Raw genomic sequence first — 57,671 nt, 5'->3', positions numbered from 1 at the left:
ACAGCGGCATGCCGTTGGGACCTTCGACCTCGATGGCGGCGAACTTGCCGAGCTTGCGTGCCTTCTCCTGCACCTCGGACGGCAGCAGGCCGATGAGCTTCTCGCGCGCGTTCGGACCCTGCACGGCGATCATGCCGAACTCCGGACGCTCGCGTACGGTGACGCCGAAGGCCGCGGCCTGCTTTTCGATCCAGGCCAGGTCCTTTGCGCGCGTGGCGGCGTTAACCACCAGGCGGAAGAAATCCTCGCGCAGGAAATAGACGATGAGGTCGTCGATGACGCCGCCGTTCTCGTCGAGCATGCAGGTGTACAGGGCCTTGCCCGGCTTGGCGAGCTTGTCGACGTTGTTGGCGACGAGCTTCTTCAGGAAGCCGCGGGTGTGCTCACCGGTGAGGTCGACCACCGTCATGTGGGAGACGTCGAACATGCCGGCGTCCTTGCGCACCGCATGGTGCTCCTCGATCTGGGAGCCGTAGGCGATCGGCATGTCCCAGCCGCCGAAGTCGACCATGCGGGCGCCAAGCTCGCGGTGGGTGGCATTGAGTTCGGTCTTGTCGGTCATGGTCTTACCTTCATGGGAATGCGGGACGGAAGCGGGCCCGCCATTATCCGGGCGTTGGCGCGCAAGGCCAAGCGCGAGCGCAACATGTCGCGGGAGAGTGCTAGTGTTCGCTCCATGGCAAATTCCACCCACCCCGGCTCGGTGACCCTGGCCCGCGACGCGGACGGCGCCCGGCTGTCGCTGTCCGGCGACTGGACCTTGCCGCACTACGTCGACCTGCATCGCAAGGCCGTCGACCTCGCCCCCTCGCTCGGCAAGGACGTGCGCGTGGACATCCACGGCCTCGGCGCCATGGATACCTCCGGCGCCTTCGTGATCGCCGAGCTGCTGGGCAGCAAGCGCACCCAGGCCCTGGCGCAGGACGCCTCGCTGCCACCGGCGCGGCGAGCCTTGCTGAAGACCGTCGGCGACGCCATCGACACCTACTGCAAGGGCATCAAGCGTCCGCGCGATGCCGGCTTCGTGGTGATGCTCGAGCGCATCGGCCGGGCCATGGGATCGTTCTGGCGACAGACGGCCAAGCTGCTCGGCTTCATCGGCATCACCCTGCAGGGTTTCGCCACCACCGCGTGGCGGCCCAGTCGCTGGCGCGTCACCCCGCTGGTGTCCCACATCGAGCAGACCGGCCTCGACGCGGTGCCCATCCTCACCCTGCTCTCCTTCATGGTCGGTGCCGTCGTGGCCTTCCTCGGCTCGACCGTGCTGGCCAGCTACGGTGCCACGGTGTTCACCGTCGACCTCATCGGTTTCGCCTTCCTGCGCGAATTCGGGGTGCTGCTCACGGCCATCCTTTTGGCCGGCCGCACGGCCAGCGCGTTCACCGCGCAGATCGGCTCGATGAAGGCGCGCGAGGAAATCGACGCCATCCGCACGCTGGGCCTGTCGCCGATCGAACTGCTGGTGCTACCGCGCGTGCTCGCCCTGTTGATCGCCCTGCCCCTGCTCACCTTCCTGGCGACGGTGGCCGGTATCGTCGGCGGCGGCGTGGTGTGCATCGTGTCGCTGAAGATGTCGCCGTCGATGTTCCTGTCGATGTTCCAGGCCGACATGTCGATCGGGCAGTTCCTCGTGGGCGTGGCGAAGGCGCCGGTGTTCGCCTTCATGATCGCGGTGATCGGCTGCATGGAGGGCTTCAAAGTGTCCGGCAGCGCGCAGTCCGTGGGCGAGCACACCACCTCCAGCGTGGTGCAGTCGATCTTCGTGGTGATCCTGCTCGATGCCGTCGCCGCCCTCTTCTATATGGAGATGGGCTGGTGAACGCCTCCCCCGCCACCGTCACGCCGATCGCCGGCGACGTCATCCAGGTACGCGGCCTGGTCAACCGCTTCGGCACGCAGACCGTGCACGAGAACCTCGACCTCGACGTGCGCCGCGGCGAGATCATCGGCATCGTGGGTGGCTCGGGCACGGGCAAGTCGGTGTTGCTGCGAACCATCGTCGGCCTGGTGCGCCCCGCCGCCGGCGAAGTGCGTGTGTTCGGCGAAGACCTGCTGTCCCTGCCCAACGACCGCCGCTCGCTGGTGGAGCGCCGCTTCGGGGTGCTGTTCCAGAGCGGTGCCCTGTTCTCCTCGCTGACCGTCGCCGAGAACGTGGCCTTGCCCCTGGTGGAACACGAGCACCTGCCGCGCGCGGACGCGCAAAGGCTGGCCGGGGTGAAGCTGGCGCTCTCGGGATTGCCGGTGGATGCCGGCCGCAAGTATCCCTCGCAGCTGTCCGGCGGCATGATCAAGCGCGCCGCGCTGGCCCGCGCCCTCGCGCTCGATCCGGAAATCCTCTTCCTCGACGAACCCACCGCGGGCCTGGACCCGATCAGCGCCGCCGCGTTCGACAGCCTCATCGTCACCCTGCGCAACGCGCTCGGACTCACCGTGTTCCTGGTCACCCACGACCTGGATACGCTCTATTCCACCTGCGACCGCGTGGCCGTACTGTCCCAGCGCCGCGTGCTCGCCGTCGGCCCCATCGACGAGGTGGCCCGCACCGACGACGCCTGGGTGCAGGCGTATTTCAACGGCCCGCGTGGCCGCGCCGCCACCTTCGCCGCCCAAAAAGGCAAGGACTGATCCCATGGAAACCCGTGCCCACCACATCCTGATCGGCGCCTTCACCCTGTTCGTCGTGCTCGGCGGCCTGCTCTTCGGCGTGTGGCTCGCCAAGGCGCATGCCGACCAGGAATGGAACTACTACGACATCGTCTTCAACGAGGCCGTGACCGGGCTCTCCCGCGGCGGCGCCGTGCAGTACAACGGCATCCGCCTGGGCGACGTGATGCAGCTGAAGCTCGATCCGGAAGATCCCCGCCGCGTGCTGGCTCGCGTGCGCATTAGCGGCGACACGCCGCTGCGCAAGGATACTCACGCGAAGCTCGCGCTCACCGGCGTCACGGGCGTGGCCATCATCCAGCTTTCCGGCGGCTCGCCGGGCAGCCCGCTGCTGATCGGGCACGACGGGGAGGTGCCGGTGATCGTCGCCGACCCGTCGCCGTTCGCGCGGCTGCTCTCCAACGGCGAAGACCTGCTCACCAACATCAACCAGGCGGCGGAGCATGCGAACAAGCTGCTCTCGAAGGAAAACGTGCACCGCATCGAGAACGTGCTCGACCACCTGGATCGCACCACCGGCGTGATCGCCGACGAGCGCGAGGACATCCGCACGCTCATCAAGCAGCTCGCCGTGGCCACGAAGCAGGCCAACGACACGCTCACCGAAAGCCAGCGGCTGGTGCACAACGCCAACGGCCTGATCGAAGGCCAGGGCAAGGCCACGCTGGAAAGCGCGCAGCACGCCATGGCGTCGCTGGAGCACTCCATGGGCACCATCGACCGCGTGCTCAACGACAATGCCGACGCCATCAACGGCGGCGCCTCCAGCCTCGGCGACCTGGGCCCGGCGCTGCGCGAACTGCGCGACACGCTCGGTTCGCTGCGCTCGATCACCCGCCGTCTCGACGAAAATCCCAGCGGTTACCTGTTCGGCCGCGAAAAGAACCAGGAGTTCACCCCATGAAGCGCGCCCTCGTCGCCCTGCCGCTGCTCGGCCTGCTGACGGCCTGTTCGATCCTTCCCAAGCAGGAGGCCTCGCGCACCTACACGCTGCCCGCGGCGCCGGGAGCACGGCCGCGCATGGTGGCATCCGTCGACTGGGGCTTGCGCGTGATGTCGCCGGGCGCGCCGCGCACGATCGACAACCCACGCATCGCCGTGTCGCCCGAGGCGAACACGATGACCGTCTACGCGGGAGCGCGCTGGAGCGACACGGTACCGCACCTGTTCCGCGACCGCCTGGCCGACGCGTTCCGCGACAGCGGGCGCATCGCCGCCCTGAGCACCGACGAGGCCAACCTCGCGGCCGATTACGAACTGGGCGGCAACCTCGCCGCGTTCCAGACCGACTACGTGTCGGGCAAACCGGAGGTGACCATCCGCTACGACGCCGTGGTCTCCGACAGCCGTCACCACATCGCCGGCAGCCGACGCTTCGAAGTGCGCGAGCCGGTGCAAGGCAAGGAGGTGCCGCAGGTGGTGGAGGCCTTCGGGCGGGCGATGGATCGGTTGTCGGGGCAGGTGGTGGGGTGGACGTTCGAGGCCATCCCGGCGACGAGGTAATCCCGTTCGCCGATACGATCGGCTCCCACCCCTTCGGTAGGCAGATTTTCGAACCTTGCTACCGAAGGGGTGGGAGCCGATCGTATCGGCGAAGGGACTCGCCGCCAGGTTGATGTATGTAGCGAAAGGTAAGGTTGATCCGCGCTCCCGCCACCCGCTTCCGCACAGGCAACTCATGCCTGTACAACCGCTGCGTCCCCTCCCCCATCCGCAGCAAGCTCCCGTGCATCAATTCGATACCGACCGGCTCCCCACCCGCCTTCGCCCGAAAGCGAAACGTGCGCACCGCGCCCGGGCTCACCGACGCAATCACCGGCTCCGGCCCCAGCTCGCGTTCGTCGTCGCTGTGCCAACCCATGCGGTCGCTCCCGTCGCGGTAGAGGTTCGCCAGCACGCTGTTGAAACGCGTGCCGCACGCCTCCTCCACGCGGTCGCGTAGCGCCAGCAGCGTGGGTGTCCACGCATGCGGCTCGAACGTGTTGCCCGAATAGCGATAGCTCGCACCCGGATCGCCGAGCCAGGCATTCAACCGGGGCGCGTCCACCCAACGGCCGAACATGCGCAGGCGGTGCACCTCCCAGGGAATCTCCGCGTGCAGCACCTCGAACAGCGCATCCGCTTCTTCTCGCCCCAGCCACTCGGGCGCGAACGTCACGTCCGCCCCCGGCAGATCGATGCGATGCCAGCGGATCAGGCGGGTTCCACCGGGTACTTCGGTTCGGCGTCGAGCGACGAGGCGCAGACGGCGGCCAGTTCCAACAGGCGCAGGTCGGAGCCGCGGGCGCCGACGAGCTGCATGCCGATGGGCAGGCCGTTGGGCAACGTGCCCATGGGGATGCTCACGGCCGGACAACCCGCGAGGCTCGCGAAGCTGCACAGGTCGCCCTGCGACGACGGCGCCGGTTCATCGAGCGGGAACGCACCCTGCGAGGTGGTGGGCAGCACCAGCACGTCCACCTGGGCGAACAGGCGGCGCATCTTGAGGGTGGCCGCGTCGAGCACGAGGTCGGCCGCGGCGTAGTCCGCGGCGGACTTGCGCGTGGCGAAGTCGAGCATGCCGCGCAGGCTCGGCGACACCGGATAGGCTTCGTCGGCCAATTCGGCGGCGAAGGTGTTGAGCATCTCCGATTCCATCAGGAGCAGGCCCGCGCGGCGCGTGCGGGCAAAATCCCAATCGGAGAAATCCACCGTGCGCCGTTCGCCCAGTTCGCCCTTGAGTTGGGCGAGGGCGCCGTCGAAGACATCGATCACGTCGCGCTCGACGCCGATGGCGGCCAGGTCGGGCAGCACGCCCGTGCGCAGGTTGCCCGGCTCCCAGTCCGGCGGCGAGAAGGCCACGCGGCGGCGACGCGAACGCGCGTCGTCGGCGTCGTAGCCGGCAAGGGTCTGCAACAGCACGGTGAGGTCGTCGACGCCGCGCGCGAGCAAGCCCACGGCATCCAGGCGGCGTGCGGCGGGGACGAGGCCTCGCGCGGAAATCTCGCCATGGGTGGGCTTCAACGCGTAGACGCCGCAATAGCTCGCGGGCACGCGGATCGAACCGAGGCTGTCGGAGCCGATGGCGGCCACGGCCATCCCCGAGGCCACGGCCGCGGCGGCACCGCCGGACGAGCCACCGGCGGTGTAACCCAGGCGATGCGGATTGTGCGTCGCGCCATGCCACGGATTGTTCGTGGCGAGCCCGAGCGCGCCTTCGTCCATGTTGGTCTTGCCCAGCAGCACCGCGCCGGACGCGCGCAGCCGTGCCACCACGTGGGCGTCTTCCTCCGGCACCACGCTGCGACGCCGCATGCCGGCGCGCGTGGGCACGCCCGCGACATCGACGTTGTCTTTCAGGGCGATGGGTATGCCGTCGAGGCGACCGATCACACCATCGCGCCGGCGGTGATCCGCAGCAGCAGACTGTTCCTGGATCAGCGAGACGCTGAAATCCACGAAGGCGTTGAGCCGCGGGTTGAGCCGCTCGATGGCATCCTGGTAGACGTCGGCAAGGGCCCGGGGCTGGACCCGGCCGATGGCCAGCCAATGCAGGATCTGCAGCAGGGTGGCCCGGCGGAGGTCCGTGTCGGCAACCGGCGGCATCGTATTCATGGAGTCTCCTTTCACTTGGGACGATTATGAACGTCGTAGGTGAAAGCCTTGCAAGCCCCCCTCCGCATTTCCGGAAAAAAGGTCGTTTCAAACGGGCATTTGCCCGTCTGCCAGCGAAATCGGACAATGCCCGGTCATGCGTGCGCCGGAAGGTGTCCGCCGTCCTGCCAGCCCTGTGAGTGAGCCAGCCATGAGCGAACGCGAAACCATGGAATACGACATCGTCGTCGTCGGCGCCGGTCCGTCCGGCCTGTCGTTCGCGATCCGTACGAAACAGCTCAATCCCGAACTGACGGTCTGCGTCATCGAGAAGGCGTCCACCATCGGCGCCCAGATCCTCTCCGGCGCCGTGATCGAGACCGGTCCGCTCGACCGCCTGCTGCCCGAATGGCGCAACGCCCCGCCACCGATCTGCGTGCCCGTCACCAACGACGAGTTCTGGATCCTGCGCGATCACGCCTCGGGCACGAAGTTGCCCGTGACGCCGCCGCAGATGAACAACCACGGCAACGTCATCGTGAGCCTGGGCGCGCTGTGCGCCTGGCTGGCCCCGCAGGCCGAGGCCCTGGGCGTGGACGTCTTCCCCGGCTACGCCGCCGCGGAGGCGCTGTTCGACGACGCGGGCGCGGTCGCCGGCGTGCGCATCGGCGACATGGGCATCGCCCGCGACGGTTCGCACAAGCCGGGCTATACCGAAGGCATCGACATCCGCGCGAAGGTGACCGTGCTCGCCGAGGGCTGCCGCGGCCACATCAGCAAGACGCTCATCAAGCGGTTCGACCTCGACAAGGACAGCGATCCGCAGACGTATGGCATCGGCATCAAGGAGCTCTGGCAGCTTCCGCCGGGCCGCGCCGAGCCGGGCAAGGTGGTGCACACCGCCGGCTGGCCGCTCGCCAACGATACCTACGGCGGCAGCTTCCTCTACCACATGGACAACGACCGCGTGGCGGTGGGTTTCGTGGTGGGCCTGGACTACCCCGACCCCGACTTCTCGCCGTTCGAGGCGTTCCAGCAGTTCAAGCACCATCCGAACGTGAAGGGCCTGCTCGAGGGCGGCACCATCGTCTCCGCCGGCGCGCGTGCCATCATCGAGGGCGGCTTCCAGTCGCTGCCGAACGTGGAGATGCCCGGCGCGATCCTCGTCGGCGATTCGGCGGGGCTGGTCAACGTGCCGAAGATCAAGGGCACGCATCAGGCCATCGCCTCGGGCATGCTCGCCGCCGAGCATCTGGTGGCCTCGTCGCTCAAGAGCGCGGGATGGGACGCGAAGCTGCGCGGCTCGGCCGTGATGGCCGAACTGAAGAAGGTGCGCAACATCCGCCCGGGCTTCAACAAGGGTTTGTGGTGGGGCCTGATCAATGCCGCCTGGGAAACGGTCACCGGCGGCAAGTCGCCGTGGACGCTGAAGAACCACGCGGACTGGTCGTCGCTGCACAAGCTGGGCCAGTTCGAGGCACCGAAGAAGGATTACGTGGAGCGCACGCTCGCGCCGCGCGATCGCCTGGCGTCGGTCTACTTCGCCGCCACCGAGCACGACGAAGACCAGCCGGTGCACCTGAAGGTGGCCGACACCAGCATCTGCATCGACCGCTGCACCACCGAATACGGCAACCCCTGCCAGCGTTTCTGCCCGGCGGGCGTCTACGAGATCGTGCAGGACGACGTCGGCAAGCGGCTGCAGATCAACGCGGCCAACTGCGTGCATTGCAAGACGTGCGACATCAAGGATCCCTACCAGATCATCACCTGGGTGACGCCGGAAGGCGGCTCGGGACCGAATTACCAGAACCTGTGATCCCGTGACCGGCAAGCTCACCTGGCGCTATCGCCGCTTCGTGTCCATCGCCCAACGCGTGCGCTCCAGCGTGGCGTTGCGCGGTTGGCGCGGCACACTCTCGCGGATCTCGCAGGAGTTCGCCAGCCGGCCGGCGCTCGACGACACGCTGGCGTTGCTGCCGCTCGACGTACCGTTCGAACCCTTCGAGCTGCCGTCGTCGGCGCAGCCGCGCGTGTCGATCGTGATCCCCGTGCACGGCAAGCTCGCCTATACGCTCGCCTGCCTGCGCTCCATCGCGGCGGCGCCGCCGAGCGATCCGTTCGAGGTGATCGTGATCGACGACGCGTCACCGGACGAGACGGCGGATACGCTCGCGCGGGTGCATGGCCTTCGCCTGTTGCGCAACGCGGAAAACCTCGGCTTCGTCGGCAGCTGCAATCGCGGCGCCGCAGAAGCCCGGGGTGAATTCGTCGTCTTTCTCAACAACGACACCCAGGTCACGCCGGGCTGGACCGAAGAACTGCTGCGCTGCTTCGACCTGCGGCCGAATTGCGGCATCGCCGGAAGCCAGCTGGTCTACCCGGATGGACGCCTGCAGGAGGCCGGTGCGTGGGTGTTCGCCGACGGATCGGCGTGGACCATCGGGCGCTTCGAGCCGCGCACCGATCCGGCCGTGCGCTATGCGCGCGAGGTCGACTACGTATCGGGCGCGTCGCTGGCGATCCGCCGCGAGACGTTCGCCGCGCTGGGCGGATTCGATGCGCGCTTCGCACCCGGATACTACGAGGACACCGATCTCGCCTTTGCCGCGCGCGCGGCAGGGCTCAAGGTCTGGTACGTGCCGACCAGCGTGGTGATACATGCCGAAGGCATCAGTTCGGCGGGCGCTCCGCAGAACGGCATGAAGCGCTTCCAGGACATCAACCTGGCCAAGTTCGCGGGTAAGTGGCGCGAGGCGCTCACCCGCCAGCCCGCTCCCGGCACGCCCCTCGCCCGCGTGGCCGAGCAGCGCCGGCGCGGCACGGTGCTCGTCGTGGACGTCGCCACGCCCGACGCGTCGCGCGACTCCGGGTCGCTTCGACTGATCTCCATGATGCGCCTGCTGGTGGACGACGGTTGGCACGTGGTGTTCGCCCCCGACGACGGGCGGGCCGACGACGCGGCGATCCGCGAGCTGGGTCGTTTCGGCATCGAGGTGATCGCGCGGCCGTGGAACGATGGCGTGCCATCGTGGCTGTCGCGGAATGCCTCCGCCCTACGCGCGGTGATCCTTTCGCGGCATACCGTCGCCGCGCAATACGCACCGTTCGTCCGCCGCCATGCCCCTGGGGCGAAGCTCATCTTCGATACCGTCGACCTGCATTTCCTGCGGGAAGAACGCGGTGCCGAACAGGCCGGCAGCGCGGCCCTGTCCCGGCAGGCGTCGGTCACGCGCGAGCAGGAGTTGAAGCTCATCGCCGCCGCCGACACGACCTTCGTGGTGAGCGAATACGAGCGGAGCCTGCTGGCCCGGATGCTGCCGGACGCCCGCGTGGAACTGCTCTCCAACATCCACGAGGTCCACGGCCGATCCCGTGGCCATGAAGGCCGCCGCGACCTCCTGTTCGTCGGCGGCTTCGGCCACCCGCCCAACGCCGACGCCATGCGCTGGATGGCCGACGCCATCTTGCCCGCCCTTCGTCGCGTGCTGCCGGACGTACACATCCTCGTCGCGGGCGACGTGCCCGAGGGCGAGCGCAAGACGCTCGCCGCCGCCGGGCTGACCATGCTCGGCCGCGTGCCGGATCTCACGCCGCTCATGGAATCGGCGCTGGCGTCGATCGCACCGCTGCGCTTCGGCGCGGGCGTCAAGGGCAAGATCAACATGGCGATGAGCCATGGGCTGCCGGTGATCGGCACCCCGGTGGCGGTGGAGGGGATGCGATTGACCGATGGTGTGGATGTGCTGACGGCCGAGACGCCGGACGATGTCGCCGAGGCTTACAAGCGACTGGCTGGCGACCCCGCCGCATGGCTTGGCCTGTCCGATCGCTCGCTGACTCATGTGGCCGAGCACTTCTCCGCCGATGCGGCCCGCCGGGCCCTTCAACGAGCCATACTCTGATCATGTCCCTCAACGAACGCCTACGCTCGCTGGTCTTCCATGGCCTGCGCCTCGGCTTCCGGTTGACGCCGATGCCGACGGCGACCCGCGACCGCTTGCGACAGCGCTTTCTCGCGAGGCATCACGCACTGGTTCCCTCAGGCCCGAAGGGCAAGGCCGGAGGTACCACGTCACACCGCCCGCTCGACCGTTCGGGCCATCGCCTGTTGGCCCACGTCAGTCACAGGGATGCCCCGCTGCCCTCGCCGCTGCCTGCCACGATCGTCGCGTTCTACCTGCCGCAATTCCACCCGATTCCCGAGAACGACGCCTGGTGGGGCGATGGCTTCACCGAATGGCACAACGTAGCGCGCGCCCTTCCGCAGTTCGAAGGGCATGCGCAGCCGCGGTTGCCCGCCGATCTCGGCTACTACGACCTGCGCCTGACCGAGGTCATGCGGGCACAGGCACGCATGGCCCGCGAATACGGCGTCGGCGCATTCTGCACGTATTTCTACTGGTTCGCCGGCAAGACACTGCTCGAGACGCCGCTGCGGAACTGGCTCGACGACCCCTCCATCGATTTTCCGATCGCCCTGTGCTGGGCCAACGAAAACTGGTCGCGTCGCTGGGACGGACGCGAGGGGCACGTGCTGATCGGACAGCGCCACAGCGATGAAGACGATCTCGCGTTCATCGAATACGTGTCGCGCTATCTGCGCGATCCACGCTACCTCCGTGTCGACGGCAAGCCCATGCTCCTGGTCTACCGACCGGGACTGCTACCCGACGCGGCCGCGACGGCGCGCCGCTGGCGAGCCTGGTGTCGCGACCAGGACATCGGTGAAATCCACCTGGCTTACGTACAGAGCTTCGACAATGTCGATCCGGCCTCCATCGGATTCGATGCGGCCGTCGCGTTTCCACCCAACAATACGACGCAAGCACCGGTCACGGCGTCGCACCGATTGCTCAATCCCGACTACGCCGGCCAGATCATGGATTGGCGCCAGCTCGCTTCCGCCTCGATGGCCGCTGCCGACCCGAACTATCTGCTCTATCCAGGAGTGAATCCCGGCTGGGACAACGAGGCTCGCCGCAGCGGTCGCGGGCGCAGCTATGTGCATGCGACGCCGCGTGCCTTCGAGCGCTGGACACGCCAGGCGATCGCGACCGCGAAGCGACGCATGCCTTCGCACCCCATGGCGTTCGTCAACGCATGGAACGAATGGGCCGAGGGCGCCGTCCTTGAACCGGATACGCGCCATGGTTACGCCTGGCTGGAAGCCATCCGGCGTGCGCTGGCACCTCCCCCGGAACCGAAGCGGCGCCCCTGCGCGGTCATCCACGTCTGGTATCCCGAACTGCTCGCGGAACTGGTGACTGCCCTTCGTGCCACGTCACTGGACTTCCGGGTGATCCTCACCGTTCCTTCCGAACGCGAGGAAGCCGTGCGCAAGGAGGCGGCCCGCCTTGCCCTCGATGCGGAACTGATCGTTTCGCCCAATCGCGGGCGCGACATCCTCCCGTTCCTGCGCACGGCCGGTCGCTTGCTCGACGAGGGCGAGGACGTGGTGCTGAAGCTGCATACGAAGCGCTCGACGCATCGGCAGGACGGTGCCGCCTGGCGGGCCGAGCTCGTCGACCGCCTGCTCGCTCCAGGTCGGGCAGTGGAGATCGTGGACGCTTTCCGCACGGACCCGATGCTGGGCGTGGTGGCACCGGAAGGCCACGTGCAACCCCTGGACTTCTATTGGGGCGCCAACGCATCCAACGTCGAATACCTTTGCTCCCTCATGGGCATCGCCCAGCCGGACGTCGCTGAGGACACGTTCGTCGCCGGAAGCATGTTCTGGTGTCGCCTGGAGGCCTTGGTTCCACTTATCGACGCCCCACTGTCCGAAGCGGATTTCGACGCGGAGAAGGGCCAGGTCGACGGCACGCTGGCCCATGCCGTCGAGCGCGTGGTCATCCTGGCGGCATCGCACGGCGGATATGCCACGCGCACCTCGGCCGCGCTGGTGGGCGAACCGGACCCTTCAGGCCCTTACGCCTACGCGAAACGCGGATAAAAACGACAGTACGGGCCCGTCATCGCCGGATTGGCTAGAATGGCGGGCCAACCTTCTGGCGCCCGTTATCTGAACGGGCATTCATACAGGAACCGCGAATGAAGATTCTGGTCGGCTACAAGCGCGTCGTGGACTACAACGTCCGCATTCAGGTCAAGCCCGACGGCACCGGCGTCGTCACGGACGGCGTGAAGCTCTCCGCCAACCCCTTCGACGACATCGCCCTCGAGGAGGCCCTGCGCCTGCGCGAGAAGGGCGTGGCCGAGGAAGTGGTGGTGGTGGGTATCGGCCCGGCCGACCTCACCGCCCATCTGCGCAACGGCTTGGCCATGGGCGCCAACCGCGCCATCCACGTGCAGACCGCCGATGCCGTATCGCCGCTGACCGCCGCGCGCACCTTCCTCAAGCTGGTCGAGAAGGAGCAGCCGGGCCTGGTGATCCTGGGCAAGCAGGCCATCGACGACGACGCCAACCAGACCGGTCAGATGCTCGCCGCGCTGTGGGATCGCCCCCAGGCCACCTTTGCCGGCAAGGTCGAGATCGCCGACGGCAAGGCCACGGTCACCCGTGAGGTGGACGCCGGCCTCGAGACCATCGAGGCCGACCTTCCCGCCGTGATCACCACCGACCTTCGCCTCAACGAGCCGCGCTTCATTAAGCTGCCTGACATCATGAAGGCCAAGAGCAAGCCCATCGACGTTATCGAGCTGGGCTCGCTCGGCGTCGACGCCGCCGACCACATCAAGACCACCCACTACGCCGCGCCGCCCAAGCGCAGCAAGGGCGTGATGGTGAAGGACGCCGCTGAACTCGTCGCGACCCTCAAACAGAAGGGCCTGCTGTAAGGCAGCCGACCGGAGAATCGACATGACCCAGATCCTCGTTATCGCCGAACACCTCGACGGCAAGCTCAATGCCTCCACCGCGCGCGCCGTGAGCGCCGCCGCGGCCGTGAAGCCCGCATCCATCGACGTCATCGTGCTGTCCGACGCGCCCGACGCCGTCGCCGCCGAGGCGGCGAAGATCGACGGCGTGAGCAAGGTGCTGACCGTCGCCCGCGCCGAGAACGCCCACGCGCTGGCTGCCGTGCTCGCGCCGCAGATCGCCAAGGTAGCCGCCGGTTACACCCACGTGTTCGTCCCCTCCACCACCTTCGGCAAGGACCTCGCCCCGCGCGTGGCCGCCCTGCTGGGCGTGTCGCAGGTGAGCGACGTGATGACCGTGGAAGGCCCGCACAGCTTCAAGCGCCCGATCTATGCGGGCAATGCGATCGTCACCGTCGAGGTGGATGCCTCGTCGATCGTGGTCGCGACGATCCGCACGGCGTCCTGGCCGGCGGCCGCCTCGACCGGCTCCGCGCCGGTGGAAGCTCTGTCCCTCGACGTCGCCCTGCCCTCGCATACGCGCTTCGTGAACCTGCAGCAGGGCAAGAGCGACCGCCCCGATCTTCAGGGCGCCCCGAAGGTCGTCTCCGGCGGCCGTGGCGTGGGCTCGAAGGAGAACTTCGAGGTGATCTACAAGTTCGCCGACAAGATCGGTGCGGCAGTGGGCGCTTCGCGTGCGGCGGTGGACGCCGGTTACGTGCCGAACGAGATGCAGGTGGGCCAGACGGGCAAGATCATCGCACCGGAGCTGTATATCGCCATCGGTATTTCTGGCGCTATCCAGCACCTCACCGGCATCAAGGATGCCGGGACGATCGTTGCCATCAACAAGGATGGTGAGGCGCCGATTTTCGAGATTGCGGACATCGGCTTGGTAGGAGATCTATTTAAGATCTTGCCGGAATTGGAAACGGCGCTGGGTTGATTGATCATTTGGCGGGCGGCAACATGCCGCCCGCCACAACAATGTGTCAATCGCCATCCGGTTTCTTCACGCGATGCTGAAAGAGCCGGGAATGCAGTGCTTCTCGCGGAACCCCACTCACGTCGAAGCCGATGAAGCTAAGGAGTAGCTGCATTCCGACAATGATCTGCAAGGCCGCGATCATGACTGTGCCAGCGGAAGCCTGCTGCCCTTCCGTTACCGAGTCGACCCAGTGATGCAAGCCGAAGATAACGCCCGAAATCATCAGCAAGACGCCGATAGGTAGCTCGATGGAGGCCAGCGAAACGTCACGAAGATAATAGTTGTAGACGATACGCTTGATAAAATTGCGAGCATGCTTGAAAGCGAACTCGGGCAACACTTTCGCGATGCTCAAATTGCTTTTTTCGTCGGCATAGACCGCATCCATCGGAACGTCCTCGACGACCGCCCTGAAGGTGCCGAGACGGAACAATAAGTCCGTTTCGAAGAAGTAGCGCTCGCTGATCTTGTGAAGGGGCAACCGATCGACCACCCGAGCGTGAATCGCGGTGTAACCGTTTGTCGGATCGAACGTCGACCAGTAGCCAGTCGATATTTTAGCGAGGAACGACAGGACGGCGTTACCGAGGATCCTTACTTTAGGCATTCTTTCGATCTTTTCGAGATCGAAGAAGCGGTTGCCCTTGGTGTAATCGGCGCGGCCTTTTGCGATAGGCTCGACGAACAGAGGGATCAGCGCGGGATCCATCTGCCCGTCGCCATCCACCTTCACTATGATATCCGCGCCGTCGATAACGGCCTGCCGATAGCCCGTCATAACCGCGCCCCCCACACCCTTATTCACCGCATGGCGAATGACCGAGACGCGTGAATCGCGGCATTTTTCTTCGACTAGTGTTCCGCTCTGCACGGGACAGCAATCGTCGACCACATAGATCGCGGTGCACTCCGGACCGATTCCCTCAATCACCGAAAGGATGTGATCACGCACCTTAAAGCAGGGAATGACGACAGCGACCTTTGGCGTTGAATCCGAATGATGTTCCACGATACCCCCTGTTACGGCCGCTGCGAGCGGCCATGGATGGATGGGCGCCATCCGCCGTCAGATCCCATACCACCGATTGTATAACGTGGCCAATGCAGCGGCGAGAACCAACACCCAGATGAGCGTCAGCCCAGGTACGGCCGCCATGCCCGTACGCCGACGCCATCCTGATACCGAGAGCAAGAGCAGGGCGACGACAACGAGAAAGTAGCGCCCTTGAAGGCCTTGAATGAAAGGCGCGTCAAGGGACGTCCAAGTTACGTAAAGCGGAATGCTCAAGGCAAAGGCGCCTGCCAATCCCAGTACGACGGCATAGGTACGAAGGACCCAGGGAACGCCCGGGGATACCGGCCGCAACCGACTCACGGCGACGGAGAGGAGCATTCCGCCAACGGCCATGAGACTTACCGGTGTGGAAAGCGTGACATCGCGCCATTCAAGCCTGCCGATGGCTGAGCGTAACAAGTACCAGCCATTATCGCTGATGAACGTATTTACCCATAGCACAAGTACATGTAGTGGATCGGAGAGCATGGCATGTACGTTATCCGCAGGCACTATTCCCTGCCTTGGACTCGATAGCCCGGCAACGGAAAGAACGACGATCACGTGAAGAACCAATGGGCCCATGACCCCCAAAATGAGGAAGCCGACCTGACGGATCCGTCGTGAATGCAGCTTTGGCAAAACAGACAATCCCAGACCCACTAGCCAAACGTAGCCTGGTTTGGTCAACGCCACGCCCCAGGCCAAGGCGCATATCAGGACAAGCGTTCTTCCGTCCGGCTCACGCCGACCGGAAGCCACCTGCCAGATCGACGCGGCAAAAAGAAAACTCAAACTCAGGGTCAACGCATCGGATGAAAATGACGCCGAAAGAAACAGCGTGATAGGTAACAAGGCGACGGTGGCCATGGCCCATTCGCCCGGTGCCGACCTTTGGATCGCCGCGTAGGTCAGCCCGACGGCAAGAAGCAGATTAAGCAATGCCGCGAGGTAATAGAACGCGCCCAATGACCAGCCCGCCGCGCAAGACGCACGGAAGATCGCCGCTGGCATGAGATAAGGCAACGGTGGATAGCCCAAGGCGCTCACTGCCGCGTCGGGAGCGTTGGCCGGCTCGCACACCAGAGGCTGTCGAAACAGCCGCCCCATATCGCTCCAGTGAAAACGTAACCCTCGGTCTCCCCAGAAGGCGTCATAAACTCCAAGTCCGTGCCGGATAGGAATGATCCCTCCATCCTTCGGCTGCCCGAGAAAAACCCCCTGAGAAACAGTGACCGCCTTGGTCATATGGGCCAGTTCGTCAGGTACCGAACCAACGGGTTTGACCAATAGGAAAGCGATACCGAAAGGAATGGCAATGCACAGGTAAAGACGTGCAGCACCTATTTGACGCATCCGCGCATCGATGGCATGGACGACCCGGCGACCGCGACCCAGGGCAGAACGCCCCCAAATGGCCAATGCGAGGCCGAACAGCCCGCTAAGCAAGCTGGCACGATGAATCCGCCGACCTTGGTGGCGCCACTTTTTGAGGACCTTGTAGTCGAGCCGCGCATCCAGCGACCCGGGAGCCCCTTGTATGCCGCCAACGACGTGTGCACAGGACGGCTGCTCCGGAGCTGGAGCACTGCCTGCACCGATGTCGAAAGCTAACCGTCGGCCGAAGGGGCGGCCAACGGTGGCCGAGCATATAGACGCACCCGAAATGTCGCCCGTCACCTTGAAACGAACGAACCCGAGGAATGCGTACCCCTCCCTGCGTGAGAGAACCAGGGTCTCTCCGGCCGGAATGTGGCCGGCTGCGGAATGCCTTTCATCCAGCCCGTTGGGGTCCTTGGCAAGGAACACCTCTAAAAATACCCGGGATTTCGACGATGCCGTCACGGAAACAGTGGGCGTACCCAGCCAGAACAGCAGGCCAGCAAGGCACAAAAAGCCCAGCCCTACCAAACAAGCAAGACGCGCGTGCCTTTCTCGATACGCGGCCGAGAACGCCTCTATCATTACAAAAAAGCCCTCTTCCCCAGATTGATCCACCGTGCGACGTGATTCGTCGAAAAACCGGAATCGGACTGTCCCAGGCGGCGGTGTTTGCTTATTCTATCGCTCGCACGCTACGCCGTCTCCCGCAAACACCAGCCTCCGGGCACGTTGGTATTCAGGAAACCCCATGCAGCACCGCCGAAACAACTTCGACGCACTTCGACTAGCGGGAGCGATGCTCGTCGCGCTGGGCCATACGATGGACGTCGTCCTGGGCTATGACGGCCTCGGTGCGCTGACGAACAACCAAAGCTTTGGGGGGCTGGGTCTCAACATCTTTTGCACCATCAGTGGATACCTGATCACTCGGAGCCGCCAACGGAATCCACCAGGCTCGTTCTTCCGCTCCAGAGCTTTGCGCATCTTTCCGGCGCTCATCGTCGCCATCCCGGTCATGGCGCTCGTGCTAGGACCTCTGGTTACGTCGTTGCCCATGACCTCCTACTTTGCGAGCGGTGGAACATGGCGATTCCTCGCCAGTCTCCTCATCTTTCCTCTAAACCCCGGATTACCCGGCGTATTCGGCGGCGTAGGCATCATAGGCCAGCTCTACTCCCTCACAGCGGAAGTCGCTTTCTACATTTTCGTCGGAACACTGGGTGGCTGGCGGCATTTTCCGAAGATGGTCGCCGTACTCCTCGCTATCGTATGGGCCGTCTTCCTCCGTACCGACTATGGAACCCTCCCATTTTCGAACGTATTCAGCCTATCGATTGCCGGAACGACAACGTTCTTTTACCCCGTCCGCCTAGGCACGCTGTGCATTTTCTATTTGCTGGTCGGTTCCGGCGTGGCAATCATGGCTCCCGACCCGAACAAGCTCAGTCGCGTCGCGATCGCGCTACTTCCGGTCTGGGCTATCGCGCTATTCGCACACGACCGACGCGTTTACGACATGGTGGAGATGTCGATGCTCCCGATCATCGTCCTCGGCTTGGGCATGATGACGAGATTTGCTGTCAGCATCCCAGAAAAGCTGGGTGATATCTCATACGGTACCTATATCTATCATTTCGCGATGGCGGAACTCGTGTTTACCGTATTGCCGGCGCACTGGCGAGGGTGGCCTGCAATCGCCCTGGCTGTTTTCCTGTCCGCCGTCGTCGGCTGGCTCTCGTTCCAGTTGGTCGAAAAGCGGGCTCTTTCGAAGAAGGCCGTCTCCACCCAAGCGGCAGTCGCCGACGTATCGGTAGCCGCCCGCGCGGCGACGCATGTTCACCACGAGCAGTCACCGTGAATGCCACCCTATCGCTAAACAGCGGCACCGTCTTCCCTGAGATAATTACATGATCCGTCGGATCTTCCGCACGCATCGCCAGATGGTGCTCTACGTGACCTTCGGGCTCACGCAGCTATTGATCGACTGGGCTGGTTTCCTGGTGCTTACGCACCTGGGCCTGAGCATTGCAGCGGCAAACCCCAGTTCCCGCCTGTTCGCCGCCATCGTCGGCTACGTTCTCAATGCGACTCTCACCTTCAGGACCTCGCCAGAAGACCGGCACGTGAATCTTGCCAGCTTTCTACGTTATGCGACGCTCTGGGTAGCTACGACGGCCATCAGCACGGCTCTCATTTCCGGTGCCGCCTTACTGTTGGGCAAGGAAGCATTGCCGGTCGTCAAAATACTGATAGAGGGAGCCATGGCCGTCGTCAGCTTCCTTACGATGAAATTCTGGGTCTACCGTCGAAGCCATGAGGGCCACGAATCCGCTAGATAGCGGCTGCCCGGCTATCGGTTAGAGCGCGCAAAGCTGAAAAGCGACCGGCCACCCCCTGGTCGAACTCATCCGAGAACTTACGTCCATGCGCCGCGCCCGCGACATCTCGGCGAAGCTTCGAATCTGCCAATAGGCGCTCAAGGATTTCCAGCCATGCCGCCGGATCGTCACCAACGAGGAAACCGTCAATCCCGTCCGCGATCACTCCTCGGTACGGCGCGATATCAGAAACCACCGGAACGGCCCCCAAAGCCGCGTAGTCGAGAACCTTAATCTCGCTTTTGCAACGGTTAAAGGCAGTTGGACGGAGGGGTGATAGCCCAATGTCGATCAAGACACCGTTGCTTATCCAGGAAACGAATGCAGGGTATGACGCACCCACGGAAGGCGGCGGCGTCAGGAAGTCCAGGTACTTGTCGACAACATCCTCATCGCGAACGCCTATGAGTTCGATCGACACTCGATCTCCATGCCGACGCTTTAATTCGCGCAAGGCGGGAGAAATCATATCGAAATCTTCGGCGTGAGTGCGCGTACCCATGTAAACGATACGCACGGGATCGCCGGACCGACGCTCGACAATGCCCCGCTCCAGACCGTCCTTCCAAAGCATGGGGTCCAACTGGTTGCGATGAACCTGAACATCCTTTGCGCCGGCCGCGCGCAGGCGTTCGGCAAGCACCGGCGTGGACGCCCAGATTTCGTCCGCTTCGTCGACGAATGCATGAACAACATCGAGAAGAACTCGATACTTCCCGTTCTCTGCCTGCGGATCGAGGTCGTAGAGATTGTCATCCAAGTCATAGATGAGCGGAATTCCGCGACTACGCGCAGCCGAAGCGAGTGCTCGCGCCTCTGTCGCAGTCGCCACCGCGACACGATGGGTTACGATGGCATCCGCCGGGTACTGGCCAACTTCCTCGGCGCGCACATAGCGAACGAAGATCTTCCCCTGTCGCTGCATGGCCTCCAGATATGGAATGAGGCGAATATGGGCGCAAGGACTGGGTACGTCACCCTGATCCTCAAGCACTGCCAACACGTTGAGGCGCGATGCCGTAAAAGGCTCACGGCGCGTCATGGCTGGGACGGCATAGCCTTCGGAGGGCCCCAGGGCTAACGCGGAAATGGCGGGATGAACCGATTCGTCCAATGTCGCCGACGCGTCAAGCGCGAACCGATCACCTCTCAGCGCATGCAGATGCTGGACGAGTGCCTTGCCGGAAACCTTGGCATCGAAAACAAAGGACCACGGCCGTCCGGCCACACGCTCCGCGAAAGCACCGACATTCGGCACCAGGACCGGCAAGCCAGCATCAAGCGCCGCGCTCAAGGTATAGCTATACGTTTCCGGCCATTGCGATGCAAAAAGCACGACGTCCGGCTGAGTCTCAGCGAGAAGCCCCTGGAGTTCATCCTCTCTATAGCGCCCCGTAGTCCGGATCGCCGCGCGCGATGGCGACGGAAGTTCCCCGAAGGGATCACCGATGACGATGAACTCAATGGGCATGCGCATCGCCTTTGCCTCCAGCGCGGCATCAATGACGAGCTGCCGGCCTTTATGAGGAGCCAATACGCCGATGACGGCCACACGGAAAATATCGCTCTCGGAAAGCAATCGCGGCGCACCGGCGTCACGCCATGCGCTGGAAATCTCTTCGTGATAAATGGGCACGACATGTGCGTCCGGCGCATAACGCTCGACCCGGCGAGCGGCATCGACACTCGGCGTGATCACACGCGCCGCATCCCGAAGCACCCATGCGTTCGCCGAACGCCATGAGCGTATATCCCGCGCCCCCATTTTCGGGTTGGACAGGATGCAGGCATTGCAGCCGGCATCGTCCGGCTCTCCACAGTAATGCGCACCGTCCTTGGAGAGATTGATCTGAGGACAAATCGTGAAGTAATCGTGCAGCGTAAAATCGAAAGGAATTCCCGATCGGCGAATCGCACGACTCAATTCCGGTCCGTAGCCGAACAGATGATGGACATGGATCCGATCAATCGGAAATGCCCCGAGGAGCCGTACAAGATCATCCTCACTGGTCGCGTCGAGATTTACCGAGAACGCATCATAGGCGTCGACCGACTGTAATGTTACGCCAGCGCTGGCAAAGGTTCCGGAAGGCCGCAAAACGAGGACTCGAGCGGTCTCTGCATAACGGTTCGCCAACTCACGCACGTGCCGCTCGGTCCCCCCGCCCAGGCTATGCGTCACCAGGAGGTACACTGGCTTCCCGCCGTCGCGCCAAAGTTGCGCCGTGATGGCCGCACGAAACGCCCTGCCCGGATCTTCCGACACGTGACTAGCCACATCCAGGAGATATCGCGGATGTTTGGCGAGCAAGGCGTCCATACCCCGCGCCTTACCTGCGGAGCTATCGGCAGCGAAGCTCACCTCGCCGGCATGGAAAACGAACGTGTCCAGGGCAAGGATATTCTCCCATCCTTCGGCGGCGGCACGCATGCAGAAGTCATTTTCTTCGCCGTAACCTTTGCCGAAAGCCTCCTCGTCGAAAAGACCAATTTCATCGAGGCAGGCCCGACGAATGAGCATGCAAAATCCTACCCCCGTGGGCACAGGGACGTATCGGCCACGATTCGCCTTGGCGCAAGCCGCATCCATGCGATCCAACGACACGCCCGGCGAGAGAACGCGACGACCGGCGAAATCCGGATAGCTGCATATCGTTGCGTTGTTGGAAAGCGGAGTAACGGTGGCTATGCGATCACGCGCGTATCCCTGCGCCATGATCCGATCCAGCCAATCGGCCGAAACTTCGGTATCACTATTGAGAAGAAGTACATCATTCTCCTCCGAAAGAGCCATGCCACGATTTACCGTGCCCACGAAGCCGCGATTGACCTCATTGGTGAGCAACATGAATCCATATCGTCGCGCAGCCTCTTCGAGATAAACGTACATCGGCGGCTCAGGCGAACAGTCATTGATGACAATGAGCCGAAACGGCGTTTGGCATCGGGCCGCGTACACGCTATCGATGCAGCGAGAGGTTTCCTCGATACCGCGATATACCGGAATAATGACGTCAACAACTGGCACGTTCGGCGGAACGTTCGGACGCATAAGCGAAGGCAGCAATTCCTCGACGCTGTGGCGACTGAGGGGCTGCGCACGTTGCTCAGCGGCACCTCTCCGCAAAAAGTGCTCAAGCGGATCGATTTGCGCGATGGCGATGTCCGGATGCTCGGCCTTGTAGCGTTCCGAGTCGAAGTGCGGGCCGGGACGAAAACCGTTCATCCAGCCCTCGAAGATATAGTGCTCCAGTGGATTGCGCCCCGCGGCCGCGACATCGCGATAACGCGACAGGTACCACGCACTACTGAAATAAGGGTTGGGGTCGCGTCCCTCGTAAGCACCAGAGTGGACATAGTGAACCAGCGGGTTGAGGCCCGCGGTTGCCACATCGAGGTACTCGGTCAGATAGAAAAGGCTCGAGAAAAGGGCGCAAGGATCTCGCCTCTCCGCGTTCCCATGCTGCAAAAAATGAGCAAGCGGGTTCGCACCGCTCTCGGCGACGTCGCGGTAAACCGCAAGGTACCAGCCCGAATCGAACAGGGGCGAAGGGCGGCGTCCCTCACGTGCGCCAAAACGCACGTAATGCGTCAAAGGATTGACGCCCAGCAACGTGACGTCCGGTGCGCTCTTGCGATACCACGTGGTGTCGAACAGGGGGTTCGGCCAGAGTCCGCGTCGATGCCCCGTGCGCATGAAGTGCAGCAGCGGGTCCATGCCTCGGGGAATGTCGCCGCCGTAGCGGGATACGTACCAGTCCGCATCAAACACCTGGGCGGCACGAATGGCGCGAATATCCTGTCGCTGCGTCCGCAGCAGGCCCTCTCCAAGATGCATGAACGCACGAACTTGCCACGCCAGGTGAAGCGCTCCGAAGTAGATCTTCCTGGCGAGAGGAACGCGCGCAAGGCGACCGCGTAAACCGGTCAGCTTCAGCCCCACATGCCTGCGCAACAGTGAAATGCCCAAATTCATCGAATCCCCATATCGCCAAGAGCCACTTCGTTTATCGTATTTTTTTCGCAGAGCCTGGTCGTATCACCAAAACTTCCGCTTTCGTTGCGTCAGGTTCACGACCTCATCCAGTTCCGACTTCACGGCTCTGAGCAATGCTTCCTCTTGCGTGCGCGACTCGCCGAGGACATCGATCCGTTCCTCGATGCGCGCCAGGACGCCCGACAGCGATCCGAATTGCGCCTCCATCCGTTCGAGGCGCTCTTTCAAGTCGGCGAAACCATGAATCGATTCACGCTGCCCTTCGCTGACGTGAAAACGGAACTCAAGTATGGCAGCCCGCCCCAGCCCCTCTTCGGCCCAGAGATCGCCCACTGCGAGCTCGATGAAAGGATCGTCGCTGCTCGACAGGATCTTCACTGGAAGCCGGCCTGGCTCGGAGATCAGCCTATCGCCAAACGAAAGGATGCGTAGCCCGAAATCGTATAAGCGGGTTACCTCAATGCGTTCGCTCGAACCCGCACTTGCCTCGATGTCCGCCCAAGCGACAGCCGACAGGACATAAATACCCTCCGCAGACGCGGGATCGAACCGAACGGTTACAGGCCGTGCGCCCACAGGCATGCGGAAGCGCGCGACATGGGCTGCGCCTTCGCGGACGGGGTGGCATTCCAGGGCTCGCTCTTCGGAAAATTCCTCTCCCTCGCCTCGGAAATAAAGCTTGGCCAGGCCCTCACGCGGGGCGCTGACGCGACGCTGACGATCAACCAATGCATCTGGACCTTTGAAACGATCGAGATACTCATCCAGATCGACAAATAGCCGATCCGTAGAGTGGATCGCTTCTTCAGCACGAAAATAGAATGCAGCGTGCCTCGCGACGATCTGGTCTTCGGTCGGGTTACCCAGCCTGAAACGGATATATTCCGCAGCGAACACTTCGTCAAAGGGAACGAGATACGCAAACAAATAGAAGGCCAGCCGCTTGAGCCTTTCGCGTTCGTCTACTGCCTCGGCTATGAAAGCGTAGGAACTGTCACCGAGGACCTCGACCGGGACGCCATACATCAACGCCTCGAGCCCGACACTCGAATTGATCGTCATTACGCGCGCGCATTGCTGCACGAACACCGCGCTGGACGGGGAGGGATCCACGGCTATGGCCGGGTCGCGCAGTTCGAACCGGCTACCCGGATGCGGCCGCACGAGCAGGTCGGATTTGGGCACCAGGAACAGGCCGCGAGCGATCAAGCTGATGTTGTCGAAACCATTGCCGTAACAGATCAGGTTGGAGTCATCCTCGACCTGAAGCACGATGCCAAGATTGCTGCGTGGACGGCCACCGTCGACCGAAGCCTCTTCCAGCATCATGCTCCGACGAAGCGTGGCCAGAGAAATCCCCGGCACGAGATCCCGTCCCTCAAGCGCCTCGAAGCGGGCTCGTGCTTCGGTATTGCCGTTCACACCCGTAAAATCCAAATAGGCTGTGCCCCGGTACATCGGCTCCCGCAACGGACCCATCTCCATATAGGCTACGCGGATGCCGCAATCGGCGGCGGCGCTTTCCAGTGAAGGGCAGTTGCACCAGGACAGGATCACCTCCGGCGTTTCCGGAAGACTACGTAAGTGCTTGACTAGCTCTTCACGCAGTTCAGGAATGACGACCTGGAGAAAAGCCCTGAAGAAATCCAGTGGATTTCCACCGTGCTCCGGCAGGGCTCGAGCCATGAGTCGATCGTCCATGAGACGAAACACATGGGATTCGAAGGACGCCACGTCCGGCACCGAGTAACCCATATCCCGCTGCCGCCCGAGATCAAGCTCAGGACGTCCCAGTGCCTCGAGTTCCGCGGGCGGGGTAAGGTAGTCGGCGGACAACAAGAATGCCATTGGCTCGGTAGCCGAATGCAGCAGGCGATAGAAAACCCAGAGATAAGGCGCCGGCAACCCGCGAAAGGCGTAAGGAGGGAGAAACGCCGCAATCACGCAGGTTCTCCCGAGACCTTCACGGGAGCGAACACCACGCCAACCTGCTCCCTTGGCGACCAGAATTTCAGAGATTGCATCGGGCGACGCTGGTCGAGCTCTTCTCGTACCCCATGGTTAATGCAGGAAAGCCCGCAATGTACGAGATAGTCCCCTGCACTGATCGGCAGCTTCACCGTGAATTCGACAATTTGACGCCCAGGGCTCAAGGTGATCGCGTAGCCTGCGCGGATATTGTTGTCTCCCCATACATCGCCGCCCTGCGTGCGCGAAATCGACATACCCAACGCCACTTCGTCAATGACCTCAGCCGAAGCGATAGTGAAACGGAAACGAACTTCTTCACCTGAACGCAACACCGGCCGCTCTTCGAGGGTACTGCCGTCTGGGCGAAAAACCTGCATGGTCTCGATAATCGCTCGCGCTGAACCGAAGCGTTTTTCGGAGATGTCGTGATTTATGGAAATCGCCTGGATTCGGCGTAGCTGCTCAGCGTCGATATCCGCTTCCGGCAAAATGGATCCGGCCGGGGTACGCTCTCCACGTGCTGCGATCATGCCCTTCTCATAAGTCAGCACCGCCGCAAGCACGTCGCGCGTATCCGTCGTCACCTTGCCGCCATCGATGACGATGCAGCGGTCGGCGTAGTCGAGGATATTACCGGTCGAGTGCGTGACCATGAGGATGGTGACGCCACGGCGACGAAGCTCCTCCATGCGTTTGAAGCATTTGTACTGGAATCCGATATCGCCAACGGAAAGCGCCTCGTCGACGATCAAGATCTCCGGATCCACGCACGCCTGAACCGCGAAAGCCAAGCGAACGTACATGCCACTCGAATAGGTCTTGATGGGCTGATCGATGAATTGACCAATCCCCGCGAAATCCTCGATTTCGCTGAAACGACGCTTCATCTCGTCCCTGGAGAGGCCAAGCAATTCGCCGTTGAGAAACACGTTCTCACGACCGGTAAAATCGGGATTGAATCCGGCCCCCAGCTCGAGAAGCGCGGCAATGCGCCCCTCGACCGCGACGTTGCCGCCGGATGCCGCCAGGGTGCCGCAGATGATCTGAAGAAGGGTCGACTTTCCCGCGCCGTTGCGACCAATGATACCTACGGTTTCGCCACGGCTCAGGGTAAACGACACGTCGGAAAGGGCGTGAAATTCGCGGTAGTACCGTCGCGGATTCATCCCGAAAAGACGCTGAATACGCGGCAGGACGAACTGCTTCAACCGGTCGCGGGGCGACTCGTAAATCTCGAACGTCTTGCTTACCCGCTCTACGCGAATGGCAATATCAGAGGACATCGGCAAATCCCTTCCTGGTCATCTGGAACCACGAAAAACCAAGCCATGCGATCAGCAGCGATCCGGCGAACTGAAGGCCGAATGCGTGCCAGTCCGGCAATTGTCCGGAGATCAGTACGCCGCGCACCTGCTCGATGACGGGAGTCATCGGGTTGAGCTCCATGAGCGAGCGATATTCCTGGGGCAGCGCGGATACGGGATAGAAAATCGGAGACAGGAACATTAACGCCGTAACGAGCAATCCGACGAACTGCGAAACGTCACGAAGGTATACGCCCAGGGACGCGAGAAACCATCCGAGCCCTAGAACCAGGAACATGAGTGGAAGGATGATGAGCGGAAACAACCACGCCGTGATGGGTGGCAGGCCGAAGAATGTCACGTAGAAGACGAACCAGACCACGAAACTGACGAGCCCATGGAATACCGCGGCTCCTTGGGAAACAAGCGGCAGAATTTCGAGCGGAAAGACAACTTTCTTTACGTAATTCACGTTCATCAGGACGAGCGTCGGCGCTCGATTCAGGCACTCGGAAAAGACGTTGAAAACGAGCAGCCCCGAAAAGAGAACCATGGCAAATTCGGTCTTGGAACCGGAGCCGCCCTTCCACCTCGCCTGGAAGACCACGCTAAAAACGAACGTGTAGATCAGTAACATCAGAAGCGGGTTGAAGAACGACCACAGGGTGCCGAGCACAGACCCACGATACCGCCCGATAACCTCCCGCTTTATCAGCGATACGGCGAGGTGCCGGTGCTTGATCAGCGATCGGAGCATCGAGAGGGGCGAAATGCTGAAATCTTTCATGACGGCATCGAATGTCTAGGGAGCGTCGGACGGCACAGGCCGCCCTTATCCATCAAGGGGCCAGAGCGGTGGCGAGTTCGTGGCGAAGGTCTTCCACGTCTTCTACGCCGACCGACAGGCGAACAAGTCCGTCACTAATACCCAGCCGCGCGCGTATTTCGGAAGGCACGGAGGCGTGAGTCATGATGGCAGGGTGCTCGATGAGGCTTTCGACGCCGCCAAGCGACTCGGCGAGGGCGAACAGCGAGCAGCGCTCGAGCATACGCGTGGAAGCCGCAAGTCCGCCACGAACGACGGCACTGATAATGCCGCCGTAGCCGGACATCTGGCGACTGGCGAGTTCATGTTGCGGATGCGACGCCAGGCCAGGATAGATGACCTTTTCGATGGCAGGATGCTTCTCCAGCCACTGAGCGATATCGAGTGCTGCCTCGCAGTGTGCCCGCATGCGCAGGTGCAATGTCTTCAGGCCGCGCATCGCGAGGAAACTGTCGAAAGGCCCGGCGACCGCACCTACCGAGTTCTGAAGAAACGCCATGCGCTCAGCCATCGCCTGCTCCGCTGCCACGACGATTCCGCCGACGATGTCGGAGTGACCATTGAGATACTTGGTCGCTGAATGGAGAACAAGGTCCGCTCCGAATGTGATCGGCCGCTGGAGCATAGGAGAACAGAACGTGTTGTCCACGACCAGGATGAGGCCGTGGGCTTTGGCAAACCGCCCCAGCCTTTCCAAATCGACGAGTTTCAGCATCGGATTGGTGGGCGTTTCAGCCCAGATCATCCTTGTCTCCGGACGAATCGCCGCCTTCATGGCCGCCTCGTCGTTCAGATCGAGAAAGGAGAAATCCAGACCAGCCGAACGCCGACGGACCTTGTCAAACAACCGAAACGTGCCGCCATAGAGATCGTCCATGGCCATGACGTGGCTACCCGCGTCAAGTAGATCGAGGACCGTCGCGGCGGCCGCGAGCCCGGAGGCGAACGCAAAAGCGGCCACGCCGCCCTCAAGATCGGCGACACACCGCTCGTATGCCATGCGGGTCGGATTCTGGGTGCGTGAGTATTCGTATCCCTGATGCCGTCCCGGGCTCGACTGGACATACGTCGAGGTAGCATAGATGGGCGTCATGATCGCGCCCGTCGAGGGATCGGGATGCTGCCCCGCGTGGATGGCGCGGGTGCCAAGACCCAGATTGCTTGGTTTATCGTTCATTTTCAGCCATTTATGTTCGCACAGCCGATAATCCGGCAGGCTTGATCGGGGGTGTGGACAGCGGGCGACCCTACATCATACACCGGCCTGCCATCGTCCTCGCCGGGCACCTTGACGACTGCTTGTTCAGCTTTCGTCCAAGGAGGGCATGCTCTTCGCACGCACCCCATGACACAATCACTATTTCGCTTGCGGAGTTCCGGCAACATGCAGACCCTGTTCGTCACCGGCGGTGCCGGCTTCATCGGCGCCAATTTCGTCCTGCAGGCGATAGCGCAGGGCCACACGGTCATCAATCTGGACAAGCTGACCTACGCCGGCAATCTCCAGACGCTGGCGTCCCTGGACGGTCATCCGGGCCATGTCTTCGTCAAAGGCGATATCGGTGATCGCCGCTTGGTCTCAGAGCTCCTTGCGACTCATCGGCCGCACGCCATCGTCAATTTCGCGGCCGAGTCGCATGTCGATCGTTCGATCGACGGGCCAGCGGCCTTCGTGGAGACCAATGTCGTTGGTACGCTTGGGTTGCTGGAGACCGCACGCGACTATTGGCGCAACCTCGAGGGCGACGCCCGCACCGCGTTCCGATTCCTTCATGTATCGACCGACGAGGTCTACGGTTCGCTGGGGGCCGAGGGACTCTTCACCGAGTCGACGCCCTATGCGCCGAATTCGCCCTATTCCGCGTCAAAGGCCGCCTCCGACCACTTGGTCCGCGCGTTCCACCATACGTATGGTCTACCGACGCTCACGACGAACTGCTCCAATAATTACGGGCCATTCCAGTTTCCGGAGAAGCTCATTCCCCTGGTGATCCAAAAGGCGCTGTCAGGCGAACCCCTGCCGATCTACGGCGACGGTCTGAATGTCCGGGACTGGCTGTTCGTCGAAGACCACTGCAACGCGATCGCCCGGGTGCTTGCCGCGGGCCTTGTCGGTGAGACATACAACGTAGGCGGCAATTCGGAGCGAACCAATCTCGAGGTGGTCAAGACGATTTGCGCCATCCTCGACGAGATCCGGCCGCTGGACAACGGCGAACCGCATGAAAGCCTCATCACCTATGTGCGTGACCGCCCGGGGCATGATCGCCGCTATGCGATCGACGCCGGCAAGCTCAGGACCGAGCTGGGCTGGGTTCCGGCGCAGACGTTCGAAACTGGTATCCGAGCGACCGTGGAGTGGTACTTGCAGAACCGCCCGTGGGTGGAAGGAATTCTCGATGGCAGTTACCGACTGGAGCGACTCGGCGCATGACGACCAAGGGTATTATTCTCGCAGGCGGCTCCGGGACGCGTCTGTATCCGATTACACAGGCCGTCAGCAAACAGCTGATGCCGGTCTACGACAAACCGATGATTTATTACCCACTGGCAACGTTGATGCTGGCGGGTATCCGCGACGTGCTGGTGATCAACACGCCCCATGAGCAAGCGCTGTTCCAACGCCTCCTGGGCGACGGAAGCCAATGGGGCATAAACATCAGATACGCCGTGCAGCCTTCGCCCGACGGTCTCGCCCAGGCCTTCGTCATTGGCAAGGAGTTCATCGGTGGAGATCCCAGCTGCCTGGTTCTCGGGGACAATATCTTCTATGGCGTCGGTCTGACGGAGCGTATGAAACGCGCCGCCGCGAGAGAGCGGGGCGCGACCGTTTTCGGCTACTTCGTCAAGGATCCTGAGCGCTACGGTGTTGCCGAATTCGACGCGACCGGCAAGGTGATCGGCCTAGAAGAGAAACCGAAAGTTCCCAAGTCGAACTACGCCGTAACGGGCCTGTACTTCTACGATAATCGTGTGGTCGATTTTGCCACCGATCTCAAGCCGTCGCCTCGCGGCGAATTGGAGATCACCGATCTGAATCGTCGTTATCTCGAAGACCACACGCTACACCTGGAACAGCTTGGTCGTGGTTATGCCTGGCTTGACACCGGTACTCACGAATCCCTGATGGAAGCGGGCGAGTACATCCAGACGATCGAAAATCGGCAGGGACTGAAGGTCTGCTGCCCCGAGGAAATCGCTTACGTCAACCAATGGATAGATGCCGAGCAACTGCTTCGGCTCGCCGCACCGCTGGCAAAAACCGGCTACGGACAATACCTCCAGAATCTGATCAAGCAAGGCTACGTCGGATGAAGTTCATCGAAACATCCCTACCCGGATGCGTGATCATCGAGCCTCAGGTCTTCGGAGACGCGCGCGGTTTCTTTTACGAAAGCTACAATGACGCCAAGTATCGGGAAGCAGGCATCGACCGGCACTTCGTCCAATCAAACGTTTCGCGGTCCGCGCGAGGCGTATTGCGCGGCCTTCATTATCAATGGCCCCATCCGCAAGGAAAGCTGGTGAGCGTACTCGAAGGTGAAGTCTATGACGTCGCCGTCGACATACGTCACGGCTCGCCCACGTTCGGGCAATGGGCAGGCGTGATGCTGACGGCGGAAAACCATCGGCACTTCTGGATTCCGGAGGGGTTTGCCCACGGGTTCTGCGTGGTGTCCGAACATGCCACGTTCGCCTACCAATGCACGAACCTCTACGATGACAAGGCAGATGGAAGCATCCGTTGGGATGATCCTGCCATCGGAATCGACTGGCCGGTGTCGGAGCCGCTCCTTTCAGACAAGGATCGCCGAGCCCCCCTTCTCGGGGAAATCGCCCGGGAACGTCTCCCGGAGCACGGTAAGTGAAGATTCTCCTACTCGGCGCGAAGGGACAGCTGGGCCAGACCTTCCTTAGTCATGGCGGCCTTGCGACGCATGGCGAGCTTCGCGCCGCCAGCCGCGACGGAATGCTGCTGTCAGGCGACAGGGCGGCGGTGGGCGATCTCGCCGATCTCGTGGGGCTGCTTGAGCTGCTGGACGAGGATCGTCCCGATGTCATCGTCAACGCGGCCGCTTACACGGCTGTCGATAAAGCCGAGGCGGAAGAACCCGCGGCGACGCGGATCAATGGCGAAGCGGTCGCTGCGATCGGCGGCTGGGCTGCCGCGCACGGCGCATTGGTGATCCATTACTCGACTGACTACGTATTCGCAGGCGATGCGCAGAGTCCCTATACGCCCAGCTCGCCGACCGGTCCCCAGGGCGCCTATGGACGCAGCAAGCTGGCAGGCGAGGATTCGCTGCGCGCCAGCGGTGCGAGACATATGATCTTTCGGACATCCTGGGTCTACTCGGCGGTCGGGCACAACTTCCTTCGAACCATGCTCAGGCTCGGCGAAGAGCGCGACGAATTGCGCGTGGTCGCCGATCAGCGAGGCACGCCAACCAGTACCTCACTGATCGTCGAGGCCACGCTCACTGCACTCGATGCCTATCGTGCGGCCGGCGGTTCAGCCAATGAGCTGACGGGCACATATCACCTCACAGCGTCGGGCGAGACCACCTGGCACGGTTTCGCGGAGGCGATATTCAGCGAAGCGGTCGAGGCCGGCGTAATGATGCGCCGTCCTAAAGTACATCCTATCCAAACGTCGGACTTCCCCACGCCCGCGAAACGCCCCGCCTATTCGGTGCTGGACAACAGCTCCTTCGTCCACACGTTCGGCCAGCCGCTGATGGACTGGCGTGATGCTTTGCGCGCCACCCTTCGCGCGATGTCCTCGTGAGGTTTCCATGCTGATTCCACTCATCCTTAGCGGCGGAAGCGGTACCCGGCTTTGGCCGATTTCTCGCCGCAATTTGCCCAAGCAGTTTCTTACGCTCGCAGGGCGCGAAACGCTTTTCCAGCAAACGTTGCGGCGTGCTGCGGCGCTGGAGGGCGCATCCTCGCCGATCGTCGTCGCGAGCGACGATCATCGCTTTCTTGCGGCAGAACAGCTCCAGGATCTCAAGATCGTCGATGCGAACATTCTCCTCGAACCGATAGCGCGCAACACTGCGCCCGCTATCGCGGTCGGAGCGCTCCAAGCCATGGCGCGGTCCTCCGAGGCCCTTATCCTTGTGCTGCCCGCTGACCATCTGATTGGCGATGACACCTCCTTCGCAGATGCCGTAACAAAGGCCCTTCCTCTCGCAGGAGAGGGCTTGCTCGTCACTTTCGGTATCCGACCCGATCGAGCAGAGACCGGTTTTGGCTATATCCGCAGAGGAGCGCCACGCGGCAAGTCCGCCTTTGACGTGGCGCAATTCGTAGAGAAGCCGTCCACCGACGTTGCGGAAAAATACCTGGAAAGCGGCGAGTATGATTGGAACTCCGGCATGTTCCTGTTCAAGGCATCGAGCTATCTCGACGAACTGGAAAAGTACGCACCCGATATGCTCGTGGCAGCCAAAGCGGCATTCCTGGGGGCCAATATCGACCTTGACTTCATTCGCCTGAACTCTGAAGCCTTCACGGCCGCAAGAAGTGATTCAATCGACTACGCGGTCATGGAAAAGACCTCACGCGCGGTCGTTGTTCCTGTCGATTGCGGCTGGAGCGACATCGGCTCTTGGGATGCGCTTTGGCTGGCGGGATCAAAGGACCGCAACGGCAACCACATCGAAGGTGACGTCATAGCGCTCGATACCAACGGCTGCCTCGTCCGATCACATGACCGCCATCTCGTCGCCACCATCGGCCTCGAAGACATCGTCGTCGTCACGACACCCGACGCGACTTTGGTAGCACGGCGCGACGCTTCCCAGGATGTCAAGAAAATCGTCGACCTACTCAAGTCTGCAGATCGTACAGAGCATGAGTTACATCGGGTGGTACGTCGCCCGTGGGGCAGTTACGATTCGCTGGAATCAGGAGATCGCTTTCAGGTTAAGCGCATCATCGTGAAGCCCGGCGCCTCTCTAAGCTTGCAGATGCACCACCACCGCGCCGAGCATTGGATCGTCGTCAAAGGCGTTGCGGAAGTCACCTGCGACGAAAAGGTATTTCTCCTGGCGGAAAATGAGAGCACTTATCTGCCCCTAGGCGCCAAGCATCGACTTCGCAACCCCGGAAAAGTACCCGTGGAACTGATCGAAGTACAATCCGGCAGCTACCTGGGCGAGGATGACATCGTGCGTTTCGACGATGTCTATGGTCGAGCTTGACGGCGCCGGCACACAGCCCTGCCTGGCAAGAGCGCGGGCATTCCCGCTCCCTGGGCAAGCTGCTCGACGAAAGATCGCGAGGTAGCGACAACAATTTCTTGGCACTTCGGCTATTGGCGGCGCTGGCTGTCGTCGTGGGGCATTCATTCCCACTTGCACCGACGCCTTGCCTAGGCTGCAAGGATATTCTTCGTGAAGCTGGCTCACCCGTCCCTCTACACGGCATGGGCGTCCTCATATTCTTCGCGATTAGCGGCTTCCTGATTCTCCGCAGCGCGACACAGCACCGCCTGATCGATTTCGCTCGTGCCCGCGTGCTTCGCATACTTCCCGGGCTGGCGATATGTGCCGTAGTCATGGCACTCGTCATCGGGCCGCTGTACAGCGCGTACTCCTTCACCGAATATCTAACTCGCAGCGAACCGTATTCCTATATTTTTCGTATCGTGACTTTCGCTCGTTACGTGCCTTTCGGGCTCCCAGGCGTCGTATTCACGGCGACTGCCAATGGAAGTACCGTGAACGGTAGCCTTTGGACGATTCCGCTTGAAGTTCGCCTTTATGTCCTTGCAGCCCTCGCAGGCTTGTCGATACGCCATTTGCGTATCCCTGGCCTGGTCACGATAGGCATCCTGACACTTCTTAGCGGCTGGACTGACCTGAGCTTTATCGTTCCGAATGAGGACGACTACAGACTCGCCTGGATGTTTGCTATCGGAGCAAGCATGTACACCGCGCGTCGATGGATCCCCATGCACGCGCTGATATGCATTGGGCTTATAGTCTCTTGGCGAGTATGCCGTGAAACGGCTGCCGGGCCGGCCTTGTTCAACGTCATGGTTGCCTACTCGACGCTTTATGTCGCGTTTCTACCGGCAATGCGGATGCCGACATACGTAAAAGATTATTCGTATGGCATCTATCTATATGCATTTCCTCTCCAGCAGGTGATTTCACACATGCTCCCCAGCATCGGGCCGTATGGTCTGATGGCGCTGTCTTTACCTCTAAGCTGCCTGGCCGGCGTGCTCTCATGGAAACTCATCGAAGAGAAAGCGCTTCGCTGGAAGTAAACCTGGGCGTACACTAAGCCAAAGAGATCGTCTGCACCTAGGGGAATATCGATGCGGTCGGCCGAGACAAGAGAACGTGCATTTGGTATGGACGTAACGCGCGCTGCTGCCTGCGCCATGGTGGTTCTGTTGCACGTGGCAGCCACTTATTTCTACTCTTTCGGGCCGCTGTGGATCCCGGCGCTGATTTATGATGCTTTCACGCGCGGCTGCGTGCCCATATTCATCATGTTGTCCGGCGCCCTGCTTTTGCCGAAAGAAGAGCCCATTTCGCTATTCTTCCGAAAACGTGCATTCCGCATCATACCGCCGCTCGTCTTCTGGACCATCGTCTATGTCTCTCTCTTCGGGGAAAGATCCGTTTCCTTGAGCGACCAGCTTGGTACATACCTCACTCGGCCGTATGGTCACCTCTGGTACTTCTACGTACTTATCGGGCTCTATCTCTCGGCGCCATACCTTGGGAAAATGTTTCGAGCCTCCAATGAGCGAGAGACCAGAATTTTTCTCATACTCTGGTTTTTCTTCGCATGCGTTCTCGAGCAATTAAGGATCATTTACTCGCCTCAATTCAAACCCGAGACCGTCTTTGGTACTCAGCTATTCTCTGGTTACCTTGGCTTTTTCGTTCTGGGTGCGTACTTGCAACAGTATGGCAAGATCGCAACCCCGAAACGTCGATGGACCTGCGTCATTGCCTTCACCGGTGCCTCTGCCGCTACGGCATGCCTGACCTACGTTCATTCAATGCACGTAGGCAAACCCGAAGAGTCGTTCTATTTTTCTTACCTGACCCCATTGGTGGCAGTAGCAGGAATGTCCGCATTTGCATTCTTTTCGAGCATCACATCACTGCCTAACTACCTCGCCACCCCCATTGCCATGATATCCGACTGCTCGCTGGGCATTTATTGCGTGCATGTCATGATTATTTCGTTCTTCGTAGAGCGGTTGCACATGGCGGATTTTTTCCACACGACCTGGTTCAAGATTCCTCTGCTATGGGCAGCAATCTTTCTTTCCGCGACGAGCCTGATTTATCTGGTGCGAAAAATTCCGCTCATGAGGTACGTGGCCTGATAGCGTGACCCTTGTCCGATTACTAACGGAAGCACCTGCTTGACCTATAGAAATCCATGGCTAGACGTTTGCCGTTCTCTGGCGATTTGCTTAGTCATGCTCTCGCATGGACGTGTCTACGTACTCCCCCTCGCTCCAGACGCCAACTGGCTTAAGTTCGGCGGATTCCTGGGGGTGGAACTTTTTTTTGTGCTTTCCGGTTTTTTGATCGGCGGCATCATGTTGCGCGAAGTTGATCGAAGCGACCGTCCTTTTTCCTGGATTCCGCGATTCTGGGCGCGCCGATGGCTACGTACCTTGCCGAACTACTTCCTATTCCTGGCTTTGAACGCGGCCATCGCGGGCAATATACGTCCAGCGGATCTGACACATGCATTGAGTTATTTGTTTTTTATGCAGAACCTTTCATGGCCACCGCGGTCGTTCTTCATCGAATCTTGGTCCCTATCCGTCGAAGAAATCTTCTATCTGGTTACTCCTTTGGTGGTTGCCACGGCTTGGGCTATGGGTGCAACACGACGCAATTCGATACTGCTGACGGCCGCAACCATCGTCCTGATTTCGACTAGTGCACGCATAGTCGCCGCTAAATGGCTCGGACTATCATTTACCGATATTCGCACCATTGTGGTTTTACGTCTGGATGCCATCATGGTCGGGGTCCTCCTAGCCGGAATTGCCAGTGCAGGGTCGATGGCAGCCTCGCGTATCAGAATCGGCGCGGTAGCGTTGCTGCCTCTTTTCGCGCTTGCAGCATGGATATCAGGCCTGCCCGACGGGGCACTCAATGCCAGTCTTACGGCCAAAGTGGGGTTATTTCCACTCGCTTCCGTTGGATGTGCGGCATTGATCCTTACCGGTAGCTCGTCTCTGAAGCACGTACCCCGTTATCTGGACTCGATCACGTCGCGGGTTGCTCGATGGTCTTATTCCGCTTACTTGGTCAACGTGCCATTGCTTGCGGGCTTACACGCACTGGCACCTGTACCCAACGGGGCCGCGGGCTGCATCAGCATGTGGCTAAGCTACTTTACGGGAACGTTTCTCATCTCGTCCGCAATCTACCGGATTTATGAGAGGCCGCTCTTGCGCTGGCGCGACCGAATGACCTTCGCGGAAAGTTAAATTTAGCTATTGTGGGAGAGAACGATCCCGGCAACAATGGCAAACGCCAATGGCGATGTCGAATTCCGACGATCACGGGCAATGGCGTAAGACTCTATTCGTCCGTACCGAAGAACTGCGGCGGGAACGCCATACGCGGACGCTTATTAGAAGACCTTGGCGGCGGCCGGGGTCCACGGAAGTCTAAAAAAAGACAAGCCGACTTTCTTTTCGAATGGATTGCCCCCTTGCCTGGACCCTCTATATGCTTGGAGTTTTGGACGCACAATGACATCGCAAACTGGAAAGCTCGATTGAATCCAGGCTCTTCGAGGCATAGCCGCATTGATGGTCGTCATCGTGCATGACAGATTCGTTCTCCAGGGAACCGAATCCGGGAAAGCAGTGGCTGACACCGTACTTTTTCCGATGGCCATGGGCGTCGATCTATTCTTCCTCATCAGCGGCTTCCTCATGGTGCTGACGACATCGAACTTCGATGGCACGCGGCAGTACGCATGGGTATTCTTCGTCAAGCGCATCGCTAGAATCTGGCCGGTTTATGCCATCGTTTCAGTATTCGTGGTTGCTTTCGAACACAACGGCATCAACGGTTTTTACGACCCTGCCGTCGTAACCCGTTTTCTGGAGGGGCTGGTGTTCTTGCCCCATGACCCAGTGACCACGCCACTTTACTTTCTTATGTCGGTGGATGTTGCCTGGACGCTTTGTTTCGAATTTTATTTCTACGTGGTTTTTGCCGTTGCGATGCTCTTTGGACGCTTTTGCTATCAGATCCTGGCATGCTGGTTTGCGTTAACCCTCATTGCCGTCCTCCTGCTTCGCGCCGGCTTTTCCCTAAGCCTCACCCGGCCCGATCCGATCGATGGGTTCAGGTATGCCAATCTCGCCATATGTCCCATCGTATGGGATTTCGTTTTTGGAATGTTGGCCGCATGGATTTACAAGCGATCCGATATTAAGAGCGCCATTACTATTTATTTAGTCATGGCCGCCGCAATCGGATTCATGCTTGTGAAGTGGACCAGCTTGGGCCTTGCGAATTTTTACGGCCCAGCTGGCTGGGGGGCACCGCTTGCGATAGTGTTCACTGGTATCGCGCTGCTATCCAAGATCGACGAAATAAGGGTTCCAGCATGGTCGGTGTGGCTCGGCGGGATATCCTATTCCCTGTATCTCGTTCATATCTATGTCTTCGCAATGGTGGTAAAGGCGCCGAAGCCTTTTCTCGCACCTGAAGAAGTAACCAGCTATTACTTTATCTTTCGTCCCGTCGCATCGATTGCCGTTGCGTATCTGGTATTTCGATTTATAGAAAAACCGACTTCGGACTGGCTACGCCGGGCACTTCTGAGAATAACGATGGGCGGGGTACGCCGACCGCACTCTACCTCGCCTTCCGATCCTTCTCCCGCAGGCCCCCCGTAGAGGACCAGACCCGGCCCAGGCATTCAGCGTCCAGCCGCCCAATCTGCCAAGCGCTCCTCGACGCGTCGTTGTATATCCTTCTCAGTAACAGCTACGCCACTGAAGTGCTCTTGTGCTCGGCCACGGTGAGAAACCGTGGCCGCCCACTGCCAGTCGTTCAATCGGCGGTGGGCCTCGACGACAATGCCGTACGAGACGCCCTCCGACGTCGTCCATATGAAAGAAGTAGTCATGCGCTGCCCGTCGCGTTATGACGTCATTCTCCAATCTTGAGAATCAGAGCACAAGAAAAACCTCAATCTCTCACGCCCCGCCTTCACATAATCTTTGCATGCATGAGCGGATGGGTGACGCGGATTAGGGCATGGTGCGTAACTCATGCCCCACTTTTAACGTGGCGTAGAGCACACCCGCGTCGACCGGGAAAACCGATGCATCCGCTGCGGCGAACTGCCCCCGTGCCGCTTAAAAATGACCCTCGCCACCGATGACGCGACCGATGTCTTCCGTACGCTGGCGCATCAGGTCCTTGTCCCCCCTCGATTCGACGTTGAGCCGAAGCAGAGGTTCCGTGTTCGACGAGCGGAGATTGAACCGCCAATTGCCAAAATCCACGCTGATGCCATCGACATGGGACACGGCCAGGGCATCCGCGCCAAAGACATCCATCACCCTGGATACGGCAGCATGCGCATCGTCAACCCTGAAGTTGATTTCCCCGCTGCACGGGTAAGCAGCCATGCGCGCTTCCAGCATGGCCGCGAGGGTTCCACCTTCGCGAGATAGCCGCTCGGCGACGAGCAGCCAAGGGATCATGCCTGAGTCGCAATGGGCAAAATCGCGGAAATAGTGGTGGGCACTCATTTCGCCGCCGTAGATGGCATCCTCCGCGCGCATGCGCTCCTTGATGAAAGCGTGCCCGGTCTTGCTTTCGATGGGAACGCCACCGGCACTCTCCACCATGTCGATGGTGTTCCAGGTAAGACGCGGGTCGTGGATGATCTTCGCGCCGGGATGCTTTTCGAGCAGCTGCGCCGCCAATAGCCCGACGATGTAATAGCCCTCGATGAACTCACCCTTCGCGTCGAAGAGGAAACACCGGTCGAAGTCCCCATCCCATGCGATGCCGAAATCGGCGCCGTGCGCCCTCACCGCCTCGGCCGTGGCCGCTCGATTCTCTGGCAGCAAAGGGTTGGGAATGCCGTTTGGAAAGCTCCCGTCCGGCTCGTGGTTCACTCGGATGAACTGAAGCGGCAGATGCGGCTCGAGCAGATCGACGATAGCCCCCGCGCCGCCGTTACCGGCATTCACCACCACCTTCAACGGCCGAAAAGCCGAAGCATCGACGTATCCCAACAGGTGCTGGATATAGGCCGACTTATCGTGATCGTGGGTCACCTTGCCCCGAGATGTCGATACCGGTCCGAAGGCGTCTTCTTCCACCATCCGCTCGATCTCGCGCAGCCCCGTGTCGCCGCTGATCGGCCGGGCGCCTTCGCGCACCAGCTTCATGCCGTTGTAGTCGATGGGGTTATGGCTGGCCGTCACCATGATGCCGCCGGCAACACCGCGGTGGAATGTCTGGAAATAGACCTCCTCCGTACCGCACAGCCCGATATCGATGGCGTCGCGGCCTTCGTCGTTCAGGCCTCGCACGATCGCGTCGGCAAACGCAGGGCTGTCGCGCCGGATGTCGAACCCAACCACCACCGCGCCCTCGCCCACCGTGCGCGCGAACGCACGGCCCAGCCGGTAAGCGATGTCTTCGTTCAGCTCGTCGGGTACGCGGCCACGGATGTCGTAGGCCTTGAAACACTTCATGGGGGAGTCTTCGCCAGTCGTGAAGGCTCCATTCTCGTCCCGACGTATCGCCGACTCAACCGTCGTCGACCTGCCCTATGACCCGGGCCGGATTCCCCGCCACGATAGCCCCCGCCGGCACAGGCCGAGTGACCACCGCACCCGCGCCGACCATCGCGCGCTCGCCGATCTCGATCCCCGGGAGGATGGTCGCTCCGCCGCCGATCGAGGCCCCTCGTCGGACGACGGTCTGCGGAAACCCTTCGTCAGGATGCACCCGCGAACGCGGAAACCGATCATTCGTGAACGTGACATTCGGCCCGATGAACACATCATCCTCAATCCGCAGCCCATCCCACAGCTGCACGCCGCTCTTGACCGTCACCCGGTTACCCACCACCACGTCGTTCTCGACGAAGCAATGCGAGCAGATGTTGCAATCCTGGCCGATGACGGCACCCGGAAGGATCACCACGAACTGCCACACCCGCGTCCGCGCCCCGATGGCCGACGATTGCACGTCGGCCATCGCGTGAATGAACGGCGCGTCCGTCACTCCACCGTCACCGACTTGGCCAGGTTGCGCGGCTGGTCCACATCGGTTCCTCGCTGCACCGCCACGTGGTAAGCCAGCAGCTGCATCGGCACGGTGAACACCGCCGGGGCGATGAGATCGCCGCCACCGTCCACGCGGACCATCGCCACGTGCTCGGTGCCGTCGTCCATCTCGGCGCGCTCGTCGGCGAAGACGATCAGTTCGCCGCCGCGGGCGCGCACTTCCTGCAGGTTCGACTTCAGCTTGTCGAGCAGCGGCCCGTTGGGCGCCACGGCCACGATCGGCATGTTCTCGTCCACCAGCGCCAGCGGGCCGTGCTTGAGTTCGCCGGCCGGGTAGGCCTCGGCGTGGATGTACGAGATTTCCTTGAGCTTGAGCGAGCCTTCCAGCGCCACCGGATACTGGGCACCGCGGCCCAGGAACAACGCGTGCTGCTTGTTGGTGAAATGGTCGGCGATGGCGAGGATCTGCTCCTCACTGCGGAGCGCGTTCTCGATGTAGCGCGGTAGCGATTGCAGTTCCTGGCAGTGCGCGAGGTATTTCGCGTGATCCAGGCCGTGGCGGCGGCCAAGATCGAGCGCCAGCAGGGCGAAGGCGGTCAGCTGCGTGGTGAACGCCTTGGTCGACGCCACGCCGATCTCCGGGCCCGCGCGCGTCATCAGGCGGAGGTCGGATTCGCGCACCACCGACGACTCGGGCACGTTGCAGATGGCGAAGGTGGCGAGGTAGCCGCGGCGGCGCGACTCGCGCATGGCCGCGAGCGTGTCGGCGGTTTCACCCGACTGCGATACCGCCACGAACAAGGTGTTTTCCGGCACCACCACGTCGCGGTAGCGGTATTCGCTGGCGACCTCGACCACCACCGGCATCCGGGCCAGCTCCTCGATCCAGTACTTGGCGACCATGCCGGCGTGGTAGCTGGTGCCGCAGGCCACGATGTGGATGGCGCGGGTCTTGTCGAGGATGGGGTCGGCGTCGATGCCGAAGATATTGGGCAACACGCCGTGCGGGCCGATGCGGCCTTCGAGCGTGTCGGCCACCGCGCGCGGCTGCTCGAAGATTTCCTTCTGCATATAGTGGCGGTATTCGCCACGCTCGACCGAGTCGGCGCTGATTTCGCTCTCGTGCGCGGCGCGGTCGACCGGCTGGCCGTCGATCCCGAACACTTCGACCGTGTCGCGGGTGATCTCAACGATGTCGTCCTCTTCGAGGTACATCATCCGGTTGGTGACCTTGATGAGCGCCTGCGCATCGGAACCGAGGAAGTGCTCGCCGATGCCGATACCCACCAGCAGCGGGCAGCCGCGACGGGCGCCGACGATGCGCTCGGGCTCGTCGAGGCTCATCACGGCGATGGCGTAAGCACCCTCCAGCTGGCGCACGGCCGCGGTCACGGCTTCGCGAAGGGATTTGCCCGCCTGCACGTGCTCGTCGATCACCGCGCCCATCACTTCGGTGTCGGTTTCCGAATGGAACGTGCGGCCCTTGGCTTTGAGCGACTCGCGCAGGCTGGCGTGGTTCTCGATGATGCCGTTGTGCACGATGGCGATACGGCCCTGCACGTGCGGATGCGCGTTGCTCTCGCTGGGCACGCCATGCGTTGCCCAGCGGGTGTGCGCGATGCCGGTGCCGCCCGGAATCGGGTCCGCCTCGTAGAGGGCCTCCATCTCGCGGACCTTGCCCTTGGCGCGCACGCGTCGGATCTCGCCCGACTCGGCGATGGCCATGCCCGCGGAGTCGTAGCCGCGGTATTCCAGCGCCTTCAGGCCGGCAATGAGGATGGGAGCGATGTCACGCTGCGCGACGGCGGCGACGATTCCACACATGGCACGATTCCCCTGTCAGTTGACTTTGCGACGCAGGTAGTTGAGCAGATCGATGCGGGTGATGAGGCCCAGGAACCGCTCACCGTCGACCACGATGGCGACATGCCCTTTCTCGAAGACCGGCAGCAAGGCCTCGATGGGCGAGGTGACCTGGATCATCTCCGGGGAGGCGATCATCGCCGTGGACACCGGGTCGCGGAACTTCGCGGTATCGGCGTGCACGTGCAGCAGCACGTCGGATTCGTCGAGGATGCCGACGATGCGGTCGCCGTCCATCACGGGGAGCTGGGAGACGTCGTAGAGCTTCATGCGGTTGTACGCGGTGATCAGCATGTCGTCCGGCTTGATCACCACGGTGTCGCGCTGCGCGTACGGGCGCAGGATCAGATCGCGCAGGTCGCCGAATTGCTCACGCTCCAGGAAGCCGTTGTCGAGCATCCAGTAGTCGTTGTACATCTTCGACAGGTACTTGTTGCCCGTATCGCACACCAGCGTCACCACGCGCTTGGGCGTGGTCTGCTCCTTGCAGTATTTCAGCGCCGCGGCGAGCAGCGTGCCGGTGGACGAACCGCCGAGCACGCCCTCCTTGCCCAGCAATTCGCGCGCGGCCATGAAGCTTTCCTTGTCGCTGATGGCGTAGGCCTTGTTCACCATCGAGAAATCGCTGATCGACGGGAGGAAGTCCTCGCCGATGCCCTCCACCATCCAGCTGCCGGACTTCTCCGACAGCGTGCCCTCGTTGATGTACTGGGCGAGGATCGAGCCGACCGGGTCGGCGAGGACGATTTCCGTGTTCGGCGAGTGCTCGCGCAGGTAGGCGGTGAGCCCACTCATGGTGCCCGACGAACCGCAGCCGACCACGATGGCGTCGACCTTGCCATCGAGTTGTTCGAGGATTTCCGGACCCGTGGTCAGCAGGTGCGCCTTCGGGTTGTCCGGGTTGCCGAACTGGTTGATGAAGTAGGCCCCCGGGGTCTCGCGCGCGATCCGCTCGGCCATGTCCTGGTAGTACTCCGGGTGGCCCTTGGCGACGTCGGAGCGGGTGAGCACCACCTCGGCGCCCATGGCCTTGAGGTTGAAGATCTTCTCGCGACTCATCTTGTCGGGCACGACGAGCACCAGGCGATAGCCTTTCTGCTGGGCCACCAGGGCGAGGCCCAGGCCCGTGTTGCCGGCCGTACCCTCCACCAGGGTATCGCCCGGCTTGATCTTTCCGGCGCGCTCGGCGCCCTCGATCATCGACATGCCGATGCGATCCTTCACCGAACCGCCCGGGTTGGCGCTTTCCAGCTTGAGGAAGAGTTCGCAACAGCCGGTGTCCAGGCGCTGGGCGCGCACCATCGGGGTGCGGCCGATCAGGTCGAGGACACTGTCTTGAACTTTCATGGGTACTCCGTACTGAATTTCGCGAGGCCCCTTCGACCTCGCACATGGGCGCACATGATAAAGGGTGTCGCCTCCGGGCGATGCCCGGCGAACGGCCGAGGCGGAATGGCGTAGCGAGGAGCGTCACGCGCCGCTCAGGTTCGCTGGTGAACGGCCACGAAAAAGGGCGCGTTTCCGCGCCCTTTCGTCGGTGCCGGTGGCGTCAGTGATGCCGCGACGCCTGCCATTGATCCCACATTCGTTGGAGTTGCTTCTTGGCCTGCAGCTTCTCGTTCTTCAACCGGGCCAGTTCCTCGTCGCCGAGCGGAAGACATCCGCGTCCGGCTTCGTCGAGCTTGTCGTTGAGTTCCTGGTGGCGGTAGTAGAGGCGACGGGTGTCCTTGTCGGTGCCGATGAAATTCTGGACGTCGTCGCGCTGCTGGTTTTCGAACATAGCCATGCTCCTCGCGTGGGGGCCGGCCCGGTCGGGCCGGTCGTGAGGGGAGCCATGCGGATACGGCTTCGCACCGGAAGTGGGATGGATCGCGATGCGGTGTGCCTGGATGAGAATCACGCATGCTCCGAGAGACCCCGTCTCGTGCTTTTTTCGTGACGGGAGGTCCAAGCTACTCCGCTCAAGAACGGGCCGCAAGAGCGAATATTCTCAATCCCTGGCGTATTAATTTCTTTCGTAACAATTATTTACGGTCCACTCAATAAAGCGGCCCGCCCCGTTCGCACGGAGCGGGCCGCGGTGTGGAGCGATCAGTTACCGCCGGATTTCTTGGACTTTTTCGGTGCCGAGGTGGCCGGCGTGTTGGCGGGGGCTCCGCCATCGGACGAGTTGAGGTCGCGCATGGCACGCGCCGCGGCTTCCGCCAGGGCGGCCTGCTTCTTGGCCGCATTGGCCACGCGGGCCTGGGCGGCGGCGACCTGCCTGGCTTTGTCGCCCTCGGCCTTGGCCTGCTCCAGCGCCTGGGAATACTCCACGCCCTGCTGCTGCAGGCGGGCGGCCTCTTCCTGGATCATCTGGTTCTGCATCCGCTGCTGCTCGAGCTGGCGACGCGCCATCTCGGTATCCAGGCGGCTGGCCTCGAGCAGGATGGCGTCGTGCTCGCGATCGAGCTGCTGACCCTTCGCCTGGGCGTCCTGTAGCTGGGCGGCCGCCTTGGCGATGTCGATGCGGCGCTCGGCGATGTACAGGTAATGGGCGTGCTCCTTGTCCTTCGGACGGAACTGGGCCATCTGGTTGATCGCCTCGCGGGCCCGGGCCTGTTCGGCCTGGGCGTAATTGCCCAGCATCGGATCGCTGGCCAGTTGCTCGAGGCTGGAATTGAGGCGGCGCAAGTCGAGGTCGTCGGTGGCGGCCGCCGCCGTGCCGACCGCGCAGGCCAGCGCCATGGCGCACGAGAGAAGGAGGGTATGGCGCTTCATCACTGCTGGCCTCCCTGGTTGTCGTTCAGGGGCTGGGTTTCGCCGCCCGGCGGGGGCGGAGGCATGTTGCCGCTGTCGGCGGGCGCCTCGGGCAGCACGGTTTCCGATTCCTGCACGTTGTTGGGAATCGGCACGGTGTCGTTGGCGTGGTTGTCGATCATCTCGACGCGCATGCGCGAGTTTTCCTTGCTCTTGGCCTGGTTCTGGGCGCGGGCGGCACCCAGGCGGGCCTTGGCCCGGGCCAGTTCGCTGTCGGCGGCCGATTCGTCGGCCAGGAGCGCGGCCTCGTCATACTTGCGACTGGCCATGGCTTTTTGCGCCTGGCTGAATTTTCCTTGCGCCATGTCGAGGTCGACAGGCGCATAATCGGCGGCTCCCGCGTCCCTGGCGGCCTGCAACTGGGACAGGGCCTGGTTCATGGTGCCGTTCGGGGGTGGCGTGCTGGCGCAACCGGCCAGCGTGGCGATCGCAAGGCCCAGCGCGGCCGTGGCAAGGAGCCGGCGGCCCCGGCGGTACGGGGCTTTCGACGGCAAGTTGTGCACCATCACTCGTTCCTCTTACAGATTTGCGAGATATTGTCGATATACATGGTCGGTGAGACCTGTCTCGATTGTAATGCGAACCCCGGGGGGTTTAGGTGGATATTGGTTATTTCCTGAAGCTCATGGTGGACAAGGGTGCGTCGGACATGTTCCTGACGACCGGAGCCCCCGTGAACATCAAGGTGGAAGGCAAGCTCTACCCGTTGGGCAACACCGGCCTGCCCAGTGGCATGGTCAAGAAGATCGCCTACTCCCTGATGGACGAAGGCCAGGTCCCCCAGTTCGAGCGCGACCTGGAACTGAACATGGCCCTGGCCGTGAAGGAGGCCGGGCGGTTCCGCATCAACGTGTTCAAGCAGCGCGGCGAGATCGGCATGGTCATCCGTGCCATCAAGAGCGAGATCCCCTCGCTGGAAGAATTGCGCCAGCCGGCCATCTTCCGCGAACTGGTCATGGAGCCGCGCGGGCTGATCCTGGTGGTGGGCGCCACCGGTTCGGGCAAGTCGACCACCCTGGCCGCCATGCTCGACCACCGCAACCAGAACACCTCGGGGCACATCCTCACCATCGAGGACCCCATCGAATACCTGCACCGGCACAAGCGCTCCATCGTGAACCAGCGTGAGGTGGGCCTGGATACCCACAGTTACCACGAGGCGCTGAAGAACGCGATGCGCGAGGCGCCGGACGTCATCATGATCGGCGAGATCCGCGACACCGAGACCATGGAGGCGGCCATCGCCTTCTCGGAAACCGGTCACCTCTGCCTGGCCACGCTCCATTCAAACAACGCCGACCAGACGCTCGAGCGAATCCTCAACTTCTTCCCCGAGTCGGCCCACAAGAACGTGCTGATGAATCTCGCCCTGAACCTGCGCGCGGTGATCAGCCAGCGCCTGGTGATCGGCAAGGACGGCCGTCGCGTGCCGGCCACCGAGGTGCTGCTCAACACCCCGCTCATTCGAGACATGATCCGCCGCGGCCAGATCCACGAGGTGAAGGACGCCATGGACCGTAGCCTCCAGGAAGGCATGCAGACCTTCGACCAGTCGCTCTACCGGCTCTACAAGGACGGCCAGATCACCCTCGAGGAGTGCCTGTCCAAGGCCGATTCGCGCGATGGGCTGGCGCTCAAGATCCGCCTGTCGGAAGGCTCGTCGGGGAACGAGTTCGCGTCGAGCGATCCGTATGGGATCGGGGTCTGAGCGGACCCGCTTCACCGCCTTGTTGGCTTTTCGCCGATGCGATCGGCTCCCACCCCTTCGGTAGCAACGTCGCTACCGAAGGGGTGGGAGCCGATCGCATCGGCGAATGGTTTCAGGGAGCGTCGGGCTGCATGTCGGGCGCGGCCTTCCTGAAGGCTTCCAGTTCCTGGCAAGCCGCCACCACCCGCCGGATGAGTGGATACGGGCCAAGATCGAGCTCCCAGCGCACCGCGTTGTAGTACTGCGGCACGAGGCAGCAATCGGCGATGGTGGGGGTGTCCCCATAGCTGAAGCGGCCCATCGGCCCCTGCGCCAGCAGCGCCTCCAGCCCGTCGAAGCCATTCCGGATCCACTTCCGGCTCCATGCCGCCTTGGCTTGCGCATCGGCCCCAAAATCCGCCTCGATCGCCTTGAGCACGCGCAGGTTGCCCAGCGGATGCACGTCGGTGGCCACGGCCAGCGCCAGTTCGCGCACGCGCGCCCTGCCCTTCGTGTCCGGCGGCAACAACGGCGTATCGGGATAGGCCTCTTCCAGGTACTCGAGGATGCCCATCGACTGGCGCACCACGAAGTCGCCATCCACCAGGGCGGGCAACTGGGCTTGCGGGGAAATCTCGCGATAGGCCGGTTTGAGGTGTTCGCCGCCGTCGTTCACCAGGTGCACGAGGCGCGGCTCGTAGGCCAGGCCCTTGAGGTTCAACGCGATGCGGATGCGATAGGCGGCGCTGGAGCGCCAGTAGGTGTAGAGGGCGAGCATGGGGACTCCGTGGTGGATCCGTGGATTCTATCCATCCAGGCCTCGCAAGCCTTGCCGCGCTGCCGCGCGGTTCGCCGATGCGATCGGCTCCCACCCCTACGGCAGGACGGTTGCTACCGAAGGGGTGGGAGCCGATTGCATCGGCGAATCCGGGGGTCGAAACCGCCGAGATTTGCGCCATGCCGTCCCACCCAAGGACAATTGCGGTCTACCCCACACCACGCCCCGGAGCCAACGTGTCCGTCATCCGCATGCAAGACCTCGACCTGCGCGGCAAGCGCGTGCTGATCCGCGAAGACCTGAACGTGCCGGTCGAGAACGGCCGCATCACCTCCACCCAGCGCCTCGACGCTTCCCTGCCCACCATCGTCGCCGCCCGCGACGCCGGTGCGAAGGTCATGGTCATCTCCCATCTGGGCCGACCGAAGGAAGGCGAATTCGACGAAGCCTCGTCGCTGAAGCCCGTGGCCGAGTGGCTGGGCGACAAGCTCGGCAAGCCCGTTCGCCTCGAGCGCGATTACCTCGACGGCGTGGACGTCGCCGACGGCGAGGTGGTGGTGCTGGAAAACTGCCGCATGAACGTCGGCGAGGGCAAGGATGACGAGGCCCTGTCGAAGAAATACGCCGCGCTCTGCGACGTCTTCGTCATGGATGCCTTCGGCACCGCCCACCGTGCCCAGGCCTCCACCCACGGCGTGATCCGCTTCGCACCGGTGGCCGCGGCGGGTCCGCTGCTCGCCAAGGAGCTCGACGCGCTGGGCAAGGCCCTGGAAAACCCGGCCCACCCGTTGCTGGCGATCGTCGCCGGCTCGAAGGTATCCACCAAGCTCGACCTGCTGCAGAACCTGGTCGGCCGCGTCGACCAGCTCATCGTCGGCGGCGGCATCGCCAACACCTTCATCCTCGCCGCAGGCCATAAGGTCGGCAAGTCGCTGGTCGAAGCCGACCTGATCGACACCGCGAAGAAGATCATGGCCGACGCGAAGTCGCGCGGCGCCGAGGTGCCGGTGCCGACCGACGTCGTGGTCGCCACCGAATTCGCCGCCACCGCCAAGGCGACGGTCAAGGCCGTCGACCAGGTCGGTGACGACGAGATGATCCTCGACATCGGTCCGGATACCGCCGCGCGCTACGCCGAGCTGATCGCCAAGGCCGGCACCGTCGTGTGGAACGGCCCGGTCGGCGTGTTCGAGTTCGACGCCTTCGGCAAGGGCACCGAAACCCTCGCCCGCGCCATCGCGGCGTCGAAGGCGTTTTCCATCGCCGGCGGCGGCGACACCCTGGCTGCCGTCGACAAGTACGGCATCGAGGACGGCGTGTCCTACATCTCCACCGGCGGTGGCGCCTTCCTCGAATTCCTCGAGGGCAAGGAACTCCCGGCCGTGGCCGCCCTGAAGGCACGGGCGGACGCGACGTAATGCTTTTTCTTTTCGACCTCGACGGCACGCTGATCGACTCGGAAATCGGCATCCTCTCGGGCGTGCGCCACTCGCTGGCGCACGTCGGAGCCGACATCCCGGACGACACCATCCTACGTGGCTGGATCGGACCGCCGCTGCGCGTGAGCTTCGGCGAAGTGCTCGGCCACGACCGGCACGACCTCATCGAGGCCGCCGTCACGGCCTACGGTGAACGGTTTCGCGACGTGGGCTGGTCCGAACATACGGTCTACGACGGCATCCCGGAAACGATCGCGGCGCTGGAGGCCGCCGGCCACCACCTCGCGATCGTCACCAGCAAGACGCGTTCGCACGCCGAGCGCATCATTCCCCACCTGCCTTTCGGCGCGGCCTTCCACCGCGTCTATGCGCCCGGTCCGGAAACGGCCCATAGCGAAAAGGCGGAAATGATCGCCGCGGCGTTGGCCGACTTCGGGCATCCGAAAGAGGACGTGGTGATGATCGGCGACCGCCGCTTCGACATCGAAGGCGCCGTGGCCAATGATGTGCGCGGCGTGGGCGTGTTGTGGGGCTTCGGTGATCGCGAAGAGCTGGAACGGGCGGGAGCGTGGAAGACGGTCGGCACGCCTCGTGAGCTCGTCGGGCTGGCCTGACACCGGCAGCGCGAAGCATGGGTTCGCTGCGGAGCCCATGCTTAGCACGGCGCTCATGAGCGTCGACTCGACGATTCATCCATCAAGGAACGAACATGATCCGTATCACCACGATAGCTGCTGCCCTTGCGCTCCTTTCGGCTCCCGCCTTTGCGGCTGGAGCCACGCCGCCGATGTCCTGGGTGCCACCCACGCCCTATGCGGCGCAAACCAAGTCGGCACCCTCCACGAAGTTCCGCGCGAAGTTTGCGGCCCCACAGGCTTATTCCTCGACCACACGCTCGTTATCGCGAGCCGTCGTCGCAGCCGCCGGGGGTGCCGGCATCATATCGATTCGGCATGATGCTGATCTCGACGACATCTCCAACGATGGCACGCGAAATCTCGACATGGTTCCACGCATCCGCTGAAGGCTCGTCCTGCCGCGCAGCTACCTCGCGACCGTTCTCATTGCCGATTCGAATGCAGGAAGCAGCACCTTGTTTCCGTACGCGCTGATATGGTCGCCGTCGAAGAACAGCGGACGGCCGTCCCGGAACCCGTCGCAACGCGGGCCTTCGGGACATAGCGTCGGGAAAGGATCGAACACGGTGGTTCCCGGCACGGCCTTGGCCACCGCGTTCACGGCATCGAGCATGGGTCGGCGAAGTCGCTCGAATTCGGCGCGATCCACGCTCGTGCCTTCGGCACACATGGGATTGGTCTTGGTCCATGCGTCCGCGCAGCGATAAGCCGGCGCGTTGAGAAGCAGGTTGGGCGCTTCGATGACGACGCGGGCGCCTTTTTCGTGGAACCGCGAAACGACCTCGATGGCGCGGTCGACCTCGCCGCTCTGCATGGCGACGGTGTCGGCATGCAGGGCCTGCGCGACGAAGGCATCACGCGGGTACCGAATCCATTGATCGACCAGGCGAGGCATGCGCAACGAGGGCAGGAATACCACGTCGCCCGCCTTCACTCGCGCGAGGACGTCGTTGGCCGCCGTGAGCGAACTCTGTTCGCAATACGCATCGTCCCGGTTCGGTTGCAGGCTGAGGAAGGCACAGCCCGCATTGTTGTAGAGGGTGACGTGCGCACCCGTGCGGGCCACGTAGCCTTCGAACAGCGTTCCGAAGGCCATCGCGTGCGAGTCGCCGACCACGAAGACGTCCGGTCCCTCGACCGGTCGATCGCATGCCACCCGGGCATAGCTGATGCGCTTGCCCTGCGACAGCTCGACCGTCTCCGGCTGAGGTACGCCACAGGCGTCCACGTGCTTCTTCCGTGTCGTGGTCGGATACCAGTCGTCCGCATGCTTCGCCACGGTGCTCAACGACCAGCGGGGCTGGCGGTGGTCGATGAAACGATGCAGCGAGGCGCCGATCACCAATGCCAACAGGCCGCATGCGACCACCGCCATGCGGGGCGCTCGGCGGATACGCGGCGATCGACGGACGGGCTGCTCGATCCATCGCCACGAGAGCCACGCCAGCAAGACGGTGATGGCCACGGCCGCCAGCCGTTCCGGCCACGCGCCCAGCCCAACTGTCCATCGGAACAACACGAAGACCGGCCAATGCCAGAGATAGAGCGAATACGACATGGCGCCGATGAAGCGCATGGGCGGCGCACTGAGCAGACGCACCGGCCACACCGAAGCGGGCTGGCCGTGCAGCGCGCCGAGCGCGAGCGCCGTTCCCGCCACGGCCCATAGCGCGCCCGGCACGGGAAACGATTCCGGTTGCGAGGTCCACAAGCCATAAGCCATCAGGCAAAGGCCGGCGATGCCAGCCGCCGCCTTCCCGGATGAGGCCGGTGCGGTGTCGGCCGTATCGAACCTGCGTCCGGCGCAAGCCATCGCCTGGTACAGCACGACGCCGGTGGCGAGCTCCCAGAATCGCGAGGCGAGAAGGTAGAACGCCGCCTGGCTGTCCGCCGTGCCCAGCCACCAGGCGTGCACCAGCGACACCACGCCCAGCGTGATGGATGCGACCAAGGTGATGGGGCGCCAACGGCCGCCGAAGCTCCACGCCCAGAACAGCACCGGGAACAGGAGGTAGAACTGCTCCTCCACGCCCAACGACCACGTGTGCGTGTAGGGATTGAATTCCGTGATGGGCGAGAAGTAACTGTTCGCGTTGTGCGCCAGCACGATGTTGCTGAAACCGAAGAAGGCGAAGCGCCCCGTCTTCTGGTTGTGTTCGCTCAGCCAGGCCTCGGGAATGAACAGTGTCGCGGCCAGCGTCGTCGTGAGCAGGCATGCCAGCAGCGCCGGCGCGATGCGCTGGAACCGACGGGCCAGGAAATACGTCCAGAACGACGGCAGCGACGTGCGTTCCCGCAGTCCCACCGACGCGCTCACCACGAAACCGGAGATGACGAAAAACACGTCCACGCCCGCGAAGCCGCCGGGCAACCAGGCGGCGTGCAGGTGATAGAGCACCACCGAAGCCACCGCGATGGCACGAAGGCCGTCGATGTAGGGAAAGTAGGCGTGTGGGGAACGCGGGGTAGTCATCGGAACGGCGGGCGAATCGACCTATGGGGTAACCATCAAACACAAGGGGCTCCCTCGCGGGAGCCCCTTGTGTTCATCGTTTCAAACGGCTTACTTGATCACGCCCTTCACCGCGTCGATCACCGCCGTGGTGGTGATGCCGAAGTGCTCGTAGAGCTTCTCGATGGGAGCCGACGCGCCGTAGGTGGTCATGCCGACGGTCTTGCCGTCGAGGCCGACGTACTTGGCCCAGAAGTCGACGCTGGCCGCTTCCACCGCCACGCGGGCGCGGCACCACGACGGCAGCACGCCTTCGCGGTATTCGACCGGCTGGGCGTCGAATTCCTCGGTGCACGGCATCGAGACGACGCGGACCGAATAGCCGTTGCCGTTCAAGCTGGCCGCGGCTTCCACCGCCATGCCCACTTCGGAACCGGTGGCGATGATGATGGCCGACTTCGCCAGGTTCTTCTCGGAGAAGTTCTCCGGCTCGACCAGCACGTAGCCGCCCTTCTCGATGTTCGCCACTTGTTCCGCCGTGCGCGGGTTGTGCTTCAGCGTCTGGCGCGAGAAGACCAGGCACGACGGGCCGCCGGTGGCGTGCTTGTCGTGCTTGACTACCTTGCGCTCGATCGCGACCTTCCACGCCACCGCCGATTCGACCGCGTCGGCCGGACGCCACACGCGATTGTTCGGGATCAGGCGCAGCGCGCCCAGGTGTTCCACCGGCTGGTGGGTGGGACCGTCTTCGCCCAGACCGATCGAATCGTGTGTGTACACGTGAATCACGTGTGCCGGGATCAGCGCCGCCATGCGCACGGCGTTACGCGCGTAGTCGGAGAAGGTGAGGAAGGTGGCGTCATAAGGGATGAAACCGCCATGCAACGCGAGGCCGTTGGCGATGGCGCTCATGCCGAACTCGCGCACGCCGTAGTGCACGTAGTTGCCGGCCGTGCCGGTGACGCTCTTCGCGCCCTTCCAGATGGTGAGGTTCGAGGGAGCGAGGTCGGCGGAGCCGCCGAGCAGTTCCGGCAGCACGGGACCGAACGCGTCCAGCGACATCTGCGACGCCTTGCGCGACGCGACCGCCGGGCCTTCGGACTGCATCTTGTTGACGAAGGCCATGGCCGTCTCGTGCCAGTTCTTCGGCAGGTCGCCTTCGACGCGGCGCTTCAGTTCGGCAGCCAGTTCGGGATGGGCCTTTTCGTAGGCAGCGAACTTCTCGTTCCAGGCCTTTTCCGCGTCGCCGCCGGACTTCTTCGCATCCCAGGACGCATAGATCTCGTCGGGAATCTCGAACGGGCCGTAATTCCAGCCCAGCTTCTCACGCGTGAGCTTGACTTCGTCGGCACCGAGGGCGGCACCATGCGACGCCTCCTTGCCTTCCTTGTTCGGCGAACCGAAACCGATGATGGTCTTGCAGATCACCAGCGAGGGCTTCTCGCTCTGCGCGGTGGCCTTCGCGAGCGCCTTCTTGATGGCGTCGGCGTCGTGGCCGTCGACCGGCTTGCCGTCGTCGCCCATCACCACGTTCCAGCCGTAGGCCTCGAAGCGCTGCTGGGTGTTGTCGGTGAACCACTCGTACACTTCACCGTCGATGGAAATACCGTTGTCGTCGTACACCGCCACGAGCTTGCCGAGCTTCAGCGTGCCGGCGAGCGAGGCCACCTCGTGCGAGATGCCTTCCATGAGGCAGCCGTCGCCGACGAACACGTAGGTGTGATGGTCGACGATGTCGTGGCCCGGACGGTTGAACTGCTCGGCGAGCAGCTTTTCGGCGAGGGCGAAGCCTACGGAATTGGCCAGGCCCTGGCCGAGCGGACCGGTGGTGGTCTCCACGCCCGGGGTCATGTGCCACTCGGGGTGGCCCGGCGTGCGGGAATTCAGCTGACGAAAGTTCTTAAGCTCGCTGATCGGCAGGTCGTAGCCGGTCAGGTGCAGCAATGCGTATTGCAGCATCGAGCCATGGCCGTTCGAAAGCACGAAGCGATCGCGGTTGAGCCAATGCGGGTTGGACGGATTGTGGTGCAGGAAGTCGCCCCACAGCACTTCGGCGATGTCGGCCATGCCCATGGGCATGCCGGGATGACCGGAATTGGCGGCTTGCACACCATCCATGGCCAGGGCGCGGATCGCATTGGCGCGTTCGCGGCGTGTCGTCATCGGCGTTCTCCAATTAGGGGCATGTGGAAAACCGTCATTGTCGCGCATCGGATGGCAGCTTGTCGTGAGGCCGCCTGGAGCCGGGGAAGTTAACCTCGGCTTAATCTTTTCATCCGCATTTCTGAATTTCTTCAGGTTCGAGGCGCTCTAATCGACCCCGGTCATCGCACTCCCCCACCCCAAGTAGCGATGGCCGCCCCGAAAAAAAGAGGAATATTCCCATGAAGAAGGCAGCTCTTGCCCTTGCGGTTTCTTGCGTTTCGTTCGCGGCCGTCCCGGCCTTCGCCCAGGACAACTCGGCCGTTTCGGGCAACTACCAGCCCAGCCAGTCGGTCGGTAGCGGCAACTGGTTCATCGGCGCCAACGTGGGTCGCACCAACGGCAGCGACACCGGCGGCTTCGGCAGCGACACCAGCGGTTTCAATCCCCTGCACGGTAACAAGGGCCGTCGCACGGGCTACGGCGTTCTCGGCGGCTACCGCTGGAAGGTCGGCCCCGATCTCGGCCTGGGCCTCGAGGCCGGCTATGCGGATCTGGGCAACTATCGCGTGAAGAACGTCTTCGAAGAAGATCAGGACGTCAACCAGAAGGCCACCAAGAACGCCCTGCGTGGCTGGATGGTCGGCGTGAACGGCAAGATCAACCTCGTGCCGCAGTGGTACATCAGCATGCACGGCGGCCTCTTCTGGTCGAACGACAACAACAACAACTACAACAACAGCCTGAGCCAGGACCTCGGCTTCTCCAACGGCGGCCGCGACGGTCGCGGCAGCTGGTATGCCGGCCTTGGTACCGGTTGGGACATCAACGAGCACTTCGGCGTAGGCGTGAGCTACGACTACTTCCACGCCAATGCCGGCAAGGTGCGCGACAACACCACCGGCGAGGTCAGCACGGGCCTCAAGCGCTCCACCGGCATCGTGTCGCTGGCCGGCGAATACCGCTTCTAAACACCGAAGCCTTGTGGCGCAACGCATTGAGCCGCGGCGGGCAACCGTCGCGGCTTAATCGTTTCTTAATATTGAACTAAGCGGTATTGAATTCCTGCCAGAGCGCCACATCTAAGGTCCGACGCACGACACCCCGCCGTGCGCAGGCAGCGTAGACGACATCCCCCTAGGTCGCCGCCGCTCAAAAAAATAAAGCAGGAGAGTTCCACCATGAAGAAGACCCTCATCGCCCTTGCCCTCGTGGCCGCCGGCGCCGTCGCCGCACCCGCCTTCGCACAGGACGCCAATGGCGCCGGTGGCTGGTTCGTCAACGGCAACGTCGGCCGCACCTCCGTCGACAAGGGCCGCTACGATGGTCACGACACGGGTTACGCACTGAATGGCGGTTATCGCTGGACGGTGTCGCCGTGGGCCGCGCTCGGCGTCGAAGTGGGCTACAACGACCTCGGCAACATCAACGCCAAGAGCCTGTTCAACGGCAACCGCGTGGTCGACCGCCGCAAGTCCGAGCTGCATGGCTGGACGGCCGGCGTGAACGGTCACTTCAACATCACCCCGCAGTGGTACGTGAGCGCCCGCGGTGGCATCTACGGTTGGCAGGGCCATGGCCTGAGCAACGACGACCTCGATCGCCACAGCATCGACAAGACCAGCTGGTATGCCGGTGCGGGCGTGGGTTACGACTTCAGCAACAACTGGAGCCTGGGCATCAACTACGACCATTACGATGCCGACAAGCACGGTGTCGACCTGTCGACAAACATGGCCTCGATCAGCGCGGAATATCGCTTCTGATACATGAAAAAGGCCGGCGGCGAAGCCGGCCGTTGGTCGCCGAAACCCCCGGGGCGTCGTCCCGGGGGTTTCTTTTTTTCGAACCCGCTAGGCGGCCCCGCCGAAAAGCGTTCCTACCAACGTGGTGATCGCCATGGCGAGCGCGCCCCATACGGTGATTCGCAACGCGCCCACGCGAACGCTCGCGCCCCCGGTGCGAGCCGCGATGCCGCCGAGCACGGCGAGAAACACCAGTGCGGTGAGGAAAACCCATCCCAGCAGGCCGGATGCGGGCGCCCACGCGACGACGAGCAGCGGACAAGCGGCACCGGCGGCGAAGCTGATCGCGGACGCGGCCGCCGCCTGGAGGGGACGTGCCCTCAGCGTGGCGGTGATGCCCAGCTCGTCGCGGGTGTGCGCATCCAGTGCGTCGTGTGCCATCAATTGCTCGGCCACCTGGCGAGCCAGTGACGGGTCGAGCCCACGCCCGACGTAGATGGCGGCCAGTTCCTTGTGCTCGCCTTCCACGTCGTTCGCGAGTTCTTCCTTTTCACGCGCCAGATCGGCGTTCTCGCTATCGGCCTGCGACTGGACCGATACGTATTCGCCTGCCGCCATCGACATGGCGCCGGCCATCAGCCCGGCCGTGCCCGCGGTCAGGATCGCCGATGGCGTGGCATGGGCCGCCGCTACGCCCATCACCAGGCTGGCCGTCGACACGATGCCGTCGTTGGCGCCGAGAACGGCGGCCCGCAGCCAGCCCATGCGTCCGGTGGCATGACGCTCGCGGTGAAGGTAAGGCATCGGCGGCTCCTGAACCCCTGGGTGGGCCCGATCATGCGCCACGCGTGGCGTCATGGCGACAGGATCGTCCACGCATTACCCCGTCAGGGCTTCGCCGGCACCTTCGTGGCGCGAAACCCGGCCGCGATGGGCATCGTGTAACGCAGCGTGCGCGCTACGTCGGCGTAGTCGACCACGCCGCAGGGCAAGCCCTTGCAGAGGGTCACGGACGGATTGGAATACGTCCAGATACGCTCGTTAGCGTCGGGACCGTAGGCCATCACGTCGTAGAACTGTGCGGCGAAGTTGCGATAACCGTACGAGTACGGGAACAGGCCGCCCGTGGCGTCCTGTTCGTGGTTGTGCTGCGCGCCGAGGTTGTGCGCCAGTTCATGCGCCAGCGTGGTGGCTTCGCAGTAATAGCCCGTGGGGAGGCTGCCGTCGCTCACCACCGAATACATCAGGCCGGCGTCGTTCGCATAGTCTCCCGGGGGGATGTAGGCCACGCCGCAGCCGTTGTTGGCGGCGTCGTATTCACGCACGAAGGTCACCAGGTCGGCACCCGACTGGTCGCGCATCGTCTGGATCCAGGGCGTGCCGGTGCGGATCGATTCGAGCATCTGCGTATTGTCGGTATCGTCGGGCGCCTGCGCTTCCTGGGCGCGCACCATGCGGAACGAGGCATTCACCTGCGAATTGCGCAGCACCTGGTTCGCCACGTCGAAACGGTTGGTCAGCGCCGTCACCGCGGCCGATGCGCTGCCCTTGGCCTTGCGGAAGCCACTGGAGTAAACGGCAAGCACGTCCACCGTCGTGGCGCCACCGGCACCGGCTTTCGCCGTGTCGACGGCATTCGCCAGCGGCTGGTCGGCCGCGTCGAGCGCACCGACGGTGCCGACGGGCTGCACCGGCCGGATGCCGTCGCCGAGCGGATTCACGCCCACGTGCAGGCTCGACAGCGGCGCGGATACCAGGAAGGTCTGGCCGCCCTGTGTCGTCAACGTCAGCCGGCGTCCTTCGCTGTCGGGCAAGGTGGCCACCGTGGCGTCGGGGCCGAACGTGATTACGGCGCGCTGCGTGTCGTCCACGCCATCGGGTTTGCCGACCCAGCTCCA

Annotated in this window: 47 protein-coding genes and 1 pseudogene (2 of these 48 only partly in view); 26 read left to right on the top strand and 22 right to left on the bottom strand. The window is 62.7% G+C overall.

The window, feature by feature from the left end; genetic code table 11:
• Positions 1-562, bottom strand: partial view of a glycine cleavage system aminomethyltransferase GcvT gene (gene gcvT, locus JNG39_RS20035; RefSeq protein WP_368313724.1) — the 5' portion only. Its footprint begins 545 nt before the window's first position; the window shows 562 of its 1,107 coding nt (coding positions 1-562); it begins with the start codon at positions 560-562; the stop codon falls past the left edge of the window.
• Between the two features lie 114 nt (positions 563-676).
• On the opposite strand from gcvT, the gene JNG39_RS20030 reads away from it, so the two are divergent.
• From JNG39_RS20030 to JNG39_RS20015, 4 genes are read left to right on the top strand one after another with little or no spacing between them, the layout of a single operon-like run.
• On the top strand, positions 677-1,819 hold the full coding sequence (locus tag JNG39_RS20030; RefSeq protein WP_368313723.1) for an ABC transporter permease: 1,143 nt from the start codon (positions 677-679) through the stop codon (positions 1,817-1,819).
• The gene (locus tag JNG39_RS20025) at positions 1,816-2,625 is read left to right on the top strand and encodes an ABC transporter ATP-binding protein (protein ID WP_368313722.1); all 810 of its coding nucleotides are present in this window, start codon (positions 1,816-1,818) and stop codon (positions 2,623-2,625) included. The genes JNG39_RS20030 and JNG39_RS20025 overlap by 4 nt, the downstream gene beginning before the upstream one ends.
• A gap of 4 nt (positions 2,626-2,629) precedes the next feature.
• Positions 2,630-3,568, top strand: coding sequence for an MlaD family protein (locus tag JNG39_RS20020; protein ID WP_368313721.1), 939 nt, complete (start codon positions 2,630-2,632; stop codon positions 3,566-3,568).
• Positions 3,565-4,167: an ABC-type transport auxiliary lipoprotein family protein gene (locus tag JNG39_RS20015; RefSeq protein ID WP_368313720.1), complete on the top strand. Its 603-nt coding sequence runs from the start codon at positions 3,565-3,567 to the stop codon at positions 4,165-4,167. The genes JNG39_RS20020 and JNG39_RS20015 overlap by 4 nt, the downstream gene beginning before the upstream one ends.
• 58 nt (positions 4,168-4,225) lie before the next feature.
• Here the strand turns inward: JNG39_RS20015 and JNG39_RS20010 are convergent, their stop codons facing one another.
• Positions 4,226-4,822, bottom strand: a complete 597-nt coding sequence (locus tag JNG39_RS20010; RefSeq protein ID WP_368313719.1) for an alpha-ketoglutarate-dependent dioxygenase AlkB — start codon at positions 4,820-4,822, stop codon at positions 4,226-4,228.
• Between the two features lie 35 nt (positions 4,823-4,857).
• A complete protein-coding gene (locus JNG39_RS20005; protein WP_368313718.1) occupies positions 4,858-6,258 on the bottom strand; it encodes an amidase in 1,401 nt (466 codons plus the stop codon).
• 190 nt (positions 6,259-6,448) lie between these two features.
• On the opposite strand from JNG39_RS20005, the gene JNG39_RS20000 reads away from it, so the two are divergent.
• From JNG39_RS20000 to JNG39_RS19980, 5 genes are all read left to right on the top strand, one after another.
• Complete coding sequence (locus JNG39_RS20000; protein ID WP_368313717.1) at positions 6,449-8,056, top strand: electron transfer flavoprotein-ubiquinone oxidoreductase; 1,608 nt, start codon at positions 6,449-6,451, stop codon at positions 8,054-8,056.
• 4 nt (positions 8,057-8,060) lie between these two features.
• Entirely contained in the window at positions 8,061-10,142 is a 2,082-nt protein-coding gene (locus JNG39_RS19995; protein ID WP_368313716.1) for a glycosyltransferase, read from the top strand.
• A gap of 2 nt (positions 10,143-10,144) precedes the next feature.
• Positions 10,145-12,193 (top strand): glycoside hydrolase family 99-like domain-containing protein, encoded by a 2,049-nt coding sequence (locus tag JNG39_RS19990; RefSeq protein ID WP_368313715.1) that lies wholly within the window; start codon positions 10,145-10,147, stop codon positions 12,191-12,193.
• Between the two features lie 98 nt (positions 12,194-12,291).
• Positions 12,292-13,038 carry an EtfB protein gene (locus JNG39_RS19985; RefSeq protein ID WP_368313714.1) on the top strand — a complete coding sequence of 249 codons (747 nt, stop codon included), beginning with the start codon at positions 12,292-12,294 and terminating at the stop codon, positions 13,036-13,038.
• Between the two features lie 22 nt (positions 13,039-13,060).
• Positions 13,061-14,002, top strand: a complete 942-nt coding sequence (locus tag JNG39_RS19980) for an electron transfer flavoprotein subunit alpha/FixB family protein (RefSeq protein ID WP_368313713.1) — start codon at positions 13,061-13,063, stop codon at positions 14,000-14,002.
• A 46-nt stretch (positions 14,003-14,048) separates the two neighbouring features.
• Here the strand turns inward: JNG39_RS19980 and JNG39_RS19975 are convergent, their stop codons facing one another.
• Both JNG39_RS19975 and JNG39_RS19970 read right to left on the bottom strand, forming a co-directional pair.
• The gene (locus JNG39_RS19975; RefSeq protein WP_368313712.1) at positions 14,049-15,053 is read right to left on the bottom strand and encodes a glycosyltransferase family 2 protein; all 1,005 of its coding nucleotides are present in this window, start codon (positions 15,051-15,053) and stop codon (positions 14,049-14,051) included.
• A 57-nt stretch (positions 15,054-15,110) separates the two neighbouring features.
• On the bottom strand, positions 15,111-17,063 hold the full coding sequence (locus tag JNG39_RS19970; RefSeq protein ID WP_368313711.1) for a DUF2142 domain-containing protein: 1,953 nt from the start codon (positions 17,061-17,063) through the stop codon (positions 15,111-15,113).
• Positions 17,064-17,229: 166 nt separating this feature from the next.
• On the opposite strand from JNG39_RS19970, the gene JNG39_RS19965 reads away from it, so the two are divergent.
• Both JNG39_RS19965 and JNG39_RS19960 read left to right on the top strand, forming a co-directional pair.
• Positions 17,230-18,339 (top strand): acyltransferase family protein, encoded by a 1,110-nt coding sequence (locus JNG39_RS19965; RefSeq protein ID WP_368313710.1) that lies wholly within the window; start codon positions 17,230-17,232, stop codon positions 18,337-18,339.
• 49 nt (positions 18,340-18,388) lie between these two features.
• Positions 18,389-18,820: a GtrA family protein gene (locus tag JNG39_RS19960; RefSeq protein WP_368313709.1), complete on the top strand. Its 432-nt coding sequence runs from the start codon at positions 18,389-18,391 to the stop codon at positions 18,818-18,820.
• On the opposite strand, the gene JNG39_RS19955 is transcribed toward JNG39_RS19960, so the two are convergent.
• The 5 genes from JNG39_RS19955 to JNG39_RS19935 form a co-directional block, all read right to left on the bottom strand.
• Entirely contained in the window at positions 18,813-22,835 is a 4,023-nt protein-coding gene (locus JNG39_RS19955) for a glycosyltransferase (RefSeq protein WP_368313708.1), read from the bottom strand. The two genes, JNG39_RS19960 and JNG39_RS19955, sit on opposite strands and share 8 nt — an antisense overlap.
• Positions 22,836-22,898: 63 nt before the next feature.
• Positions 22,899-24,800, bottom strand: a complete 1,902-nt coding sequence (locus JNG39_RS19950) for a hypothetical protein (RefSeq protein ID WP_368313707.1) — start codon at positions 24,798-24,800, stop codon at positions 22,899-22,901.
• Positions 24,797-26,110: an ABC transporter ATP-binding protein gene (locus JNG39_RS19945; protein WP_368313706.1), complete on the bottom strand. Its 1,314-nt coding sequence runs from the start codon at positions 26,108-26,110 to the stop codon at positions 24,797-24,799. Before JNG39_RS19945 ends, JNG39_RS19950 begins: the two co-directional genes overlap by 4 nt.
• On the bottom strand, positions 26,100-26,918 hold the full coding sequence (locus tag JNG39_RS19940; protein ID WP_368313705.1) for an ABC transporter permease: 819 nt from the start codon (positions 26,916-26,918) through the stop codon (positions 26,100-26,102). Before JNG39_RS19940 ends, JNG39_RS19945 begins: the two co-directional genes overlap by 11 nt.
• Before the next feature lie 52 nt (positions 26,919-26,970).
• Positions 26,971-28,134 (bottom strand): PLP-dependent aspartate aminotransferase family protein, encoded by a 1,164-nt coding sequence (locus JNG39_RS19935; RefSeq protein WP_368313704.1) that lies wholly within the window; start codon positions 28,132-28,134, stop codon positions 26,971-26,973.
• A gap of 207 nt (positions 28,135-28,341) precedes the next feature.
• Here JNG39_RS19935 and rfbB point away from each other — a divergent pair, with 207 nt between their 5' ends.
• The 9 genes from rfbB to JNG39_RS19890 all read left to right on the top strand — a co-directional run bounded on the left by rfbB (position 28,342) and on the right by JNG39_RS19890 (position 37,872).
• Entirely contained in the window at positions 28,342-29,391 is a 1,050-nt protein-coding gene (rfbB, locus tag JNG39_RS19930; protein ID WP_368313703.1) for a dTDP-glucose 4,6-dehydratase, read from the top strand.
• A complete protein-coding gene (rfbA, locus tag JNG39_RS19925; RefSeq protein WP_144914799.1) occupies positions 29,388-30,272 on the top strand; it encodes a glucose-1-phosphate thymidylyltransferase RfbA in 885 nt (294 codons plus the stop codon). The genes rfbB and rfbA overlap by 4 nt, the downstream gene beginning before the upstream one ends.
• Positions 30,269-30,826, top strand: coding sequence for a dTDP-4-dehydrorhamnose 3,5-epimerase (gene rfbC, locus JNG39_RS19920; protein ID WP_368313702.1), 558 nt, complete (start codon positions 30,269-30,271; stop codon positions 30,824-30,826). Before rfbA ends, rfbC begins: the two co-directional genes overlap by 4 nt.
• Positions 30,823-31,746: a dTDP-4-dehydrorhamnose reductase gene (gene rfbD / locus JNG39_RS19915; RefSeq protein WP_368313701.1), complete on the top strand. Its 924-nt coding sequence runs from the start codon at positions 30,823-30,825 to the stop codon at positions 31,744-31,746. Before rfbC ends, rfbD begins: the two co-directional genes overlap by 4 nt.
• Before the next feature lie 7 nt (positions 31,747-31,753).
• A complete protein-coding gene (locus tag JNG39_RS19910) occupies positions 31,754-33,166 on the top strand; it encodes a mannose-1-phosphate guanylyltransferase/mannose-6-phosphate isomerase (RefSeq protein WP_368313700.1) in 1,413 nt (470 codons plus the stop codon).
• Complete coding sequence (locus JNG39_RS19905) at positions 33,163-34,239, top strand: acyltransferase family protein (RefSeq protein WP_368313699.1); 1,077 nt, start codon at positions 33,163-33,165, stop codon at positions 34,237-34,239. Before JNG39_RS19910 ends, JNG39_RS19905 begins: the two co-directional genes overlap by 4 nt.
• A gap of 51 nt (positions 34,240-34,290) precedes the next feature.
• The gene (locus tag JNG39_RS19900) at positions 34,291-35,319 is read left to right on the top strand and encodes an acyltransferase (protein ID WP_368313698.1); all 1,029 of its coding nucleotides are present in this window, start codon (positions 34,291-34,293) and stop codon (positions 35,317-35,319) included.
• A gap of 39 nt (positions 35,320-35,358) precedes the next feature.
• The gene (locus tag JNG39_RS19895) at positions 35,359-36,444 is read left to right on the top strand and encodes an acyltransferase family protein (RefSeq protein ID WP_368313697.1); all 1,086 of its coding nucleotides are present in this window, start codon (positions 35,359-35,361) and stop codon (positions 36,442-36,444) included.
• Positions 36,445-36,741: 297 nt separating this feature from the next.
• Positions 36,742-37,872 carry an acyltransferase family protein gene (locus tag JNG39_RS19890; protein ID WP_368313744.1) on the top strand — a complete coding sequence of 377 codons (1,131 nt, stop codon included), beginning with the start codon at positions 36,742-36,744 and terminating at the stop codon, positions 37,870-37,872.
• Between the two features lie 465 nt (positions 37,873-38,337).
• On the opposite strand, the gene JNG39_RS19885 is transcribed toward JNG39_RS19890, so the two are convergent.
• The 7 genes and pseudogenes from JNG39_RS19885 to JNG39_RS19855 form a co-directional block, all read right to left on the bottom strand.
• On the bottom strand, positions 38,338-39,693 hold the full coding sequence (locus JNG39_RS19885; RefSeq protein WP_368313696.1) for a phosphomannomutase: 1,356 nt from the start codon (positions 39,691-39,693) through the stop codon (positions 38,338-38,340).
• Between the two features lie 61 nt (positions 39,694-39,754).
• Positions 39,755-40,201 (bottom strand): annotated as a pseudogene (locus JNG39_RS19880) (acyltransferase); the annotation flags it as partial.
• Positions 40,202-40,224: 23 nt separating this feature from the next.
• Positions 40,225-42,054 carry a glutamine--fructose-6-phosphate transaminase (isomerizing) gene (gene glmS / locus JNG39_RS19875; RefSeq protein ID WP_368313695.1) on the bottom strand — a complete coding sequence of 610 codons (1,830 nt, stop codon included), beginning with the start codon at positions 42,052-42,054 and terminating at the stop codon, positions 40,225-40,227.
• Positions 42,055-42,069: 15 nt separating this feature from the next.
• Positions 42,070-43,440, bottom strand: a complete 1,371-nt coding sequence (locus tag JNG39_RS19870) for a pyridoxal-phosphate dependent enzyme (protein ID WP_368313694.1) — start codon at positions 43,438-43,440, stop codon at positions 42,070-42,072.
• 202 nt (positions 43,441-43,642) lie between these two features.
• On the bottom strand, positions 43,643-43,879 hold the full coding sequence (locus JNG39_RS19865; protein ID WP_345780013.1) for a YdcH family protein: 237 nt from the start codon (positions 43,877-43,879) through the stop codon (positions 43,643-43,645).
• Between the two features lie 305 nt (positions 43,880-44,184).
• Positions 44,185-44,853 carry a DUF4398 domain-containing protein gene (locus JNG39_RS19860; RefSeq protein ID WP_368313693.1) on the bottom strand — a complete coding sequence of 223 codons (669 nt, stop codon included), beginning with the start codon at positions 44,851-44,853 and terminating at the stop codon, positions 44,185-44,187.
• Positions 44,853-45,398: a DUF4398 domain-containing protein gene (locus tag JNG39_RS19855; RefSeq protein ID WP_368313692.1), complete on the bottom strand. Its 546-nt coding sequence runs from the start codon at positions 45,396-45,398 to the stop codon at positions 44,853-44,855. The genes JNG39_RS19860 and JNG39_RS19855 overlap by 1 nt, the downstream gene beginning before the upstream one ends.
• A gap of 92 nt (positions 45,399-45,490) precedes the next feature.
• On the opposite strand from JNG39_RS19855, the gene JNG39_RS19850 reads away from it, so the two are divergent.
• Positions 45,491-46,600: a PilT/PilU family type 4a pilus ATPase gene (locus JNG39_RS19850; RefSeq protein WP_368313691.1), complete on the top strand. Its 1,110-nt coding sequence runs from the start codon at positions 45,491-45,493 to the stop codon at positions 46,598-46,600.
• Positions 46,601-46,712: 112 nt separating this feature from the next.
• On the opposite strand, the gene maiA is transcribed toward JNG39_RS19850, so the two are convergent.
• Entirely contained in the window at positions 46,713-47,357 is a 645-nt protein-coding gene (maiA, locus tag JNG39_RS19845; RefSeq protein ID WP_368313690.1) for a maleylacetoacetate isomerase, read from the bottom strand.
• 236 nt (positions 47,358-47,593) lie between these two features.
• Here maiA and JNG39_RS19840 point away from each other — a divergent pair, with 236 nt between their 5' ends.
• The 3 genes from JNG39_RS19840 (at position 47,594) to JNG39_RS19830 (ending at position 49,820) form a co-directional block, all read left to right on the top strand.
• On the top strand, positions 47,594-48,775 hold the full coding sequence (locus tag JNG39_RS19840; RefSeq protein WP_368313689.1) for a phosphoglycerate kinase: 1,182 nt from the start codon (positions 47,594-47,596) through the stop codon (positions 48,773-48,775).
• The gene (locus tag JNG39_RS19835) at positions 48,775-49,410 is read left to right on the top strand and encodes an HAD hydrolase-like protein (RefSeq protein ID WP_368313688.1); all 636 of its coding nucleotides are present in this window, start codon (positions 48,775-48,777) and stop codon (positions 49,408-49,410) included. Before JNG39_RS19840 ends, JNG39_RS19835 begins: the two co-directional genes overlap by 1 nt.
• 95 nt (positions 49,411-49,505) lie before the next feature.
• Complete coding sequence (locus tag JNG39_RS19830; protein WP_368313687.1) at positions 49,506-49,820, top strand: hypothetical protein; 315 nt, start codon at positions 49,506-49,508, stop codon at positions 49,818-49,820.
• A gap of 20 nt (positions 49,821-49,840) precedes the next feature.
• Here JNG39_RS19830 and JNG39_RS19825 read toward each other — a convergent pair whose 3' ends face one another.
• Positions 49,841-51,907 carry an acyltransferase family protein gene (locus tag JNG39_RS19825; RefSeq protein WP_368313686.1) on the bottom strand — a complete coding sequence of 689 codons (2,067 nt, stop codon included), beginning with the start codon at positions 51,905-51,907 and terminating at the stop codon, positions 49,841-49,843.
• 90 nt (positions 51,908-51,997) lie between these two features.
• Positions 51,998-54,049, bottom strand: a complete 2,052-nt coding sequence (gene tkt, locus JNG39_RS19820) for a transketolase (protein ID WP_368313685.1) — start codon at positions 54,047-54,049, stop codon at positions 51,998-52,000.
• 221 nt (positions 54,050-54,270) lie between these two features.
• Between tkt and JNG39_RS19815 the strand changes: the two genes are divergently transcribed.
• Both JNG39_RS19815 and JNG39_RS19810 read left to right on the top strand, forming a co-directional pair.
• Complete coding sequence (locus JNG39_RS19815; protein WP_368313684.1) at positions 54,271-54,999, top strand: outer membrane beta-barrel protein; 729 nt, start codon at positions 54,271-54,273, stop codon at positions 54,997-54,999.
• 210 nt (positions 55,000-55,209) lie between these two features.
• Complete coding sequence (locus JNG39_RS19810) at positions 55,210-55,794, top strand: porin family protein (protein ID WP_144914861.1); 585 nt, start codon at positions 55,210-55,212, stop codon at positions 55,792-55,794.
• Positions 55,795-55,881: 87 nt separating this feature from the next.
• Here the strand turns inward: JNG39_RS19810 and JNG39_RS19805 are convergent, their stop codons facing one another.
• Positions 55,882-56,577 (bottom strand): VIT family protein, encoded by a 696-nt coding sequence (locus tag JNG39_RS19805; protein ID WP_368313683.1) that lies wholly within the window; start codon positions 56,575-56,577, stop codon positions 55,882-55,884.
• A gap of 83 nt (positions 56,578-56,660) precedes the next feature.
• Positions 56,661-57,671, bottom strand: partial view of a reprolysin-like metallopeptidase gene (locus JNG39_RS19800; protein ID WP_368313682.1) — the 3' portion only. 414 nt of this gene lie beyond the right edge of the window; the window shows 1,011 of its 1,425 coding nt (coding positions 415-1,425); its start codon lies beyond the right edge, outside the window; its stop codon occupies positions 56,661-56,663.

Source organism: Luteibacter sp. CQ10 (assembly GCF_040900725.1).
In the GTDB taxonomy this organism is placed as follows: domain Bacteria; phylum Pseudomonadota; class Gammaproteobacteria; order Xanthomonadales; family Rhodanobacteraceae; genus Luteibacter.
The sequence above is the reverse complement of the archived record's forward strand: the minus strand, read 5'-3'. Positions and strand labels throughout refer to the sequence as shown.

Coding starts and splice junctions, on each gene's coding strand:
- JNG39_RS20030 (WP_368313723.1), top strand. CDS start 677: ATGGCAAATTCCACCCACCCCGGCTCGGTGACCCTGGCCCGCGACGCG.
- JNG39_RS20020 (WP_368313721.1), top strand. CDS start 2,630: ATGGAAACCCGTGCCCACCACATCCTGATCGGCGCCTTCACCCTGTTC.
- JNG39_RS20015 (WP_368313720.1), top strand. CDS start 3,565: ATGAAGCGCGCCCTCGTCGCCCTGCCGCTGCTCGGCCTGCTGACGGCC.
- JNG39_RS20005 (WP_368313718.1), bottom strand. CDS start 6,258: ATGAATACGATGCCGCCGGTTGCCGACACGGACCTCCGCCGGGCCACC.
- JNG39_RS20000 (WP_368313717.1), top strand. CDS start 6,449: ATGAGCGAACGCGAAACCATGGAATACGACATCGTCGTCGTCGGCGCC.
- JNG39_RS19990 (WP_368313715.1), top strand. CDS start 10,145: ATGTCCCTCAACGAACGCCTACGCTCGCTGGTCTTCCATGGCCTGCGC.
- JNG39_RS19985 (WP_368313714.1), top strand. CDS start 12,292: ATGAAGATTCTGGTCGGCTACAAGCGCGTCGTGGACTACAACGTCCGC.
- JNG39_RS19980 (WP_368313713.1), top strand. CDS start 13,061: ATGACCCAGATCCTCGTTATCGCCGAACACCTCGACGGCAAGCTCAAT.
- JNG39_RS19970 (WP_368313711.1), bottom strand. CDS start 17,063: ATGATAGAGGCGTTCTCGGCCGCGTATCGAGAAAGGCACGCGCGTCTT.
- JNG39_RS19965 (WP_368313710.1), top strand. CDS start 17,230: ATGCAGCACCGCCGAAACAACTTCGACGCACTTCGACTAGCGGGAGCG.
- JNG39_RS19960 (WP_368313709.1), top strand. CDS start 18,389: ATGATCCGTCGGATCTTCCGCACGCATCGCCAGATGGTGCTCTACGTG.
- JNG39_RS19955 (WP_368313708.1), bottom strand. CDS start 22,835: ATGAATTTGGGCATTTCACTGTTGCGCAGGCATGTGGGGCTGAAGCTG.
- JNG39_RS19945 (WP_368313706.1), bottom strand. CDS start 26,110: ATGTCCTCTGATATTGCCATTCGCGTAGAGCGGGTAAGCAAGACGTTC.
- JNG39_RS19940 (WP_368313705.1), bottom strand. CDS start 26,918: ATGAAAGATTTCAGCATTTCGCCCCTCTCGATGCTCCGATCGCTGATC.
- JNG39_RS19935 (WP_368313704.1), bottom strand. CDS start 28,134: ATGAACGATAAACCAAGCAATCTGGGTCTTGGCACCCGCGCCATCCAC.
- rfbB (WP_368313703.1), top strand. CDS start 28,342: ATGCAGACCCTGTTCGTCACCGGCGGTGCCGGCTTCATCGGCGCCAAT.
- rfbA (WP_144914799.1), top strand. CDS start 29,388: ATGACGACCAAGGGTATTATTCTCGCAGGCGGCTCCGGGACGCGTCTG.
- rfbC (WP_368313702.1), top strand. CDS start 30,269: ATGAAGTTCATCGAAACATCCCTACCCGGATGCGTGATCATCGAGCCT.
- JNG39_RS19910 (WP_368313700.1), top strand. CDS start 31,754: ATGCTGATTCCACTCATCCTTAGCGGCGGAAGCGGTACCCGGCTTTGG.
- JNG39_RS19900 (WP_368313698.1), top strand. CDS start 34,291: ATGCGGTCGGCCGAGACAAGAGAACGTGCATTTGGTATGGACGTAACG.
- JNG39_RS19885 (WP_368313696.1), bottom strand. CDS start 39,693: ATGAAGTGTTTCAAGGCCTACGACATCCGTGGCCGCGTACCCGACGAG.
- glmS (WP_368313695.1), bottom strand. CDS start 42,054: ATGTGTGGAATCGTCGCCGCCGTCGCGCAGCGTGACATCGCTCCCATC.
- JNG39_RS19870 (WP_368313694.1), bottom strand. CDS start 43,440: ATGAAAGTTCAAGACAGTGTCCTCGACCTGATCGGCCGCACCCCGATG.
- JNG39_RS19865 (WP_345780013.1), bottom strand. CDS start 43,879: ATGGCTATGTTCGAAAACCAGCAGCGCGACGACGTCCAGAATTTCATC.
- JNG39_RS19860 (WP_368313693.1), bottom strand. CDS start 44,853: ATGAAGCGCCATACCCTCCTTCTCTCGTGCGCCATGGCGCTGGCCTGC.
- JNG39_RS19855 (WP_368313692.1), bottom strand. CDS start 45,398: ATGGTGCACAACTTGCCGTCGAAAGCCCCGTACCGCCGGGGCCGCCGG.
- maiA (WP_368313690.1), bottom strand. CDS start 47,357: ATGCTCGCCCTCTACACCTACTGGCGCTCCAGCGCCGCCTATCGCATC.
- JNG39_RS19835 (WP_368313688.1), top strand. CDS start 48,775: ATGCTTTTTCTTTTCGACCTCGACGGCACGCTGATCGACTCGGAAATC.
- JNG39_RS19830 (WP_368313687.1), top strand. CDS start 49,506: ATGATCCGTATCACCACGATAGCTGCTGCCCTTGCGCTCCTTTCGGCT.
- JNG39_RS19825 (WP_368313686.1), bottom strand. CDS start 51,907: ATGACTACCCCGCGTTCCCCACACGCCTACTTTCCCTACATCGACGGC.
- tkt (WP_368313685.1), bottom strand. CDS start 54,049: ATGACGACACGCCGCGAACGCGCCAATGCGATCCGCGCCCTGGCCATG.
- JNG39_RS19815 (WP_368313684.1), top strand. CDS start 54,271: ATGAAGAAGGCAGCTCTTGCCCTTGCGGTTTCTTGCGTTTCGTTCGCG.
- JNG39_RS19810 (WP_144914861.1), top strand. CDS start 55,210: ATGAAGAAGACCCTCATCGCCCTTGCCCTCGTGGCCGCCGGCGCCGTC.
- JNG39_RS19805 (WP_368313683.1), bottom strand. CDS start 56,577: ATGCCTTACCTTCACCGCGAGCGTCATGCCACCGGACGCATGGGCTGG.